37 protein-coding genes, 2 pseudogenes and 1 CRISPR repeat array are annotated in these 57,671 nt (G+C 32.7%); of the genes and pseudogenes, 37 read left to right on the forward strand and 2 right to left on the reverse strand.

Going from position 1 to position 57,671, the window contains the following annotated elements:
- Positions 1-463 precede the first annotated feature (463 nt).
- The 3 genes from AC27L2_RS10645 to AC27L2_RS10655 are packed head-to-tail and all read left to right on the forward strand — an operon-like array spanning position 464 to position 4,870.
- Entirely contained in the window at positions 464-1,876 is a 1,413-nt protein-coding gene (locus AC27L2_RS10645; protein ID WP_487211752.1) for a glycoside hydrolase family 28 protein, read from the forward strand.
- Between the two features lie 3 nt (positions 1,877-1,879).
- The gene (locus tag AC27L2_RS10650) at positions 1,880-2,998 is read left to right on the forward strand and encodes a PKD domain-containing protein (protein ID WP_487211753.1); all 1,119 of its coding nucleotides are present in this window, start codon (positions 1,880-1,882) and stop codon (positions 2,996-2,998) included.
- 39 nt (positions 2,999-3,037) lie between these two features.
- A complete protein-coding gene (locus tag AC27L2_RS10655; RefSeq protein WP_487211754.1) occupies positions 3,038-4,870 on the forward strand; it encodes a glycoside hydrolase family 2 protein in 1,833 nt (610 codons plus the stop codon).
- 986 nt (positions 4,871-5,856) lie between these two features.
- Here the strand turns inward: AC27L2_RS10655 and AC27L2_RS10660 are convergent.
- A complete protein-coding gene (locus AC27L2_RS10660; protein ID WP_487211755.1) occupies positions 5,857-6,513 on the reverse strand; it encodes a hypothetical protein in 657 nt (218 codons plus the stop codon).
- A 341-nt stretch (positions 6,514-6,854) separates the two neighbouring features.
- Between AC27L2_RS10660 and AC27L2_RS10665 the strand changes: the two genes are divergently transcribed.
- From AC27L2_RS10665 to AC27L2_RS10775, 23 genes and pseudogenes are all read left to right on the forward strand, one after another.
- The gene (locus AC27L2_RS10665) at positions 6,855-7,232 is read left to right on the forward strand and encodes a response regulator (protein WP_487211756.1); all 378 of its coding nucleotides are present in this window, start codon (positions 6,855-6,857) and stop codon (positions 7,230-7,232) included.
- Positions 7,232-8,110 (forward strand): branched-chain amino acid ABC transporter permease, encoded by an 879-nt coding sequence (locus AC27L2_RS10670; protein ID WP_487211757.1) that lies wholly within the window; start codon positions 7,232-7,234, stop codon positions 8,108-8,110. Before AC27L2_RS10665 ends, AC27L2_RS10670 begins: the two co-directional genes overlap by 1 nt.
- Positions 8,107-8,976: a branched-chain amino acid ABC transporter permease gene (locus AC27L2_RS10675; protein ID WP_487211758.1), complete on the forward strand. Its 870-nt coding sequence runs from the start codon at positions 8,107-8,109 to the stop codon at positions 8,974-8,976. The genes AC27L2_RS10670 and AC27L2_RS10675 overlap by 4 nt, the downstream gene beginning before the upstream one ends.
- Complete coding sequence (locus tag AC27L2_RS10680) at positions 8,963-9,775, forward strand: ABC transporter ATP-binding protein (protein ID WP_487211759.1); 813 nt, start codon at positions 8,963-8,965, stop codon at positions 9,773-9,775. Before AC27L2_RS10675 ends, AC27L2_RS10680 begins: the two co-directional genes overlap by 14 nt.
- The gene (locus AC27L2_RS10685) at positions 9,772-10,470 is read left to right on the forward strand and encodes an ABC transporter ATP-binding protein (protein ID WP_487211760.1); all 699 of its coding nucleotides are present in this window, start codon (positions 9,772-9,774) and stop codon (positions 10,468-10,470) included. The genes AC27L2_RS10680 and AC27L2_RS10685 overlap by 4 nt, the downstream gene beginning before the upstream one ends.
- Before the next feature lie 19 nt (positions 10,471-10,489).
- Positions 10,490-11,605: an ABC transporter substrate-binding protein gene (locus AC27L2_RS10690; protein ID WP_487211761.1), complete on the forward strand. Its 1,116-nt coding sequence runs from the start codon at positions 10,490-10,492 to the stop codon at positions 11,603-11,605.
- Positions 11,606-12,646, forward strand: coding sequence for a hypothetical protein (locus AC27L2_RS10695; protein ID WP_487211762.1), 1,041 nt, complete (start codon positions 11,606-11,608; stop codon positions 12,644-12,646).
- A complete protein-coding gene (locus AC27L2_RS10700; protein ID WP_487211763.1) occupies positions 12,622-13,716 on the forward strand; it encodes a hypothetical protein in 1,095 nt (364 codons plus the stop codon). The genes AC27L2_RS10695 and AC27L2_RS10700 overlap by 25 nt, the downstream gene beginning before the upstream one ends.
- Positions 13,717-13,729: 13 nt before the next feature.
- On the forward strand, positions 13,730-16,078 hold the full coding sequence (locus AC27L2_RS10705; protein ID WP_487211764.1) for a hypothetical protein: 2,349 nt from the start codon (positions 13,730-13,732) through the stop codon (positions 16,076-16,078).
- 1 nt (position 16,079) lies between these two features.
- On the forward strand, positions 16,080-17,417 hold the full coding sequence (locus AC27L2_RS10710; RefSeq protein ID WP_487211765.1) for a hypothetical protein: 1,338 nt from the start codon (positions 16,080-16,082) through the stop codon (positions 17,415-17,417).
- 6 nt (positions 17,418-17,423) lie between these two features.
- Positions 17,424-20,684, forward strand: coding sequence for an adenosine deaminase family protein (locus tag AC27L2_RS10715; protein WP_487211766.1), 3,261 nt, complete (start codon positions 17,424-17,426; stop codon positions 20,682-20,684).
- 46 nt (positions 20,685-20,730) lie between these two features.
- Positions 20,731-21,213 carry an MgtC/SapB family protein gene (locus AC27L2_RS10720; protein ID WP_487211767.1) on the forward strand — a complete coding sequence of 161 codons (483 nt, stop codon included), beginning with the start codon at positions 20,731-20,733 and terminating at the stop codon, positions 21,211-21,213.
- A gap of 1 nt (position 21,214) precedes the next feature.
- The gene (locus tag AC27L2_RS10725) at positions 21,215-23,821 is read left to right on the forward strand and encodes a type IV secretion system DNA-binding domain-containing protein (RefSeq protein ID WP_487211768.1); all 2,607 of its coding nucleotides are present in this window, start codon (positions 21,215-21,217) and stop codon (positions 23,819-23,821) included.
- Positions 23,822-23,912: 91 nt separating this feature from the next.
- Entirely contained in the window at positions 23,913-24,686 is a 774-nt protein-coding gene (locus AC27L2_RS10730) for a hypothetical protein (RefSeq protein WP_487211769.1), read from the forward strand.
- A gap of 194 nt (positions 24,687-24,880) precedes the next feature.
- On the forward strand, positions 24,881-26,944 hold the full coding sequence (locus AC27L2_RS10735) for a hypothetical protein (RefSeq protein WP_487211770.1): 2,064 nt from the start codon (positions 24,881-24,883) through the stop codon (positions 26,942-26,944).
- A 5-nt stretch (positions 26,945-26,949) separates the two neighbouring features.
- On the forward strand, positions 26,950-28,371 hold the full coding sequence (locus AC27L2_RS10740) for a DUF5723 family protein (protein WP_487211771.1): 1,422 nt from the start codon (positions 26,950-26,952) through the stop codon (positions 28,369-28,371).
- Between the two features lie 921 nt (positions 28,372-29,292).
- Positions 29,293-30,812: direct repeats of the CRISPR family, unit length 30 nt; unit sequence GTTTGAATCGAACCATAGTGGAATTGAGAC.
- A 1,891-nt stretch (positions 30,813-32,703) separates the two neighbouring features.
- Complete coding sequence (locus tag AC27L2_RS10745) at positions 32,704-35,523, forward strand: ATP-dependent helicase (RefSeq protein WP_487211772.1); 2,820 nt, start codon at positions 32,704-32,706, stop codon at positions 35,521-35,523.
- Entirely contained in the window at positions 35,520-36,209 is a 690-nt protein-coding gene (radC, locus tag AC27L2_RS10750) for a RadC family protein (RefSeq protein ID WP_487211773.1), read from the forward strand. The genes AC27L2_RS10745 and radC overlap by 4 nt, the downstream gene beginning before the upstream one ends.
- A 14-nt stretch (positions 36,210-36,223) precedes the next feature.
- On the forward strand, positions 36,224-38,029 hold the full coding sequence (locus AC27L2_RS10755; RefSeq protein WP_487211774.1) for a site-specific DNA-methyltransferase: 1,806 nt from the start codon (positions 36,224-36,226) through the stop codon (positions 38,027-38,029).
- The gene (locus AC27L2_RS10760) at positions 38,029-40,851 is read left to right on the forward strand and encodes a DEAD/DEAH box helicase family protein (protein ID WP_487211775.1); all 2,823 of its coding nucleotides are present in this window, start codon (positions 38,029-38,031) and stop codon (positions 40,849-40,851) included. The genes AC27L2_RS10755 and AC27L2_RS10760 overlap by 1 nt, the downstream gene beginning before the upstream one ends.
- 23 nt (positions 40,852-40,874) lie before the next feature.
- Positions 40,875-41,039: pseudogene (locus tag AC27L2_RS10765) on the forward strand (type I restriction enzyme endonuclease domain-containing protein); the annotation flags it as partial.
- Between the two features lie 352 nt (positions 41,040-41,391).
- A complete protein-coding gene (locus AC27L2_RS10770) occupies positions 41,392-41,874 on the forward strand; it encodes a hypothetical protein (protein WP_487211776.1) in 483 nt (160 codons plus the stop codon).
- 315 nt (positions 41,875-42,189) lie between these two features.
- Positions 42,190-43,299, forward strand: coding sequence for a hypothetical protein (locus AC27L2_RS10775; protein WP_487211777.1), 1,110 nt, complete (start codon positions 42,190-42,192; stop codon positions 43,297-43,299).
- A 276-nt stretch (positions 43,300-43,575) separates the two neighbouring features.
- Here the strand turns inward: AC27L2_RS10775 and AC27L2_RS10780 are convergent, their stop codons facing one another.
- Positions 43,576-44,811, reverse strand: coding sequence for an IS256 family transposase (locus AC27L2_RS10780; protein ID WP_487211778.1), 1,236 nt, complete (start codon positions 44,809-44,811; stop codon positions 43,576-43,578).
- A gap of 567 nt (positions 44,812-45,378) precedes the next feature.
- Between AC27L2_RS10780 and AC27L2_RS10785 the strand changes: the two are divergent.
- The 11 genes and pseudogenes from AC27L2_RS10785 to AC27L2_RS10835 form a co-directional block, all read left to right on the forward strand.
- A pseudogene (locus AC27L2_RS10785) lies at positions 45,379-45,660 on the forward strand (WD40 repeat domain-containing protein); the annotation flags it as partial.
- A 30-nt stretch (positions 45,661-45,690) separates the two neighbouring features.
- The gene (locus AC27L2_RS10790; RefSeq protein ID WP_487211791.1) at positions 45,691-48,270 is read left to right on the forward strand and encodes an outer membrane protein assembly factor BamB family protein; all 2,580 of its coding nucleotides are present in this window, start codon (positions 45,691-45,693) and stop codon (positions 48,268-48,270) included.
- A gap of 523 nt (positions 48,271-48,793) precedes the next feature.
- Positions 48,794-51,259, forward strand: coding sequence for a hypothetical protein (locus tag AC27L2_RS10795; RefSeq protein ID WP_487211779.1), 2,466 nt, complete (start codon positions 48,794-48,796; stop codon positions 51,257-51,259).
- A 117-nt stretch (positions 51,260-51,376) separates the two neighbouring features.
- Positions 51,377-52,174: an ArdC family protein gene (locus AC27L2_RS10800; protein WP_487211780.1), complete on the forward strand. Its 798-nt coding sequence runs from the start codon at positions 51,377-51,379 to the stop codon at positions 52,172-52,174.
- Positions 52,175-52,310: 136 nt separating this feature from the next.
- On the forward strand, positions 52,311-52,469 hold the full coding sequence (locus AC27L2_RS10805) for a hypothetical protein (RefSeq protein WP_487211781.1): 159 nt from the start codon (positions 52,311-52,313) through the stop codon (positions 52,467-52,469).
- Positions 52,447-52,971, forward strand: a complete 525-nt coding sequence (locus AC27L2_RS10810) for a hypothetical protein (protein ID WP_487211782.1) — start codon at positions 52,447-52,449, stop codon at positions 52,969-52,971. The genes AC27L2_RS10805 and AC27L2_RS10810 overlap by 23 nt, the downstream gene beginning before the upstream one ends.
- Positions 52,949-53,401: a hypothetical protein gene (locus AC27L2_RS10815; RefSeq protein WP_487211783.1), complete on the forward strand. Its 453-nt coding sequence runs from the start codon at positions 52,949-52,951 to the stop codon at positions 53,399-53,401. Before AC27L2_RS10810 ends, AC27L2_RS10815 begins: the two co-directional genes overlap by 23 nt.
- Before the next feature lie 631 nt (positions 53,402-54,032).
- Positions 54,033-54,662 carry a hypothetical protein gene (locus AC27L2_RS10820; RefSeq protein ID WP_487211784.1) on the forward strand — a complete coding sequence of 210 codons (630 nt, stop codon included), beginning with the start codon at positions 54,033-54,035 and terminating at the stop codon, positions 54,660-54,662.
- 173 nt (positions 54,663-54,835) lie between these two features.
- A complete protein-coding gene (locus AC27L2_RS10825; RefSeq protein ID WP_487211785.1) occupies positions 54,836-55,291 on the forward strand; it encodes a hypothetical protein in 456 nt (151 codons plus the stop codon).
- Between the two features lie 309 nt (positions 55,292-55,600).
- Complete coding sequence (locus AC27L2_RS10830; protein WP_487211786.1) at positions 55,601-56,044, forward strand: hypothetical protein; 444 nt, start codon at positions 55,601-55,603, stop codon at positions 56,042-56,044.
- A 681-nt stretch (positions 56,045-56,725) separates the two neighbouring features.
- On the forward strand, positions 56,726-57,511 hold the full coding sequence (locus AC27L2_RS10835) for a hypothetical protein (protein WP_487211787.1): 786 nt from the start codon (positions 56,726-56,728) through the stop codon (positions 57,509-57,511).
- Positions 57,512-57,671 lie beyond the last annotated feature (160 nt).

Consider the following 57,671-nt stretch of genomic DNA (forward strand, 5'->3'; position numbering starts at 1 on the left):
TTTTATATGAGATTCTTCGCTTCGCTCAGAAAGACTTGATTGCTTAATCTATTATTCTCAAGAATGGCACAAACGAATGAGTAAAAACAGAAGAATCAAAAAAATAATTTCATGCAAAGCTGTGAAGAGTTAGAAAGAATCCCGCTTTGCAGGATTAAAGATTTTTGATATTGTTCTACCACAAATGAGGCAAAGTTCAGCACAAAGGAACACAAAGATTTTATCCTTCGTGTAAATTTGTGAAATCCTTGGTGGAATTTGTGGTTAAATTATTTCACCCAAAACTGCAAAGAATCAAAGACGCAAAGAAAACCTTATTGCTTTTGCGTGAAATAAAAATCTTACTTATTAGATAGTCATATTTTAATAAATCAACCAAGTTAATGAATCGAAAAAATTCTTTGTTAAATCATCTTCTTTTAATAAAGTTCGTCATTGATTTTTAATTTATAGGAAAATTAATATGAACAGACGGGATGCAATAAAGAAAACTGCAAGTGCTATTGCTTTAACTGCATTAGCCCCTTCTTTAATCCCCAATATATTTATTTCGAAGCATGGTCCAAAAAAAGAATTCAATGTTTTGAAATTTGGTGCACGTGGAGATGGAAAAACTTTGGATACTTTAGCAATTCAAGAAGCAATAAATAAAGCTTCAACTTATGGAAAACAATCAAGAGTAATTATTCCTGAAGGCTACAAATTTCTTGTCGGAACACTTGAACTAAAAAGCGGCATTGAATTTTTTATTGACCAAGGAGCAGAATTATTAATCAGCACAGAACAATCACATTATAAAAATTCTGCTGTTATTTATGCAGATGGAGCTGAAGATATTATAATTTCTGGCTATGGTAATATTGATGGTCGCGCACTTGAATTTATGTCCCATTACGAAGAAGAAAATGAATGGTGGATTCCAAAAAATTGGCGTCCAAAAATGTTTATTCTAAAAAGCTGCAAAAGTTTATATCTCCAAAATTTTTCTTTCAGCAATGCTCCTGAATGGGGATTACATATGCTTGGTTGTGAAGATGTAGTTGTAGATGGAATTAAAATTAGAAATTATCTCAATGTTCCTAATTGTGATGGGATTGACCCTGACCATTGCAGAAATGTTGAAATAAAAAATTGTGATATTGTATGCGGAGACGATGCAATTGTAATTAAAGCAACAAAACAAGAAAAAGATTATGGTCCATCATCAAAAATATATGTTCATGATTGCATTCTTGAAACTCAGGATTCTGGATTAAAGATAGGCACTGAAACTACAGCTGACATAAACAATATTATTTTTGAGAATTGTAAAATTAAATCAAGCTGCAGAGGATTAAATATTCAACTTCGTGATAATGGTACTGTAAGCAATATTGTTTTCAAAAATATTGAGTTTGTTTCAAGATACCATTCAAATCCGTGGTGGGGACGCGGCGAAGCAATTTCTTTTACAGCTATTCCAAGAAACAGTGATACTAATCTTGGGAAAATATCTAATGTAATTTTGAAAGATGTGAAAGGAAAATCTGAAAATAGTATAAGAATTAATGGAACAAAAGAAAGCATAATCGAAAATGTTTTGCTCGAAAATGTGAATGTTGAAATTGGTAGATGGACTAAATATCAAGGGGGCCTTTTTGATAATCGTCCTACAAATGTTTACGAACCAATTGAATACTGCGATAATCCAGGCATAAGTATTAAATATGCAAATGATGTTAGAATTATAAATTCTTCACTAAAATGGATTGATAATTTGCCAGAATATTTTAGTAATGCAATCAAAGTAGAAAAATCAAGTAATGTTAGAATAAAAGATTTTAATGGTAAAGCTGCACATCCAAAATATGAAGATATAATTTTTATTAAGGAATAAATTATGAAAAAGTTGTTTATCATAATTGCATGGTTTATTTCAATCTCATTTACATTTCATGATAGAGAAGAAAAAATCTTTCCCATATTTCAATTTCCACTAAATAAAATTCCAGTTATAGATGGCAAAGCTGATGATTGGAATATTGTGCCGGATTCTTTTATAATTGGCATTGACCAATTGTGGGAAGATTCAGGTAAACAGCAATCAATTAATAAAAAAAATCTGGATGTGAAAGTTAAAGTTGGATGGGTGAAAGGATTAAATCGATTGTATTTTCTTTATGAGGCATACGACGATTACTGGAGTTTCAGCAGAGCAGACCATCATAATGATATTTTCGAAGTTGTTGTAGATGGAGATTTATCTGGAGGACCTTTAGTCGACCACGTGCATTATAAAGTTTGGACTCCTGAAGCTGTTGGTACTGATAGAGTAAAACTTGATTCTCGAATTTCACCACAAGACGAACACTGGTTAATGCATGGTGTTCATGCTCAGAATTATCATATCTTTACACCACCAGGACATAAAGATTGGTGCATGGTTTGGGGAGTTCAACCGTGGATTAAAGAATTTCCATACGCATTAGCAGCTTATAATTATGATTTCAAAAAAAGCGGTGAATCTGGTAAATTAACTCTGGAATTTTATATAACTCTTTTTGACTATGCACCAGCTGATGGTCCTTCAAGAGCTGTTGAATCAAAATTAGAGGAAAATAAATTGATTGGTTTATCCTGGGCAATTATTGATTATGATGATTCTACTTCTCAAAATAACGGCTTCTGGAATTTATCTCGTCATCATACAATGTATGGAAATGCTTCTTATCTATGTCTTTTTAAATTGATGCCTCTTCTTCCCGTGTTTCTTCCTAAATTAAAAGCAAACTGGAATTTCCAAATAATTGATTTCGAAAAAAGAATTGTGGCTTTTAAAGATTTATCAATTGGCAATATTAAAAAGTGGAAATGGAATTTTGGCGATGGAAATTTTTCGTTCGAACAGAATCCTGTTTATCAATATAAAAAAGGCGGAGATTATAATGTGACACTTTATGTCGAAGGTCCTGACGGCAAAGATTCATTAACTAAAGTATGGGATGTTGCTTTTAAATAATTACATCTGCTTAACTTCATAAAATATGAAGGAGAAGAAATGAAAAGATTTAATATCGCAATCATGCTTTTAATAATATTTTATTCTTCTATTTATTCTGAAGATAATGTTAGTCTTATAACAAATGTATTGAATAGAAATAAAATTTCTTTGAATGGAAGATGGAATTATATTGTTGACCCGTATGAAAATGGATATTACAACTATCGAAGAGAACCTTTTGATGAAGCAGAAATTCCTTCAGGAGGATTTTTTCTTAATCGAAAACCAAATGATAAAACAGAACGAGTCGAATATGATTTTGATTTATCACCAGCAATGTCAATACCAGGGGATTGGAATTCTCAAGTAAACGAACTAAAATTTTATGAAGGGACAATTTGGTTTAAGAAAAGTTTTGAATTAAATAAAAAAGAGAACAAAAGATATTTCCTTTATTTCGGTGCAGTTAACTATGAAGCACATGTTTATCTTAATGGTAAAAAACTTGGTGAGCATGTTGGGGGATTTACTCCTTTTAATTTTGAAGTCACAAATCTGCTTAACAATGGAGAAAATTTTGTTATTGTAAAAGTTGATAATGTTAGAAGAATTGATGGTGTGCCTACAGTAAATACTGATTGGTGGAATTATGGTGGAATTACTCGCGATGTTTTTCTGATTGAAACTAATTCTACATTTATTCAGGATTATAAAATTCAATTAAGTAAAAATAATAGTAAATTGATTGAAGGATATGTGAAATTAAATGGTAAAGAGAAAAAGCAAAGTGGTGTTATTACAATTGCTAAAACAAACATCAAACACAAAATTACAACAGATGAAAACGGTTATGTAGAATTTAGATTTCCAGTTAAAGATTTAACTCTGTGGTCACCAGAAAATCCATTTCTTTATGATGTTGAAATTGTGATGGATACTGATTCAATTTATGACCATATAGGATTTCGCACAATCGAAGCAAGAGGAAATGATATTTTGCTAAATGGAAAATCAATTTTCTTAAGAGGAATATGTATTCATGAAGAAAATCCTCTCAAGCAGGGAAGAGCATATAGCGAAGCAGAAGCTTTTATGATTTTAAATTGGGCTAAAGAATTGAATTGCAATTATGTTCGATTGGCTCATTATCCACATAATGAATACATGATAAGAACTGCAGAAAAATTAGGATTGCTTGTGTGGGAAGAAATTCCTGTTTACTGGACAATTCAATGGAATAATGAAAAAACATTAAGCAATGCTCTCAATCAATTAACCGAGATGATTTTAAGAGATCAAAACAGAGCAAATGTTATAATTTGGTCAATTGGCAATGAGACACCTGTAACTCAAGAGCGATTAAATTTTATGAAAACACTTGCTGAAAAGGCAAGACAATTAGATAATGCAAGATTAATTTCTGCTGCTCTTCAGGTTTATAATAATAAAGAAAATCCTGATGTATATGTTATGGATGACCCATTAGGAGAATATCTAGATGTAGTTTCATTTAATGAATACATTGGCTGGTATGATGGCAAGCCAGAAAAGCTGAAAAATATTAAATGGCAGTTTAAATATGATAAACCAATTATCATAAGCGAGACAGGCGCAGGTGCATTACAGGGATTTTATGCTGATAATTTAACTGTATGGTCAGAAGAATATCAGGAATATTTTTTCAAAATGCAGATTGATATGATTAAAAAGTTAAGTCAAGTAAAAGGATTAACACCATGGATACTTGCAGATTTTCGTTCGCCGAGAAGACAGCATCCGGTTTATCAAAACTTCTGGAATAGAAAAGGACTTATATCAAGTTCAGGAATTAAGAAAAAAGCTTTTTATGTGTTGAAAAATTTTTATGATGAAGTTGCAAGGCAAAAGTAATTTATAGTATAAAGTAAATCACGTGAAGAGAATTATTTAGTATATAAAATCACATACAAATTACTCCCACATCATTTCACAAAACTATTGCTTTGGTTGCCCGCAAATCGTTATTCTCACTTCTTTATTAAATCATATCTATAACAAAATCGTGTAAATAAACTCTCTCATAATTCGCAGAATTGTGTATGTAAATTTGTAACACGATTCACAGAATCGTGATACGGATAAAATTTTCAGTAACTTATTAATTAATAGAAATAGCTTAGCTGTTAAATAAATTTTAAATGCAGGGTTCTCCAAGAAAATGCAAAGATTTTAATACAAAAAATTCTTATTGGTTAAGTATGATTTGAGAAATTTATAAAGTCTTATTAACACAGGTTCATTGCGAGTCTTGACGGTTTTAGTCGGGGAGAAGCATTATCAAAATTTTTTATTTTTCGCAAAGCCGCAATGTTTTTCTTTGCGTCTCTTATCCTTTGCGTCTTCGCGTGAAATTGTTTTTAGATTCTTCAATTTTGGCTTATTAGTTTGTGTCATTCTTGAGAATAATAGATTAAGCAATCAAGTCTTTCAGAGCGAAGCGAATAATCTCATAAAAATTATGAAGTAATAATTAGATTCTTCAGTCACCCCGCTTTTGGCGGGGTTCCTTCAGAATGACATTTACGCTTAATATCATTCTTGATTCTGCCAAAGGCGGACTAAGAATCCCAAAATAAAAATAAAAGCAATCACGTCTTTCTGAGCGAAGCGAAGAATCTCATCTTGTAGTTTTATAACATGATTTGCCGAAACATGCTAAGGAATCCGAAACATAATTCAAATTGCGATTCTATTATGGAATTAAATTGACAAAATACAACTCCGAAAATCCATTAAATCTGAGTTTATCTGTTCTATTCTTGTAGAATTTATTTTTGTTTTTACATCATTCTTCTAATCGTTTTACGAACATTGTAAAAGACAGTTAAATACTAAGATTACAAAAACTTACTTGCAAAAGTTGAACTCCATAAAAATTTATTCCCTCTGCTTTTAACTCCAGTTAAAGCAATAAAACAAATCCCATCTTTATATTTCTTTTTCAATACACTGCTTAAATCAATTGTAAAATTTTGTTTATTATCATCAATTGAAGAAAGTTCCAATTGGTACAGTTTTACAATAAAATCTAATTTATTGTTATTCCATAAGTGAATCAAACAAAATAAATAATTAGCATTTATCAGCTCGTCAGTAAGTTTAGTTTTATCAAGAGCAATCTCTAATAATTTATTGTTAAGTTTAGCTGTTATACCAGATAAATCAAATCCATTCGGAGTTATCATATTTTTAATTGATAAAGACTTCGGTTCGGTTAATTTTGAATTGACTTTTATAATTTTTTGATAAGCATTAGTTGCACTAACTTTGCACTGTTTCCATACATCAGATAAAATTGAATTGCTGTTAACTTCTTTGGCTAATGCAACAGCCAAAGAAAATTTTTGTCTTGCTTCAACAGAAGCTTTAGACCTGCTGATTTTTTGCTTTGCTGGTTTTGAGTAAGCAACCAGTTTTCCGTTTCTTTCTCTGAAAACTACAGAACCCAGACTCCCTTTAATATTGCCCAGTATATTTTTATTTACAGTAGCCATAAGAAACACTAATTTATTACGAAATTAAGTAGAAAAATAAACGAGAAATAGACGAAAGTAAAGCGTATCTGAAGCGTATCTGAAGCGTATGTGAGATGAATTTTTGATGAATTTATGACGAGTATGATACGATATTAAGATTAAGAAAAAATAAATTATTAGTAAAAAATAATCATAACATTATTGGAAAGTATTTGAGTAAAAAATTTATTCAGTAGTATCAAAAAGCTTATTGAAAATCATGTTTGATTTTTTGATGTTTTTATAATAACGATATACATTTTATTAAGTTTTTATGTAATTTAAATACGTATAAAAGATATGAATATTTTTTATTCATAATGAAAAATACAATAATTATAGTCGATGATGTAAAACAATATTTAGATGCACTTGAGAGGGCGCTATCATTTCAATATGACATTATTACTGCTTTAAGTTTAGATGAAGCAATACAAAAAATGAACGAAAGCATTTCTCTAGCACTTGTAGATATTAGATTATCAGAGAAAGATTTTATGAACCGCGACGGTATAAAATTTTTATCTTGGTTGAAAGAAAATTATCCTGCTGTTCCTGTCATTATGATGAGTGCATATAAGGACCATGACGCTGCAGTAGAAGCTCTTAATCTTGGTGCTGATTACTACATTAAAAAGCCTATTGAACTAAAAGAACTAAAAGAAAAAATTAATGAGTTAATTACGAAGAACAAATAATGTTTCTCCAATTTTTCTTTAATGGCTTAATCTCGGGGTGTTTGTATGCTCTTATAGCACTATCATTTGGTTTAATCTATAACACCACGAATATTTTTCACTTTGCACATGGTGCTGTCTATGTTGCTTCTGCGTATTTGTTGTATATGTTTCTCATCCCACTCCAACTGCCAATCTTTACTGCTCTACTTCTCTCACTCATTCTTGCAGCTCTCTTTGGTGTATGCATTGAATTGGTTATCTATCGACCATTTTTGAAAAAGAAATATTCATCGGCAACACTAATGATAAGCTCATTTGGAGTATATATTCTCACAGTCAATCTTATTGCACTCCTTGCTGGAAATGAAACAAAAGTTTTAAATCCTGGAATTGAAACAACATATACATTCTTTGGTTCGGTTATTCTTACACGCATTCAAGTAATCTCGTTTATTGTTTTTCTTATTGTAGTTCTCCTCTTCGTATTTGCACGGAAGCTGAAAGCAGGGAAAGTTATTATAGCTTACTCCAATAATCCATCGCTAACAGAAATTTTAGGATGGAACTCAACAGTAATCAGAGTAACTGTTTTTGCTGTAGGTTCTGCACTTGTTGCGGTTCCATCGTTCCTCTCAGCACTCGATATTGGAATTGACCCAAACATTGGAATGAATGCATTGCTTGTTGGTGCTGTCTCAGTCATTGTTGGAGGTGTGAAAATCTTTGAAGGTGCACTGATAGGAGGAATTATAATAGGATTAATTCAAAGTTTCGTTGTCTGGCAATTTTCTGCACGATGGATGGAAGCAACTACATTTATTATACTCATTCTTTTTCTCCTCATTAGACCACAGGGATTGCTTGGCAAAACAATGAGAATTGAGGAAACACAATGAACTACTTTTTGCACATAGTGATAATGATTGGCATTTATTTAATTCTTACACAATCCTTAAATCTTGTCATGGGCTATACAGGGTTACTCTCACTTACTCATGCAGCATTTTATGGACTTGGTGCATATATCACGACTCTTTTGATGATGACCTTTAACCTCAACTTTTTTGTTGCACTTCCATTAGCTGTGCTTTTTACTTCACTCTTAAGTCTTATTGTTGCTGTTCCTTCTCTGAGATTAAAAGGGGATTACTTTGTGCTTGCAACTATGGGTTTTCAAGCAATTATTTTTAGTATTCTGTATAACTGGGTTGATGTTACTCGAGGTCCATACGGTATACCTGGTATCCCTACTCCATCACTCTTTGGATTAGAATTTAATTCAATTCAAAGATTTGTTTTTCTTTCGATTATCTTTGCACTTGTGTGCATATATGTTCTTTATAGAATTACAGCTACACAGTTCGGAAGAATTCTCAAAGCAATACGTGAAGATGAACTCGCAATACAAGCGCTGGGCAAAAATACTGTTAAAGTAAAGACTATCGCTTTTGCATTGAGTGCGGGAATTTCTGCAGTAGCTGGCTCACTCTACGCAACATATGTAACATATATCGATCCAACAAGTTTTACAATTTCAGAATCATTATTTCTTGTTATTATTCTTGCAATAGGTGGAACGGGAAATATTCGCGGTCCTATTGTTGGAACACTTGTTATGGTTATTCTTCCAGAAGCCTTACGGTTTTTAGAAATTCCGGATACTATTGCACCAAACATTCGAATGATGATCTATGCTATAACACTTATTCTCATTATGAGGTATAGAACAAAAGGTATAGCAGGTGAATATGGTTTTGAATAAACAGAACAAAAAAAATTCACTGGACGAAGTACAGAATAAACATTCAGATATTCTCTTTTTAAAAAATGTTTCAAAATCATTTGGTGGAATTAAAGCTGTTGATAATGTTTCCATTGGATTTTACGAAGGACAAATTACAGGATTAATTGGACCAAATGGTGCGGGGAAGACGACACTCTTTAATCTTATTAGCGGATTTATGCCTGTTGATACTGGTGAAATTTATTGTATGCACAGAAGAATTGATACACTTCCACCATATTCACGAGCACAACTTGGGATTGGTAGATTGTTCCAAGATGTTAGAGTGTTTAATAAAATGACAGTGCTTGAAAATGTATTGGTTGCATTTCCTGAAACGGTTGGTGAGAATTTTTATGATGGAATTTTCAGCAGAAAAAAAATGCTAAGACTTGAAAAAGAGAACATCACAAAAGCTGAGCAATTGCTTGAGTTTGTTGGATTACTTGATTCGAGAAATTCACTCGCAGAAAATCTCTCACTTGGTCAGCAAAAACTGCTTTCGCTTGCACGATTGCTTGCAATGAATTCAAGTGTAATGTTACTTGACGAACCAACCGCAGGCGTACATCCATTACTGATAACAAAAATACTTGATCTCATTAAGCATCTATCATCAATTGGAAAAACAATTATCTTCATTGAACATAATATTAATGTTGTTCTGGAGATTGCACACTGGCTCTACTTACTTGACGAAGGTCAAGTTGTTGCATTTGGATTGCCAGAAGAAGTTGTTAATGATCCTGTAACAAAAGAAGTGTATCTGGGTGTATGAGTATACTGCGATGTGAAAATATTGTTGCATTTTATGGAAAGAAAGAAGTTTTGAAAGGAGTAACACTCCATGTTAGCACTGGAGAAATTGTTTCTCTTATTGGTCCAAATGGGGCAGGGAAATCTACTGTCCTCAAAGTTATGATGGGGATACTAATCCCATCAAACGGTTCAGTATTTTTCGAGAATCAAGTGATAACTACACTGCCAGTATATAAACGTGCAGAGATAGGAATAGGATTTCTCTATCAAGGTGGTTCGATATTTACAAACATGACAGTTGAGGAAAATTTATATTTAGCTTATCATAAATCGAACGTTATCAACTCAGGAGTATATGATATCTTTCCAGAGTTACGAGAATACAAAAACACAAGAGCAGGATTATTGAGTGGCGGTTTAAAGCAGATGCTTTCGATAAGTATGCTGCTTGTTAGAAAACCAAAAGTGTTATTATTAGATGAACCTTCAGCTGGACTTGCACCATCTATTGTAAAAAATTTATTAAACAAGATACAGGAGATAAGCAGGAACTATAAAATTCCGATTCTCCTTGTAGAACAAAATATCAGGCAGGCATTGAATATTTCACAGAGAGTCTATATACTTAGGAGTGGAAAAGTAGACTACGAGGAAAAAAATCCTGCCATGATGCTGCAACAAGAAAAATTCGAAACACTATTTTTTGAACAATAAATTTTTTTAGGAGCAGACCATGAAAAAATTCTTCAATCACACAATAATTAAACTACCAATTCTCATACTTATTTCTTTGTTGATACTTGTTTCTTTCAATTCCTGCAAAAAGAAAGAAGAACCCGAAACAATTAAAATTGGCGCTATTTTACCATTGACAGGACCAGCAAGTTCATTTGGGCAATATGTCAAAGAAGGGATAGAGTTGGCATTAGATGAGATTAACTCAACCGCTACGAGTATAAAACTTACTATTTTATATGAAGATAGTAAAGGTAATCCATCTGATGCAGTATCTATTTATAATAAATTAACAAATATTGAAAAAACACCTATAATTATAGCAGCTTTGAGTTCTGTTGCATCAGCTATACAACCACTCGCTTCCAAAACAAAAACAATAAATATTTTTGTTGATGTTGTAAAACCTGGAGTTGCGGATGGAGAGTGGTCTTTTCGATTTTATCCTGAAGCAAAAAAGACCGCAGGTAAGTTAGCTCAATTTTCTCTTTCGTTAGGATATAAAAGAGCATTTATATTACATATAAATGATGCATATGGCGAAACTAGTTATTCTACATTTAAAGAAATCCTTGAACGCAATAATGGTAAAGTAATTGGGGACGAAGTATATGAATTTACTCAGACTGATTTTCGTCCAATAGTTACTAAGATTAAGAACATTGAAGATAAAATTGATGTAATTTATTTAAACGGTTATGGGCAATCTTTTGCAAAGGCTTTAAAACAGATTAGAGAGATGGGTATAACTAAACCTATAGTAGCAGATGTAGCTTTAGGTTTACCTGAGAACAGATATATTGCTGGAGAAGCTGCAGAAGGAGTTTATTATATTGACAACCCAATTTCTAATGAGTTTGTTGAAAAGTTTAATAAAAAGTTCAATAAAGAGCCATCGTCTGATGCAGCATATGCATATGATGTTATATTGATTATTAATTCAATTTTACAAAAAAATCCAAAAGGAGGATTTGAGTTTGTAAGAAATGCACTTAAAAAATTATATGGTTATTCAGGGGTTTCGGGCAGAATCACAATGACATCGACTGGAGATGCTGATATAGAATTTGCAATATTTCAAATAAAAAATGGACGTCCACAATTAGTAAAATAAATGGGATATAAAATGAACTCTTTAAAAATAGGAATTATAGTAGGAAAAGGAACTGGTAAAGAACTAAAGGATGTATTTGTACATTTTGTTACACAAGTAGGAAAATATTTAGGTAAAAAAGTTGAATTAAAAGTATGTGATTATGAATTTAATACATACAATTCAATTAAACATTTTGACCCATTTAAAGTAAAACAGATTAGCAAGAAAGAACTAATTATATTAAAGAATTTTTATCAAAAATTTTTTAAAGAAAATGGGAGAATAATTTTTAGAACAGCTATAAATGCTGAAACACTTTATCTTTTGAGAAAATGGGGAAACTGTATTAAAGTAATACCTATTTCAATTGAAAACAACAGAAAAATTTTGATACTACGGGATGAAATGCAAGGATATTATGTTAATGATAGATATTCCATAACTAATGAAAAAATAGTTTTTTGTGGTTCTTTCTTTAAAAAAAATTTCAGAAAATTATTAGTTTTAGCTAATGCAGAAACTCCTAAATATCTTGGGAAAACTTATGAAACTTGGTTTGTTTATAAACATCATTTATTTTCAAATATAATGGAAAAGTGGATTATAGAATGTGCACCAAATGCAAGATTAATTCAACCAAATCATTTGACACAAATGCTTTTGGACCTTGATAAAAGAGTGAATAAAAATATTGCGATAATTGCAGGTAATGAAATAGGAGATATTTTACATGAAGTGTTACTTTATGTTTGGGGTATTGGGAAAAGAGAAACATCATATTGCAAAAATATTTATTTAAATAAAAATGTTGAGGGCCTAATAGAATATCAAACGGTTCATGGTTCCGTTGATGAACTTGAAGGTAAGGATAAAGTAATTCCAATAGCAACATTAAAAATTGTAGGCGATATATTTGAAGAATTTCATAAGGTTAAAGGGTTTTACTCTTTGGTAGAAAGAGCAATTCAAAAAGTTTATCGTAATACTTCATACTCAGATATTAAAACAAGTATTTTTGTTGAGGAGGTATCAAAATGTATAATCAAAGAATTGAAATAGAAAAATTTTTATCTGAAAGTCAAGATATTAATTTAATCAATGATAGTGAAAAATTAAAAATATATATTAAGAATTTTTCATTAAATCTTGCAAAATTTGTTCGGAGTAAAGGAATTCAAAAGGGTAGTGTAGGTTATACTTATTTTGTTTCTGACGACCCTTCATTTATTTCAGGTAAGTGGGGTGAATATTCACCTATAATTTTCTGGGGATATAATGATTATGAATTAAAAAACTTTATCTCATCTTGTATTTTATATAATTCTATTATGCAGAATATAGGTTATACTAAAATATGGGTTGAAGAAATTTCATCACGTATTCCATATAATATTGAAATTATATTAAATGATACCTTGAGAAATCACAACTGGAATATAGAAATTGATGAAAAGAGAAAAATTATCAGAATTAATTTTAGTTATAAGGTGCAAAGTTCAGTAAATATCTTATCACATCTTTTTAACTCACTTTATTCAGAAACTTTTCAGGAATTAATTAAAAAAGATGTTGACGAAGGTATAAGTTTTTATAATTTTGTTGAGTTATCTGAAACTGCAAAAAAAATTGAATCAGAAAAAACAATTAATGAACATATTAAAAAGATTGAGAGGATTTTATCAAATTATGTTGATGAGTTATCAAACTCTGAATTTAAATTATTGACCATATTAAGCGAAAAAGAACAAAAGAACTTTGCAAAAGTAATAATTAAGATGCTTATAATAGGTCCATATCCACCAAGATTTGTTAGATTGTTAAATCCAAAACAATATATGTTAAATCATAAATACTTAGGTTGTTTCGCCGGTATATTGAGGGTCTATGATGAAAAAATAGATATTCAAACCTTACAAGAAATTTATTTTCCAGTTTTGATATTCATCCAAAATTTAGGATATGTTCTTACATCTGGATATTTGTTCCAGTTTATAAAACAACACGCTCTCCGCTCCGCCGTTGCGGCAATTATGGCAAGGAATATGTCACATAATATCGGAAGCCATGTTCAGCATTATCTATCAAAAGAAGATTATTTTGTTAATCAAGATGACTTCTGGATAACTTAAAGGGGTATAAAGTATGGCGGATTTAAAGGACATATTAAGAGCAAAACTCTTTAACTATCTAAGAGAAAGGGAAGATTTTATAGCGTCTATTCCTACAATGGACCCTATTTGGACCGCTCCTTTTGATTTAATAGGCAATGTAATTGAACAATTACTTGCTGGCATACAAATTAGTAATCAAATAAAATGCCCAAATATGTTTTTACTTCTTGATAATATAGTCCGTTCAGAAGATATCCGTGCCTGTGCTATTCAATTCAATATAAAAATATTTTCAAGCCAAGGGGATCTGGAATATAAATATTTTTTTGAAAACAAAGGTTCATATAAAATTGAACTACGATCGTCTAATAATCAGGATTTCAAAGTCGCCATTTATTTAGGAACTTCTGGATGTCAGGCATTTTATTCCATAATTGAAAACACATTAAGAAATACAGCAAGACATTCTGATAAAAGTGAGTTAGAAAAGGTTAAAAATTTCAGTATAGCATTTTTAAGTAATAACATATACAAGCAATCAAGTGGTAATTATGAAACGGTTAACAATATTGAATTTGGGAAATCATATTTCTGGAAAGAGAATGCTTCATACAAAGAATGCAAACCTCTAATAATCACAATTGAATTTCATTACGATGATAAAGAAAATGAATATAAAAATGACTATATAAAAGTTAAAATTTACGATAATCTTGGTGGTTGGACAAACGAAAATGATAACTGGGTAAGAAAAGAAAATAATAAAATTTTAATCTCACTTAAAAAGATTGACACTGCTCCCGATATACCATCATTGGAAGACAAATTAGACCCAACAAAACCTGAAGGAAAAATTATAGATGAAACAGGACAAATAATTCCAGGTGGTTGGGGACTGAAAGAAATGAGAATCTGTGCCTCTTTTTTAAGAGGATTAAAAATTCAAGATTATGAACAGATTCCAAAGGATGCACCGCCTGTAATTAAACCGTTTATTTATTCTACTAATGACAAAAATGGAAGTTTAGGCTTTGAATTTTATCTTCCGAAAGTGAAAGATTTACTTATAATAAGCAAAGAAATAAGCGATATACTAAATGCTCAAAAAGAAACCTTAAAAAACCAGGGTATATACATAGAAGAAAGCGTAGATAAATCAAAAGAATTGATAAACAGAGGAACATTTACCCACGAGTTTGTTTTAATTGATGTAGATGATGAAGAAAATGTTCAGTTTATAAAAGACCATATTTTAGAACTGCCTTACAAATTGTTTTTCTTAACAAAAAACGACTCTTTACCTGAGGATGTGATTAATGCTATTAAACAAATAAGATACGACCTAAAAAAAGATAACGTTGATACTGATATTCAAAACAAAATTAAATATCTCATAATTGAAAAAAAAGAGTTAAATAACTGGTTTAATAATAAGGATTTGGAATTTGATATAAATAACGACAAATATCTATTCAATAATTCTGCTGAAAAAATTATTCTTGAGATAAGGAAAAGATGGTGCCAGTATTTGTATAATGACGAAAAATTGCCGAAAGTTTCACTATGGCCAGCTGGAAGCAAGTTTTGGGAAGACGAAAATTTTAAGAACTGTATTGTAGGGAGTGGTCCTGAAAAACCAGAGAACTTAGATGGTCTAAAAGCTGAAGAATCTGCTAATGCTATATTATTTGCCCATAGTTTTGGAAATATTGATGAGGGAGATAAAATTTATAAATTATTTATTTCAAATAACCCGTTATGCTTATTCCCTTTTAGTAGAGGTGTTTCTGCAGATCCAATCGTTGGTCTGTTTGCCTCATTAGAAAATCCAGATATAAAAGGTTATAATAAACTTATCTCTTATTTTAATGCTGTAGAATCAGGATTAACTAATTTTGTTATCATTGACGAAAGAATTTACGATGAAGCAAATGATGAAAAAATTGTAAGTAAAGTCAAAATTAATTTCTCCCTTGCTTTGTATCTTCAAAATATAGTGGTATTTAACTTAGAAGATTGTAAATTATTGGGTTATCAAATTGATAAATTAACCCGTAAAGTTCAGAAAAAAGAATATAATTGGAATGGCATGATTTTGCCCGATTCTTTTAAAAATAGGGTGCACTTCTTAGTAATTCACCAAAGTATAATAGATAAAATAGGAGGGAAAGAAGTATTTCAAGAATTTCTTAATTCAATTCCTACAAAATATTATCCTTGGTATATAGTAATAACTTCTGGAAGGGGACACCCAGAAAGTACAAAGATGACTGAGAATACAAAATTCTTTGATTTTTCTAATTTAAGGAAGTACATAGTTGAATTATCTAATAAAATTATAATTACTAAGATTATATCCCAAATAAAGGAAGAAAAATAAGATGAGGGCATTATTTTATTTTTACCCGGCTTATGGTTATTCAAGAACATTAGAAGGTATACGAGAAAATTTAAATAAAAAATGTTGGAAAATAATGAATACACAATCTCAAAATTGTTTAATATTTACAAAAAACCAAGACTTTATAATCTTATGTAATGAAAGCCAAGTAGCAAATTTTCAGAATATAATTAATTCAATTAAACCTAACAAAAACAATAATGAAAAATTATACATTTGGGTTTTTGGTAAACATAATTTACCAACATACAATCGACAACTAATTGGAATAATAGGTTATGATATTAGTACTTATTTGAAACATGATACATTTGATGAAATTTTACAAGAAATTTTCACTGGAATTAGTAACAAGCCTCTTTTAACAACCGATCCTTTAATTATAATATTTATAACTGAAACGTATGATGAATGGAAAATAGCTATAGTAGATCATAAAGCAATTCATTATGATGACAACCTTACTAATATAGATAAATCACAAAAAACAAATTCACGAATAATTGAATTCAAAATCAATAGTGACTACACAGTTTTATTTGTAAAAGAAAACAATTTAGAAAAAGATAAAGGCGGGATTGATGATTTATTAGATAAAATTTTGAATAAATGGGGGAATGGTCTTGCAAAAGATGATATTTACGTTGCCATCCATGATATTAATAATTACTTAAAAGACAAATCAAAGTTTGAAAATAGAGTTGGCTACATCTGTGACTTTCATCATTCAGATAGTGGCATAAATAAAGAATTTTGTGATGAACTTATTAGTTTTTTAGAAAAAGTTAATAATGACAAATTAAATGAAGCTGTTGAAACTTGTGGAAAAATAATTGAACTTATAAAACAACTTTCAATGATAGATGTTATTGACCTCTCCATCCTCAAACACCAAATCGTCAATCTCCTTGAGCCGTTAAGGATTGACATTGAAGGTTTGATTGACAGGGATTTTGAAGATAACTATTGGGAAAAAGTGTCAGGGGCTTGGAAAAATAAAGATAAAATAGATGAAATTTTCATTGAGGTCAGGGAAAAAGTATATAAAAAAGATGATGAAGTTACAATTGAGAAAATTGTAGATGATAGAAAGCTTTGTGAAAGTAAATCATGGGAAGAGATACAAAATCTTTTACCACGACAAAATCTCACAGGCGATGAAAAAGTCAACGAATTATTAAAAGCCTTAAGCTCCAGCGATAAAAACAAAAAAAACAAAGTCCGTCAAATCCTTGAACTTTACGGAAATGTCTATAAACAATGGATGGATAAACTAATCAACGCAATTGATCAATTAAAAAATGAATTGGGGCAGTAAAATGGGGTGACCTTTAGTTCAAATTGTGATAGTTGCATTAGATCAATTAAAGAAGTACTGGAAAGGTATTTTGGAAATGATATAAATGATAACATTATTATCTGCATTATTCCACTCTGTCCTGAAAAATTATGTTCTAATGATGGCTGGCACGAATTTCTTAGTTATATAAAAAAAGAAGTTCAATCTACAAACCAAAATAATTCAAATCAAAGAAATTCAAACACTCAAACTGAATCAACCTCTACAAACCCAAATAACCCTATTATCAATTGTTTAAGTGGAAATACAGGCATCATTTTCTACACCACAGAAAATATCCCAAGAGGCGACTATCCCGACTCAATCTACAACGAATCCAGAATGTTAAGAAACTTCCTTGAAAACACCACTTACGCAAAAACCGCTAATCACGAAAATTTAATTGAAAAAGTTAAAGAACTTATTGTTGATTTAAAAAATAATGGAAAGAAAAAAAATATATTAATTAACCTTCAAAATCTATTAAATAATGTACCGGATAGTCTTAATTTTCAAAAAGAAAAATTAGCTGAACTCTCCGAAATCTACACCTACCAAAGTTTTCATACTCTAAAAGAAGCTCATAGTAATCTAAGAAAATTTAGGGAATTTTTAGAAAAAGGAGATTTCAATAAAATAGATGAACTTTATAATTTCCGTAACGACTACTACCTCAAACGCCAAAAGCACGACATCGCCTCTATCATCGCAACCAATCCGCTAAGATTTAAAAAGCTTGAAATTCTCGTCATAGACGATAATCCTGAAGCTATTGAAAGTGATTTTAATAAAATTAAAAAATTTTTACCATCAAACACTGAAATTTTCATTACGGCACAAAATGAATACAGAAAGTTTCTAACCGATAAAGATTTTATCAAAAGTTTATTTAACGGCGATGCAGAATTAAAACTTAAAGAAATCAAGAATTCAACTAATTCATTTGAAAAAACTAATCTTTTTGAAAATAACAAATTCAAATTTGACTATGTAATCGTTGACCTTCTCCTTGGTCATTACAATGAAGGTAACAAAATTATTCGCGAGCTTATAAATCTCCGCACAGCAATAAATAAAAATAAAAAACATTACGAAAAATCATTCTTTTTCATTTTAGTTCTTTCTCTTAGCGATGATGTTGATGATATTTTTAGAGCATACAATGAAGGAGCGCTTGGGTATGTTTGGAAGTTTGGCAGGATTTATCAACTTCCTGCGCTAATTGGAATTTTTGAAGAATATAGACAAAAACTTATCAATGGTATAGGTATCTCGGCGCACTCGCATGCTCGTAATTTTTCTAAACTTTATCATCTGCCTCCAGAAATTGAATGGCGTTTACGCACTGAAAATTTTCTCGCTCCAATAGTAAAAAAAGATAAATACGAAATTGAAGATATTGCGAAAGATATCGCCAAGAACTGGATTAAACAAATTCCCAAAGCTGAACTGCACTACCATCTTGGTGGTAGTATGGATGAGAAGATTATTTTTTATCTCTCCGTAAATACAGTTGCACATTTGTGTGAAAAGTATGATAAGAATTGTAAGAATGGGAGGAATGTTTTAAAAAGTATAATTAATGAAATTAAATCATTAGTGAACAGTTTTGATAAAGATGATAAAAAAGATAAATATGAAAAATTCTTTAGAAATTTTTATATATGTTGCTTAAATATAGTTAATAATAAAGAATGTAACAATAATTCTGACATTGAGCCCATTAAGACTTGGCTTGAAAATCTCAATAACATAAAGGAGAAAACAATAAACTACCTAAAAAAACACGAAGACAAACCAGCTGAAGTTTGGTTTGATTACCTAACTTACATAGTAAACAAAGATAAAAATCCAGACGAGCAAATAAAGAAGAGTGATTTAATTGCTGTGTTTTTTGTGTATGCTGGTATTCTTGAGGGTAGAACTATCGAAGACGCAAAAAAATTTTGGGAAGAACTAAAGAAAAAAGTTAAATCTCTTGAAAATACAAATTTTGATAGTAGCTCACCGAACATTAAAGAATTTATTACCAAAACAAAAATATATAGTCATTTTGGTAGTAATGAAACCATTAATATACCTGCCTTAAAAAATTATGACCTACAATCAATCTTTAATAATAATTCAAATAATAAAAAATCTGAAAATGTACTTAAAAGCTTAATCCTTGCATCTCCAGAAGCTAAAACCTTAAATCAGCTTCTCAGAGGTGATGTATTTTTCGGGGCCGATAATCTTCAATATTATGAAAATATTTTTGCGTGTGTTTGGTACTTAATGGAACAAGCCGTAGAAGATAATGTTCGATATTTAGAAATACGTGTTTCGCCATCAGGGTATACACGAAAGAACTTAACTATTAATGAAGCTGTGCAGGCACTTTTCGAAGGTGCTGATTTGTGCAGCCTCTATTTCTACTTATGCAAAGGGAAATTTATCTGGACAAATTTTATTACAACTGCCAAGCGACACAAAAGCCCCTACGAAAGAGCAATTGAAATTGGTCTTGCAGTAACATATTCAAAACGAGATAAAAAAGTTTTCGATCTTCAAAAAAAGGTATCAAGTGTACAACCATCATTGCTGTATAATTGGAAAGCATCTCGAATTGTTGGTGTAGATTTAGCAGGATATGAAAAAGATTTTCCACCGCGTCAATTTGTTAATGATTTCCAACCAATCTTTAAGATATGCTCGTTTGTGACAATTCATGCTGGTGAAGAAACATCTGCAGAATATATTTGGGAAGCTGTTTTTGAACTTCATTCAAATAGAATTGGTCATGGATTATCAATAGTAGAGCATCCCTCGTTAATGAGTCTCGCTCGCGATACACAAATTTGTATTGAACTGTGTCCCTATAGTAATATTGTTACAAATAATCTTCGTGGTCACCGGATATCAAAATATCCACTCTATACATTTATGCAAGAAGGAATCAATGTTACGATTAATACGGATGACTGTGCAACGACAGGCAAAACACTCTCTGATGAATACGTCAATGCAGCGGAACTCTATTACTTCAGTGATAATAATTCAATCGAAGATGGGAAAGGACAAACTAAACGAGTACCGTTAACAAAATGGGAGGTGCTGCGACTTGTAAAAGCTGGTTTTGATAATGCTTTTATCAAGCGTGAAGAAAAAATGAACTTACTTCGATGCGTGGAGGAGGAAATTTACCAAAAAGTCTTGCAAGGTTACGAAATAGAACCAGTTTACTATATCGATAGGTCTGAATGATTTATTAAAAAATTATTATTTCATTCTTAATAGAGGGGGAGAAGCTATGAGTAATCCAATAAGCGATATAGATTTCCTTATTCGTATTTTACTTTCATTAATTTTAGGTTCAGTAATAGGCTTGGAGAGACAATTTAAAAACAGGCATGCAGGAATTAGGACATTTGCTATATTAAGTTTGGGTACAACTTTTATAACAATTTTAAGTATGATTGTAACCAAAACTTTTGAAACTGGAAATATGCCTCAAGCCATAGCTGTTGTTGTTATAAGTGTAGGTATTATAGGTGCTGGTGTTATTCATAAGGAGAAAGATAAAAATGGTATGATAATTATACGTGGATTAACTACTGTTACTACATTATTAATAACATCAGTTATAGGTTTGGCAATTGGATTAGGATTGATTAAATATGCATTAATTGTATGGTTTTTAACGATAATTTCTTTGTTTCTCTTAAGGAAAGTTGAAATAAAAACAGGATTAAAAAAAGAAATATATTTTCAAAAGAATAATCAGAATCAATAAAATGAAGATTGAAAATAAAATACATACATTTAATAATATAAGTACATTTGCATTCAAATTAATGTCAATAAATGCAGTTATTGAAAGAAATGAAGAACTGATATTAAAAAATTTATTTGAAGAAAACAGAAACAAGCATGTAAAATTTATTGAATCGTTGATAGGGAATAATGATGAAAATGTTATTTATGAAATTCGATATAACAGCCAACAAAATCGTGAAAATCAAATTTTACGAAATATTGATATTTATTTAATATGCCAATTTAAAAACCATAATAAGATTGATGTTGAAAATCATTTAAAAACTATAAATGCAATTATCAATTCGACATTTGATGAATATGATTTTGAAATAATAGATGCAGATACGACTAAAAGTTTAATCATTAACAATAAACAAAAATACAGCTATGCATTTACACGAAGAGTAATTATAGACCAGCTGGATACCCTTGAGTCTGGAGTTTCAATAAAAAATATTGGCTTTCTGCAAGAAAATAATTTGGACGATTTAGGTAGTTTATCAGAAAAGAAAGATGAGCATTTTATTACTTACATCTATCCATTCAATTATTCGTTTTATAAAGGGGAAAAATATTTTTCTGACATTTCTTATGAAGGAATAAAATCATTTACAATCAGCATAAAGATTAATCCTACATTGATAAGAAAAGAAGAAGAAAATTTTATTGAACAACAAATAATAAAGTGTGAAAAATTTGCACAAATTTCTATTTCAAGTTCAGTAACTGAAACGAGTAAATTATATCCTACACTTCAAAGGTTAGCTGTAGAATATCAACATAATCTATTAGATTTTCTTTTTGCTCTTAAAAGAAATACAGCACTTATGTCAATAGAAATTAGCAGCGATGAAAAATTACCTTTGCAGTATTTACATACAATTGGTTATTACTTTTCACCAATGATTTCGAAATACCCAAAAGAAAATTCTATATTTTACGGAGGATATGAAATTCATGAAAGAGTAAATAAAATAGAATCAATCGAACAAAATGAGATAAGAATTGAAACTCAAGAACATCCACTCTTACCAAAAAATGTAAGTCGTATTTTATATTTATTTGATGCCGAAGAACTCAGCTGTGCTTTTCGATTTCCACCGCCTCCTACAGATTTAATACCAAATTTTAATATCAAACTTTTCAAAGAACGTTTGGCTCCAATTGATTTAATTGAACATTATAAAGATTCAAAATCGGGGACTTTAATTGGCTACAATATTTATAAATCATACAAAAATGAAATCAGAATTTTAGAAGAAGACCTAAAGAAACATGTTTATATAATTGGTCAAACTGGTACAGGGAAATCGACTGTTCTTGAAACTATGATATTAGATTGCATTCGAAAAGGGAAAGGACTTTGTTTTATTGACCCTCATGGAGATTTATTCAAAAGAATACTTGGGAAAATTCCTGAAGAAAGAATTAATGATGTTATTGTACTTGATCCAGCGGACATTGATTATCCTATTGGATTAAACTTTTTAGAATATGAAGACCCAAACCAGAGATATTTTATTGCAAATGAGTTTGTGAATATTATTCGCCGAATGCTTATAAGTGAATTTGGGAAAAATGCAGCTTATGATTACACAGGACCATTATTCTTTAAGTATTTAAGAAATATGCTTCTACTTATAATGTCTGATAATGAAAATCCAGGTACATTAATTGATTTATACATTTGTTTTAGTTCAGACACTGCATGGTTAAAATGGTATCCTCTTAAAATTAAGGATGCAATGCTTGAAGTGTTTATTGAAAATGAACTTAAGAAAAAATCGTTGACTGATTCAATGAGAGGTGAAATATCTTTGGGTGAATATGTAGCGAGCAAACTTCAAAATTTTGTTTATGACCCGTTATTAAGAAATATTTTTATCCAAAGAAAATCCACAATAAATATTCTTGATATAATGAATAAAGGCAAAATTCTTCTTGTTAATTTGGCAAAAGGGGAATTATCGGAAGAGAATTCAAGATTTTTGGGAATGGTATTAATGACTAAAATTATGTCGGCTGCAATGACAAGAGTAAGACTCCCAGAAAACGAAAGGAAGGAATTTTATTTATTTGTTGATGAATTTCAAAACATTGCAACAACAAGTTTTATTACACTGCTTTCAGAAGCAAGAAAATTTGGACTTTCATTAACTATAGCAAATCAATTTATTGAGCAGATAGAGGATTCAAATATAACATTGTCGATATTTGGAAATGTTGGAACATTTATTTGTTTTAGGTTAGGTCAGATTGATGCACAAAAATTAGAACAAAGATTTCTGCCTTATGTATCTGCGCAACATCTTACTAATCTGCCAAACTGGTATGCATATACTGCTACTCTTTATAATGGCCGCAATACTATTCCATTTATTATTCAAACGATTTTAGATGAACAAAAGTATTCAGAAGAAATAGCCACCAAAGTAAGAGAAAACTCACGCTTACAATATTCTAGAAAAATAAGTTCATCAGATTTTGAAACATTGCAGCAAGAAATTAGTAATAAAGAGTTTGAAAATTTATATAAGCAATTTTTAAATGAAGGAAAGAGTCAGAATAAAAATAAAGATTAGTAAAGAATTATCTAAAAATCATTGAGCCAGCTATAAACTTTTTTCCTGCAGATTTATTACTTTTGCACATCAAATTTTATCGAGGGTGAAAATGAAACTTCAAAAAACAAACAGAAGAAAATTTCTTACCTCTATCGGTTTTTTATCAACAATATCCCTCCTTACTCATTGCAAAAACCTCATTACAGAACCATGGCTTAACGGGGGAGAGAATAATTCAAACAAAAATGCAGATTTAATTTTGACTGGTTCAGAAAAAGAAATTGCATCTAAAATTAAAGAGCAGTATTCATTAATTGAATTTCTTGCTAATAACATTAATAAAGAAAAAACTATTGCTTACTATGATAATGGCCAACTTAAAAAGTTATCGCTATCAATTGTCAAAGATAAACTTGCAAGTTATCCATATCTAAGAATTACAAAAAGAGAAAGTAATGAAAGTGTAAATATTCTCTGGGGAATGGATGGTATTTATCCATCATTGAAATTTGTCGACAATAACGGAAAGCTTATTGAAAAAGATGGTCAGGTAATGGAATTTGCATTGAAGAAAACAGAGGATAGAGATTACACTCCAATTGATTGGTTGAAATTAGGAATAAAAATATTTGCATATGGATTATTGATATGGCTTGGAGCAACTGTTTTGAAATATGTAGTATCCGCAATTTCATTTATTGCTTTTAATGCTCTTGTATTAGGAATTGTAATAGCAGGAATAACTCTCATTGTGCCAATAATTAAATGGCTTATAAATTTAACAGGCTGGAAAAAAGATGATATTAAAGATATGTTCAATAGAACTATTAATGATATTTTAGCATTTTTATTGGACGTGCAAAAGTATTTGCTTGAGAGGTAATTCATTTATTCTGATTTTTAACGAATTAAAAATTATTCCGAAAAATTTATCTGTAATGGTAATGTTGTAAAATCAACATTAGGACAGCTTATATCTATTCGGTAAACTAACAAATTAATTTATCGATAATATTATAGGTAAAATTTACTCTAAAAATAATTCCTATTATTCTTGAACATAATTTGTTTTGCTGTATGGGTAGATATAAAGCTGTATTTATTCTTTATATTTTTTTTATTCTAATCTTTCAAGCATGTCAAATTAATGAACCAAATCTTCCATCCTGGAATGTAAGCTTAAATATTCCATTAGCAAAAAAGATTTACTCACTTGAAGATTTAGTTAATAATAATTCAATTAATTTTTACGCTGATGGGTCAAATAAAAATCTGCTCTACTTTTCAAAATCAATAAGTTTAGATACAATTAAATTCGAAGACAAATTAACAATTGATAACATATCAGATACTGTTTCTGAATCAATCGAATCAATTTCTCTTTTACCTGATACGCTGCAAACAGAAATTGGGCTTGATTGGTTAGGTTTTGATAATATACCTGCAATGCCAGTAAGTGTAGCTCCAGTTTATAATGAACATATCTCAATCACAACAGATGTGTCAGAATCTTTTGAATCAGCTCTAATTCAAACTGGAAAAGTTGATTTGGAAATTATTAATCATCTTCCTCCACCATTTACATTAACTATTAGTCATATTTTATTAAAGAGTATCAGCACTGGAGAAACATTATTGAATATTGATGATGACATAATAATTCAGCATGGCTCAAGTATAAAAATTAATTCGCTGCAGTTAAAACAAGGAGTAAGGATTAGTAATCAGTTTTTATTTGAATGTGTTCTTTCTACAAATGGAACTGGAGGTGAAGAAGTTCTTCTGCCCAAAAATTCATTAACAGTGAAAGCAAGAATAGAAGATTTAGAAGTTTTAGAAGCACGTGCTAAAATTCCTTTTCAGGTCCCAATTACAATTGAAGATACATTTACTTTAGATGATAACGAACCTCTGCCTTCAAAATTATCTTTGTTGAGAATAGAAAATGGGAATATTAATCTTAAGGTAGCTAATAAACTTGACTTAGATGCTAAAGTTCATTTGATAATTTATAACTTAAGAAAGCCTGATGGACAAATCTTTGATGAAACAAGATTTATTGGAAGAAAACAAACAATTAATGTTTTTAAAGATTTTTCTTTAAAAGATTATTCACTGATTGGTTCTGAAGGGAAACCTTCAAATTCTTTTTCCTACAAAATTACAGTTGAAGTAGCTTCTACTGAGGATATGAGGACTATTAAAAGTAATGATGGGATTACTGCTTATGTTGATTTACAAAATCTAAAAGTAAAAGAATTTACAGGCAAAATTAAACCACAGAAAATATCTGCAGATAAAGAATCTGTTGCGCTCAATCTTGATGAATTCAAAAATAAAATTCAGTTTCAAAAAATAAATTTTAGAAATATTCTTTTGCGGCTTGCATTCCAAAATACTGCACAGGTTGAATTCAAGATTGACGGTAAATTAGAAGCAAAAAATAAATTTGGAGAAAAAGCAGTATTAGGATTAAACAAAAATACTTTGAGTAATGATATTATTTCTCCAACTGATACTCTTATTACATTTAATAAAGACAGTCTGAATTTGTTTTTAAATAAATTTACAAGACTGCCAGATTCAATAATTATATATGTTGATGGAATTATTAATCCAAATTATAAAGCCGTTACCGTAAGAAATACAGATATTATTTTAACCAAAGCAATTATCGATTTGCCATTAGACGTAAGTATAGAAAATATTGAATACAAAGACTCGATTAACATTAATTTATCAGAGGATGATAAAGATAAATTAGAAAATATTAATTCAATTTCAGCAGGAATAAAAGTTATTAACAGATTACCTGTTTCGTTAAAACTTACTTGCAAGTTTTATGATGAACAAAATAATTTTTTAACTTACTTTCCTCCACTATATGAATCTCAAGACACAACGTTTACAATTACAGGAGCTTCAGTTGATAATGAAGGCTTTGTTACATTAGCTAATGAACAGTTAATAAATGTAAATATTCTAAAGTCTGATATTGATAAAATAAGAAAAGCAAAATATGTGATATTGCTTATTAAAATAAATACTTCTGATAATGATAAACCTGTTAAGTTTTTAACGAGTGATAATTTTTCTGTCGATTTATTTTGTTCTACTGATTATAATGTTAAACTTCAGTAAGAAATATGAAGAATATTTTTTCACTTATAATCTTAGCAATAAGTTTATTAGAAATATATGGACAAGGAATCGGGTCTTATGGAATTACCGATGCCAAATCAATTGGAATTGCTAAAGCCTTTTCTTCATCTTTTGGTTTATATGCTGTTGGTAAAAATCCTGCAAATCTTTTTCAAGATTCATCTTCAATATCTGAAATGAACTTGTCAATACCAATTCCACATTTATCATTTTCTGCAGGAACAAATTTTTTATCGATTAGTGATTATAATTATTACTTTGGGACTAAAGTAACAGGAGCAAATAATGAGCTTAATGGTAGAAAACTTACCGAAGATGATAAACAAAATTTGAAAAACATATTTCAAAATGGAAGTTCAATTTATTCTGATATTTCTATACAATCGATTGGTATTAAAATTCAACCATCAAAGAAAATCGGAGCATTTGGATTTTCGGTTACGGATAGAATATCATTTTCACTAACAATACCCAAAAGTTTAATAGCACTTTTTCTTGATGGCAATATTCCCGGACGAATTTATAACTTTAATGATGCTAAGTTTAATTCATGGTGGTTAAGAAAAACATCTGTTACATATTCTAACATGATAAATTTTTTGGAGGGATTGTATATAGGAGCTTCACTGAATTTTGTAAGTGGTTATTTTTATTCTAAAGTTGAAAGACTAAATACAGAATTTAAGACCGTGGAGGGGAATGCATTATCAGGCAAGAGTGATTATCTAATATATTTAGTCTCTTCAGAAGATTTCAATATAAGATACAATTTTGATAAAAGACCTAAAAAGAATTTTACATTTAGTTTTATTCCAAAACCTGCAGGGTATGGTGTTGGAATTGACTTTGGATTAACTTCTAGAGTAAACCAAAAGTTTTCACTTTCATTGTCATTTACAGATATTGGTTCGATTAACTGGTATAATAATGTAGCAGAATTTTCTTCGAACAATTTCTTTTACGTTGATGACTTAACTAATAAAAACCAGATTGATTCATTAAAAGCAGTTCTATCAGGAAATGGGAAATATATCAGCTCATTAAAATTGAATATGGCAACTGCAATGCATTTGGGATTAGTATGGACAAATAAAACATATAATTATTATTCTGACAATAAATTACTCATATTAATTGAATATCATCAAGGATTCAATAATGAATTTGGGAATTCAAAAATTCCAAGAATAGTCTTAGGCATTGAATATACACCTAAAACAATATTAAGTATAAGAAGTGGATTATTAATTGGAGATATTGAAAAAGTTAAGTGGTCTTTTGGTTGTGGATTAAATTTTGGATTTATAGAAATGAATATTGGAACATTAGACTTACTAAATATATTTCAACCAGATAAAGCTAAAAACTTTTCAATTGCATTTGGCAGCATAATCAGATTTTTATAAATCCTAATAAGTTCTTACTAAATTAGAAGAGCCTCAAGCATATTACACAATGGATTAATGTGATGTATTGATATGATTGAATCGAAATATATTAAATGTAGAATGTGTAATGACAATAAAAGCTAGTTGAAAATTTTTCTATTGTATATTATGAACAAATTAACTATTTAAGAAAAAATCTATGTAATTCTTAATACTGGTTAAGGAAATTACCGAAGCTGCATTTTAATCATATCACTAAATTTTATAAAAGCGTTCCGTTTAGAGTTACAACAAAAGTTAGTACTAAATAATCATTTTAAAAGCCTAATCAGCGGGACAAATTTAATTTATAGCAAATAAAAAACCCCATTTTACGCTAAAAATGGGGTTTTCTTGTGGGCCCAGAAGGACTTGAACCTCCGACCCGCTGATTATGAGTCATAAGTATTTATTCCCTTTTCGAACTATTAAATTCCCGTAACTCCTTACTTAAAAACAAGTTATGCAGATATGCCTTGCTGTATCATTTTTAGACTGAAGTACAATTGAAGTACAATTGAAATTTTGTAGGCATACAGAATCTTACATTGACTATATATGCCCCAACAAAGCTTAACTTGATTAAATTTCGTATGGCAAATTAATAAATCTGCATAAACTATGAAAGAAGATTGTGGATAAATGCGTTCGTCGATATGAGCAGTTTTTTTAAAAACCTTCGAAAACAGCGTAAAAACGCAGGCTCGTCGGTGAACCTGCGTATAAAAAATTAGACAATTGGCGAAAAAATGACAAAAATTGCGAAAATGAGCTAAAAATGAAGGGTGAACCTCCCAGTATTTTTGGCAAAAATGAGGTTCACGGAAAATTTTTTTCTTAAGAATAAAAAAAGATTTGATTTTGAAAAATAAATGCATATATTTGCAAAGAAAATTGGCTGTTTGAATCGAACCATAGTGGAATTGAGACCATTTATGATAGCAGCATTTTACTGGGATTCATTTGGTTTGAATCGAACCATAGTGGAATTGAGACTCCTACTCTTTCGAGTAGGAAGTTAACCTCTTCTAGCCGTTTGAATCGAACCATAGTGGAATTGAGACCAACTTCAGCAGAAGCGAACTTGTAGGCGAGTTCTTTGGTTTGAATCGAACCATAGTGGAATTGAGACAGAAATACCGCTAAACAGCTTGCTAAAGAGTTTGCTGGTTTGAATCGAACCATAGTGGAATTGAGACTGCTTTTCATATATCTTATGAGCCTCTTCCTTGTACTGTTTGAATCGAACCATAGTGGAATTGAGACAAATCAACTCTCTCCTCTATTTCTTCGAACCTAACGCCCGTTTGAATCGAACCATAGTGTAATTGAGACCAATGATTGTTTTCAATGTGCCTCCTCTTAATTAATGTTTGAATCGAACCATAGTGGAATTGAGACAAATGCCCGCCGATTCATCATCAGCGGGCATACTTTGAGTTTGAATCGAACCATAGTGGAATTGAGACTCAGGATATAATATCCTGATTTCTACTTTGTATCTTTCAGTTTGAATCGAACCATAGTGGAATTGAGACCTTGCCTCTGAGATTATAAGCCTCATCCCAGGCTTTAAGTTTGAATCGAACCATAGTGGAATTGAGACAGCTCATAATGAGCTCTGGTGTTATAACTCGTTCAAATTGTTTGAATCGAACCATAGTGGAATTGAGACCGGTGGGACAAACCCACTCGTTTGATGAGCATATATTCCGTTTGAATCGAACCATAGTGGAATTGAGACCTTTGGCCTTGTGGTCGAGCCACCCTGACCGGAAGACCCGTTTGAATCGAACCATAGTGGAATTGAGACTTTGTAGCCTTTGCAAGGCTACTGTCACCTGGTTTTGTTTGAATCGAACCATAGTGGAATTGAGACCTCGTACCAGTGTTCTCCTTCGACTCCCCGTGCATTAAGTTTGAATCGAACCATAGTGGAATTGAGACGTAATAGCATCCAAAACAGCAACAATGGCAGAATCTGGTTTGAATCGAACCATAGTGGAATTGAGACTTCTACTGTAGTTCGATTAAAAATTTATACTCAACTCAAAGTTTGAATCGAACCATAGTGGAATTGAGACTATTCTTTGTATTCAGCTTCTTTCTCAAACTCAAGGAATTGTTTGAATCGAACCATAGTGGAATTGAGACCCCCATAAGGGAGAGTATCCTGAAGTTTCTTAATTGTTTGAATCGAACCATAGTGGAATTGAGACTGAGCAAGTGCTAAGATTAATTTTTCCTCATCTTTTGTTTGAATCGAACCATAGTGGAATTGAGACATATTTATTGATTAAATTTTTAACAAGAGGATCTTTAGTTTGAATCGAACCATAGTGGAATTGAGACAGAATATCAATAATTATTTGTAAGCGAGAAGTTTGCTGGTTTGAATCGAACCATAGTGGAATTGAGACCGCACTTGATAGTACACGTTAACCTCCCTGTCTTGGTTTGAATCGAATCCGCCAATGCAATGGAATCAATAACGGGAGGCGGATAAACCATAGTGGTCACCTGTCAATGAAAGAATTTAGTAAAAAGAAAATTTATGGTTAGCAAAGGGGGGTAGAAAAAAATTAAGAAAGTGCTCTAGGTATTTCTGCAGTAAGCAATTAAAAACTTTCCGCTAAAAAAAGATGTTGTTCTTCGCATCTGATATTACACATAAGTGTAAAAAATACACTTATCATAACACTGCACTTCAGAATATCACTGCCTATATTTCTTGCCTATGAAAATTCCTGCATCCGCTGTACATCCCACTAGAACATTCCTAATAAGTTCTACATCTCAAAAAAGTTGTTATAACTTAGCTGCTTAAATGCTTGCATGAACTGGATGTTGTTCCGAATTTGATTTATTGATTATCAAACAGTAATCTTTTATTTTAGTTTGAGTTATGTTTTTATTTAGATTGCATTACAAATGTGCGGATAATTAAAAGGTATTCTTTCTAAGATTTGATTTTACTTGTTAATAAATACTTAACTTATCACGAGGGAGAAAATGGAGTTTGAAAGTATTAGTCTTTCTATCTCAGTAACAATAAAGAAGTACTGTAAATTTGATGAGGAAAAGGATCGCTTACGAATTGCAGATTTTATAGAAGAACGCTTTATAGAAAGGTACTTTAACCCTTTAAGAGTGGATCGTAACAAAAAAATGTTTTTTGTATTATGGCACTCTGTTGTTTAATGATAGAAGTTTTAGAATCATTCTGGGAGGGATTAGAGAACTCAAAAAATAAAAAGCAGAAAAGTGTTCAAGAAATTTTTCAAACGTTGTTTAGACCAAAAAATGGGAATTAGGTATTTTTTACAATTTGAGTGATGACTTTTATGAAGGGGTGCGTAGTTGTATATTACATCAAGCGGAAACTACGAACGGCTGGCTTATAAAAAGGTCAGGTGATTTGTTTGATTCTACTACTAAATCAATTAATGCAACTAAGTTTCATTACGAACTCGAGTCTGTTTTAAAAGCTTATCGTAATGAATTGAAGTCCAGCGATTGGAATTCAAAAATCTGGAAGAATTTACGAAAAAAGATGGGACACATAATCAATAATTGTAAAACAAGAATGAAACAGGAATGGAAGTTTTCTATTTTGCATATGGTTAAAATTTGTACAGTGAGTGTCTGTGTTCGCAGAATAAATCAGCGAAGATCATTGGTCGTGCCTTTATAAAATGCAGGAAGTTGTTATTTAATAAACTTAGTAATGATGGTCTAGGGAAGGCTAATTTGGTAAAATCTGGGTGATAAAATTTGATTCAAAAGAAAAAGAGTAACATTCTATAACTGTAAAAGCACAGTTAACTGATAAAAATACTAGTTGATTCCGTCACTTACTTACCTGAAAATTTCACATCTAATCTACAACCTTGTAAAATCTTATAAAGAATTGGTCCTTTCAGGAGGTCGAGAACATAATATGCCTTATATTATTTATCTGGAGACATTCCTTGTAATATCTAATTAGAAAGCGTAACGATGATTTTTAACCTGTATGTTTGATTATTCGCCTCTATTAGATTAATATGTTCATCACTCTCTAAATTCTTAGTGGGAAACCATCATAAAATTCTTTATTATATTTAGTGCGTTAAACAATTAAATTAATTAACTAATATATAGTTTATTTTTTGTGTTAATGTATTTACAAATTTTTTATTTGTCTTGTATTGTTAAAATTGTTTTACATATAAGTGTAATGGATAAATAACAATATTCTTGAAATTAATTTTACTATTTACAAAATTAACAATTATATATTGGTAATTATATCTATTGATTTTATAATAAATGCTTCCATATCAAACCAATAATAGAATATTAGAGCTTGAAAAATTATTTAGTGAAAATCCTCGTCTTTTATCCGGGAATCTCCAAATAATTGCATGTGCTGGGGCAGGAAAAACAGATTTTATATCATGGCGAATTGCTTTTCTTATTTATAAAGATATAGCCAAAACCGAAAATATTGTAGCCTTTACATTTACAGAACGTGCAGCTGAAGAACTGAAATTCCGCATACGCCATCATATTAAAGAACTTCTTGGACGCCAACCAGATATGGGAGACATGTATGTTGGTACCATCCATAGTTTCTGTTTCAAACTTTTACAGGAATTTATTCCAAAGTATAGAGTTTACGATGTTCTTGACGAAGGCAAGCGATATGCTTTTATAAGTTCTATTAAAAACGATATTGATTATAAATCGCTTTTGGATTTATTATACAGTAACTCTAATAGACCATTTAGACAAACTGAACAAAGTTGGGTTCTGAATTCTTTTTTAAGAAGTGTAGATATAGTAAGAGAAGAATTGCTAAGCCCTAAAGAAGTATCGATCTCTGATTCATTTACGGAAGCATTCACGATTTATGAAAAAGCATTAGAAGAAAAACGATTCCTCGACTTTAGTAGTATGATAAGTATCGCCGTAAATCATTTGAAGTCTGACCCCAATTTGCTAAAAGCTGTTCGTGAAAAATATACACATATCACCGTTGATGAATATCAAGATGTGAATCCAATACAAGAAAAATTAATTAATCTTCTAGCAGGAGAAAATGGGAATCTTTGTGTAGTCGGCGATGATGATCAATCAATTTATCAATGGCGCGGCTCCACTGTGGAGAATATTCTTACATTTGAGCAGAGATATAAAAATGTTTATAAATATGAACTTACAACCAACTACAGGTCCACAGATTATATTATTAATTGTGCTAATACTGTGATTAAAAATAACAACCCAAATAGACTTCAAAAATTGATGAACCCCGGTAGTGGCAAGGGACAAAAAGGAGATATATATAAGTTAACGTTTAAAAACCAGGAGGATGAGATTAAATTTATCGTTGATAGAATTAAAGAATTAATCGGTGTTGAATATAAAGAAAAAGATAAAGAACCTCGCGGTCTCACCTACTCTGATATAGCTATCTTCTTCCGCTCTGTCCGATACGATGCTCAACCATATATTGACGCACTTCAAGAAGCTGGAATACCAGTTGCGGTCTCAGGAATTGGCGGACTTTTTAACTCTCCTGAAGCCGATATCATCTTTGAACTTCTTTCTTATATTGGAGACTTCGGGAAAATTTGGGATAGAGAAACTGGTGAAGGTCAGGTACCAGAAATAGAAAATATATACGATTATGCTAAAGACCATTTCTTGGTCTCTTCAAAGAAGCAGTTTATGAAGTACTTCGAGATTTTGAAGCAACAGGTAAAAAATAAAAGTCGCCTCTCTCTGCAAGGATTGTACATGGATATTCTCTATGGTCTTGGCTTCCAAAATGAAAATACACACTTTGATAGAGACCCAGCAAAACAAGGAGAAAAAGAAATAAAACTCTATAATCTTGGACGAGTGAGTCAAGCGATCACAGATTATGAATTGACAAGAACCTATACAACCTACCGTGATATAAAAGGCTTCTGTTGGTTCATTTTAGATTATGCACAAGGTAATTATGATGCTGGTGCGGGTGATGATTTAACACTTTCCTTAAATGCCGTTCAGGTTATGACTCTTCATGCTACGAAAGGTCTTGGTTTTCCCGTAGTTTTCATGCCATATAGTGTTAAAAGAAAAGATTGGCCACTCGATACTGGATTTCTTGACCCAAATAAATTTGATTTCACACGCTACAAAGGCAGTAATTTTGATGAAAGAAGACTTTTTTATGTTGGAATGACAAGAGCAAAAAAATTTCTTTGTATATCCTATCCTAAACAAGCAATAGGAACAACACGGCTTCGAGAACCTTTACCATATTTCAATGAAATACCAGATACTTTTTGTATAACGAAACCCATACCAGATCCTGCACGCCGTGTAAAAAGCAAACCAAAACAAGGCGACACAGAAATCAGATTCCCAACAAGCTACAGCGAATTAAGTTATTATATTTCGTGCGGATATGATTATAAACTTCGGTTTATCTATGGATTTAATCCTCAATTAGTAGAAGCACTGGGATATGGTAAGCAAATTCATAACATAATAAACATACTTCATAAAAAGGCGCAGGAAACTAAAAAGGTACCATCTCTCAATGAAGTTATTCGTTTGATAAAACAGCATTTTTATCTTAGATATGCCTCTAATACTGTGCGGGAAAAATTAGCCAAAGGTGCAATGAATTGCATCGAAAACTACATGAGAATCTGGAGGAAAGATTTTTTGCTGAGTATTAAAACCGAACGACCATTTGAACTGGAAGTAGAAAACGCTTTAATTTCAGGTTTGATAGATTTACTTAAGCGAAGTGATAATGAAGATGATAATATATTAGAGATCATTGATTTCAAAACAGGAAAACACCGTATCGAAGGAGAACAGATGCCCCTGCAAGTACAGCTCTATACAATAGCTGCAAGAGAGGCTCTAGGGCTAAATGTCAAAAAAGCATATTTACATTTTCTTGATGATAAAAAAGCATCCAGAATTGAAATACCGATTACACCAAAACAGCTCGATTTGGCAATGAGGACAATTTCTCATACTATTAAAAGTATAATGTCACGTTCGTTTCCAAGAGATGCTAAAAATAATCATGTATGTCAAGCATGTGACTGGAAAAAAATTTGTCCGCAAAGGAAAATATGAAATCAACAAACCAAAAACACGCAGAAGGACATAGACAAAGATTAAGAGACAAATTCATAAAATCCGGGTTTGAAGGATTTCACGACTATGAGATTGTAGAACTTTTACTTACGTATGCTATTCCTCGAAAGGATACTAAACCGGCCGCCAAAGCATTGATTCATAAGTTCAAAACCATCTCACATATACTCGATGCATCGCAAGAAGAATTACAAGCTATTGAAGGTTTGGGGAACAACGCCGCTTTGTTTTTGAAAATTCTCCGCGAGACAATAACAAAATATTTCCAGGATGCAATACTCGTAAGAAAAGCTTTTCTTAAGCTCGATGATCTCGTTATATATCTTCGTGCTGTTCTTGGTGGAAGGAAAAATGAAACTCTCCACGTATTATATCTCAACAGCAAGAATGAACTCCTTTCTGCAGAAGACTTTGGAGAAGGTACTGTTACAGAGGCAGTCGCATTTCCACGCAGGATTGTAGAAAGTGCATTAAAGCAGAATGCAACCGCAGTTATCATTGCCCACAATCATCCCGGCGGTGTTGCAGAGCCTTCAGGAAACGATGATGCTATTACAAAAGCTATTCGAGATGCTTTAAAAACTGTAGATATCGATTTGCAGGAACACATTATCATTAGTGACGATACATTCTATAGCTATAGAAAAAATGGTTTCTTTGATTAAAGGAGAATAGTAAAATGCCAAACAACAAAAACAATAAAAACAATACAAACAACATGCCCACTGGACTTTACTGGCAGGGGAAAAAGACCGAAGTAGAACGAATTTCCCTGCCATTCCAGACAATTGAAACAATAAATGAATCCCGCGCAACACGGGAAAAAGAGAAAGACACAATCTTTCGAAAGCAAAATAAACCTGACCAAAATATATGGTATAACCGATTGATCTGGGGTGATAATAAATATGTAATGTCTTCCCTTCTTGATGAGTTTGCAGGTAAGATTGACCTGATATATATCGATCCACCTTTCGCGACGGGTGCAGATTTTAGTGTAAAGATTGAAGTAGGCGACCTTGAATGGACAAAAGAGCCATCCGCAATAGAAGAAAAAGCCTATCGCGATACCTGGGGTAAAGGTTTGGATTCATATCTACAGATGATGTACGAACGATTGGTCCTAATGAGAGAACTATTAAGTGAAAAGGGAAGTATTTATGTACATTTAGATTTTAGAGTAAATAGTCATATTAGGCTAATTATGGATGAAATTTTTGGAAAAGATAATTTTAGAAATGAGATTATTTGGTGTTACACTGGACCATCAAAACAAGGAAAAGATTTTCCAGATAAGCATGATAATTTACTAAGGTATTCTAAGAATATAGAATATATATTCAACGCTGATGCAATAAGAGTTCCTTATAAAAAATCTAGTTTGGCTACAGGTAAAACCACATTAACTGGAAGAAAAGACGATAAGTATCTTATTGAACTCGACAAAAGAGGTAAACTACCCGAAGATTGGTGGTCTGACATAGCAACTATTGGATATAAGCATAATGAAATTTCTGGTTTTACCACCCAAAAACCAGAAGCTCTTCTTGAGCGTATCATTAAAGCTTCTTCAAACGAAGGCGATCTTGTAGCAGATTTCTTTTGTGGGTCTGGTACGACAGGCGTAGTTGCGGCGAAATTGGGTCGGCGCTGGATAATGACAGATATTGGCAGGTATGCCATCCACACAACAAGAAAACGCCTCTTAGACATTGAAGGCTGTAAACCTTTTGTTGTGCAAAACCTTGGTAAGTACGAGCGTCAGTACTGGCAGGGCATTACATTTATTAAAAAAACAGATGAGCAACTCCCTCTCTACGAGTATATTAAGTTTATCCTTGAGCTTTACCACGCTGAGCCAATCACAGGTACAATGTGGATACATGGTAAAAAAGGAAAACGCCTTGTACATGTTGGTGCTGTGGATGCACCTGTCACGCTTGCAGATATACAAGCATGTGTTGAAGAGTGCAAGAAGATGAAGCAATCTGCTCTTGATATCCTTGGCTGGGAATGGGAAATGGGCTTGCACGACGTTGTTCAGAAATTTGCCAAAGAGCAGGGTGTAGATTTACAACTTCGCCATATACCTCGGGAAGTAATGGATCCCCGTGCCGCAGAGAAAGGCGATGTTACTTTTTATGAACTTGCATATCTTGAAGCAGAAGTAAACAAAAACAAACACGGTGAATTTGTAGCCGAACTAAAGGACTTTATCATTCCAAATCACGATCTCATCCCCGAAGAGGTGCGTTCCAAAATTAAAAAGTGGGCAGACTATATTGACTACTGGGCAGTCGATTGGGATTACAATGATGATACGTTCCACAACATGTGGCAATCATATCGCACCCGCAAGGATCGCACACTTGCACTGAAATCCGATCCACATACATACGAAAAGAAAGGTAAACACAAGGTGCTCATAAAAGTCATTGACATTTTTGGAAATGATACCACAAGGTTGGTGGAGGTAGAATCATAATGTCTAAAAGAAGAAAATCGACAAGGAAAACGAAAATCTTAGGAGAGAAAAAAACAATTATAAGTCTTGAACAAAAGTTGCCGGAGATCCCTAATAGAAATAAATATGAGCGACCGACAATGCATCTTGTAAAGGACGGCAAAGGTGGATACAATATTATAAATGAACGACGTCCGAGCAAAAACCTTCTTGTTGAACAAATCCGTAAAGAAGTTGATGCATGGAGAGATTCCGGGTACACTAAGCCTTCTGGAATATCAAATACATCGTTTCGTTTACTTGAATGGTGGTTCGATGAAACACACTATATTAACGGCGAAGAGTTCAAATTTTATTTTTGCCAGCGCGAAGCTATTGAAACGATTATATATCTCTATGAGGTTAAAGGCATTAAAGATAATGCAATTCTCGCTGAACTATACATGGATCCACAAGCCTATGGAGACGATCTTTTTGCACAGAGAAAGAAAATTATTGAAACAGCCAAGAGTGAACGTATTCTCGTTCGTCGAGTTCCCGAGACTGGACAGATAGCTCAACAAGAACTACCCCCACCCGATTTAACTCGCTATGCTGTAAAAATGGCAACTGGCTCTGGAAAAACTTTTGTCATGGCATTAGTTACTGTGTGGTCATATTTTCATAGGAAATATGAAAAGCATTCACCTCTCAGCAAAACTTTTCTCATTATTGCACCCAATGTTATTGTCTTTGAGCGTCTTCGTCTTGATTTCGAAAATGGTATAATCTTTACAAAGTATCCGATGATACCTCCTGAATGGAAGCATGACTGGCAAATGACATGCATTATGCGCGGTGAATCCCGTAAATCTTCTACAGAGGGTACATTATACTTAACAAATATCCACCAATTGTATGAAGATAAAAACAATAGAGATGATTTTGGCAATCCTGTTCAAAAATTGTTAGGTCCCGCTCCTAAATCTGAAGTGGGATCTTGGGAAGAAGATATGTTGGAACGTATTAAAAAGCATGATGAATTACTGATTATGAATGATGAGGCACATCATGTTCACGATGTTGATTTAGAGTGGTACAAAGTGATAATGAATTTACATGAAAATTTAAAAGAAAAATATAGGAAGGGTATCTCTCTCCATCTTGATTTTTCAGCTACTCCAAAAGATCAGAATGGTACATTTTTCCCATGGATTGTATGTGATTATCCACTTGCTCAAGCAATTGAAGATCGAATTGTAAAGGCTCCGCTCATTGTCCATCAAGTTGATAAAGCAGACCCAGAAAAATATACACGGGCTAGTGTGGCATACGCCGAATGGATAAATACAGCAATTAGTCGGTGGAAAGAGCACTACGAAGCTTACGGGAAAGTAAAGAAGAAACCCGTGCTCTTTATTATGGCTGAGAACACAAATGATGCCGATGATATATATGAATTTTTGCAGACAAAAGAACAGTTTAAGGGAAATCGTACACTTTTAATTCATACAGATAAGAAAGGTGAAATCTCAAAGAAAGACTTGGAATCTGCACGTGAGGCTGCACGTTCAATCGATTTGCCTAATAATAAAATTAGAGCTGTTGTAAGTGTTTTAATGTTGAGAGAAGGATGGGATGTTCAGAATGTTTCTGTTATTCTTGGTCTGCGTCCGTTTACATCAAAGGCAAATATTTTACCAGAACAAGCGGTAGGACGAGGTTTGCGATTAATGCGTGGTATTGGGCCACAATATGTACAAATTGTGGAACTAATAGGCACACAGGCATTCGAAGATTTTGTACGAAGTTTGGAAGTCGAAGGTGTTGGCATCGGAGTTACAAAGACTCCACCGCCTATTGGTGTCCATATATATCCTGTAAAAATAAAGAGCAAATATAATATTGAAATCCCTATACTTACACCATCACATAAAAGGCAATTTGAAGGGTTATCATCATTTGATGTATCAGTTCTTGAGAAGAATCCCATGAATCTTACCATCAAGGATGGAAGGATTACAAAAGTAGAATTAATAGAAACCGTAACACAGAAAGTTGTTGCTCAGAAGCAAGTTGTAATAGATACTGGTATTCCTGAGAGTCACGAGATTATATCTCACCTCGCACAGAGAATAATTAAGGAAACAAGGCTTGATGGACAATTTGCATTGGTTGTCCCTATTGTAAAAAAATATATTCAAGAAATATTCTTTGGTACTCTCGTTAATCTTGAGCACGAATCAATCCGCAGGCAATTATCACGTGCAGATGTGACGGATAGGATAGTATCCATATTAGCATTAGAACTTGGTAAACAATGCACAGTTAAAACAAAAACAGAAATGAAAAACGAGCCTATTAGATTAATGGAAACAGAAGGTTTTTATTGGAGGAGAGAATGGACTGAATGTGAGAAGACAGTTTTCAATATCACTCCTTGTTTCAATGATTTTGAGAAGCATTTTGCAGAATTCCTTGATCATGCAAAAGATATTACAAAATTTGCTAAACTTGCAGAGAGCTACACAAGATTCTTCATAGAATATCTTGGCACACGCGGGGCGATTCGAATTTATTATCCAGATTTCGTTGCAGAGCAAAAAACGGAAAACGGCAATAAAATAATGTGGTTAATAGAAACCAAAGGACAGGAAGACCCTGATGTTCCTAACAAAGATGCTCGAGCAATTGAATGGTGTGAAGAAGTTACAAAATTGACGGGAATTAAATGGCAATATTTAAAGGTACCATACAGTAGTTATATCGCTATTACAGGTAATTATGCTAAATTTGCTAGAAATTCATTTAGCGAATTTCTGAAATTATTATCAGATTCTACATTAAACGAAAAATTGTTATAAAAGCTTTACATGTATAAAACTCCAGTTTAATATTAGACTGGAGTAAACGAGAAAATGCCCGTGCACAATTGCGAGTGCTGGTCAAACGCATCCTGCGTAAATACGGTTACCCGCCCGACAAACAAGAATACGCAACACAGCTTGTACTCGAACAAACAGAATTGCTGTGTGAGGACTGGGTGAGTTAGTAATAACTGAATCGGAATGGTAATTATTGATATAACTTTCAAAGAAATTGCTGTATTCAGGCAAGTAATTATTTAACGCTATAATCATTGACATCGAAATTCTGGAGGCCGTACATCAGTTTAAATATTTCATTTTATGTATATTTAATATTATTGAAAGTTAATTTTTGTTTTATTAAATTTATTATATTAAAAGTGAGGGGGATGTGCTCATATTCACACTGATTAGCAACTCTCTTATAATTACTTATTTTAGAAAGTCAATTACTACGAATAGATTTATACATGGATATCATCTTTATCCTTTCGATTATAAATATATATGCATAATTATAAAAAAATGAGGGAACCCATGAGAACTTATTACAATTATTTCGTATTAATTTTCATATTTATTGTGCTTAGTTGCTCGCATTATGATCCCCCAAAGTCATATAATGTAATAAAAGAAATGACATATGATAAATCTTTTGATGAAATATGGAATCGTGCCATTGAGTGGTTTGCAAATCATGGTACACCAATCAAAAATATGGATAAAAGTTCCGGCTTTATTGCAACAGAATATTCTTTGAGTACTGGGCAAATGAATTGTTTGGATTGTGGTTCACCTGGTCAATTTTTATTTGTAGTTCAGAGACTAGAGGATCCTCGAGGTAATTTTAACCTACTTATAAAGAAAACTGATGATAATAAAGTAAAGGTAACAGTTAATTGTTTTTTTAAAGCTACAAGTAATGTTTATAATGATGGTAGATTAACCAGTTCAAAAATCATCGACTGCGTTTCAACTGGTTTATTGGAAAAAGAAATTCTTGAGTATTTGGGGGAATAAATAAAAAATTGTGTATAAACCGAGTTCAAAATAACCACTATTTTCGATGCAGTCGTCAATGTGGTTACAGAGTTTATGTAAATATTAATTGTTGTTTTTATCGTTAGATAAGTTAACAAATTAGATATATCAACAAAATATAGAAAAAATTGAACATCGTCGTTTTATAACACTTTAATATCGACTACATTAGTATAGTGCGCTATAATACGGTGTTTTATTATAATTGTTAAACTTATTGATATGAAACTGTTCGATGATATAGAAAGAAATGACAAGAAACCTTCCTCTTATTCAGAGTCACTATATTCTTTTTTGAATCGTACAGGAAGGGTTGAATATTTGAGTATTCGTAATGTCCTGGAAGAATGGTTTTCCCATTATCCTGAATCTGAAAAAGCAGACCTTTGTGCAAGGTTTTGTTCAGACAATAACTCGCAACATCAAGCAGCATTCTTTGAATTATTTCTTCATGAAATGCTATTAAGAATGGGCTGTCAAGTTACATTACATCCTAAGATATCCAATATGGCAAAGTCCCCGGACTTTCTAGTCACCTCACCGAAGGGTGAAAGTTTCTACGTTGAGGCTACGATAGCAACCAATAATTCGGATGCAAAGACTACCTTTAATGCAAGGATAAATACTTTATATGATGTACTAAACCAAAGAGTAGATTCACCTAATTTTTTTCTGGGTATCAATATTAAAGGCACTTCTACAACTTCACCCCCTGCTAGAAAAATCGCATCTTTTATAAATCAACATCTTAAACAACTCGATTATGATCAAATAACAAAATTATACAGTTCTGGAAGAATAAAGGAAGTTCCTCGATGGTATTTTGAACATGACGGATTGAAAATCGAATTTCAACCAATTCCCAAAAAATCTGAAGTAAGAGGTAAACCTGGATTACGACCAATAGGTTTGCTACATACTGAGGTGCAATATGATAACTTAGTATTTTTAAAAAGTGCAATTACCAGAAAGGCGGGAAGGTACGGAAATCTTGATCTGCCTTTTATAGTGGCAGTGAATGTACTTGAATTCATGGATAGAAATGATATTATTGAAGCATTGTTTGGAAAGATGCAATTAAATGTTGTGTTTCCTAAAAATTGGCCTGATGAACCTATAGATACCATAATAACACTAATCCCAGATGGTGTTTGGACGAAGACCGATGGACCTAGATATACAAGATTAAGTGCAGTACTTTTGGCTACACAACTTTATGTTAATAATATTACTCGTGCAACTTTACGCTTGTATCATAATCCATGGGCAAAAAGACCATATCAATCAGTATTAACTCGACTTTCGCAAGCTGTTATAAAAGACAAACAATTGGAGTATATTGAAGGAGAATCAACATCATTGATTTTTGGTCTCCCTGTATCATGGCCTAATGAGGGAATATAATCCTGATAAAGTGGATAGCGATTAGATTATTAATTCATGTAGATAAATATTCTAAGTGTATTATGAAGACGATACTGCTTTTGCAATATTCTATAACTATTGCTGTATTTGATTGGTAATTTGTTATAAGACTTAATAATTGGTGTACCCAGACGAAACTTTTCTTTCTCATATATCTAAATAAATTGTTTAGATAAGTGTGAATATTTCACTGATATTTGGGGTAGGCAAAAAGTCAAACTTAGTTGAAATTATTTTCGAGAGACTCCGCATAAATTAAGCAACCTTTGTTTGATTTAATCCTAATTCTGTTTTTAATACATCTCTAAGTAAGTATAATCTTTTATAATTGTGTATCCTCCTTAATCGAGATTCTACCTCTATCAAAGCCATTGCAATCCATCTTACTAACATATCCGGCGATTTCCAGTTTTTTATTTTTCTTAAATACCGCGCCAGTTTTGAATTGACATTTTCTATCGCATTGGTCGTTGATAACGATCTACCTAATTCAACTGCTAATCCTAATCTATGTAACGTTAAGGTCTCTTCAAGTCCTTCTCTTAATGAGTTTGCCGCCGAACGGTTCTTTTTTTCCAATTCATTCAATATTTCCATAAGTTTGCTTTTTGCCCCTTCATATGTAGGCTCTCTATAGGCTGATTGCATTCTATAGCGGTAATATTCCTGGTCTTTTTCGTTAAGATAGCTGACAACATTTTCCCTTTTATGCCAATTACATCTCTGAATTAAACAGTATTTGCCAAATGTCTCTTTTACTGCTTTGCTTAAGCCTTTAGAACCATCTAAGACGCATAAAAGTCCTTCCTCAAACTTAAAATTTCTATCAAGTAAATCTTTCAATAACCCTTTAACTGCTCTTGAGTTCTCTGTAGTCGATTGTATAAATCCCAATAATAGCTTATCTCCGGCTATAGTTATGCCCGTTGCTATTACTATTTGTTCTCTTGATAAATACTTCCCGTCTATGAGCAATGCCGTAAAATCGTAATTAGATAAATCTCTTTTTTCATAAGCTTCTAATTCCTTGGAACTCTCCTCTATAAATTTTCTGCTTATTGAGGATTGACTTAGTCCAAAACTTTCGGCTATGGTTTTGCTTAATTTCCCGTAGTCCTTCTGGCTTAGTCCCAACAAGATGCTTTTTATCATCTCTTCTCTCGGACTCTCTTGTTCTTTTAATTGGCTGTAAATGTCATTGTTTTCGACTCTTTGGCTATAATTATCTTTATATCTTGGTACTTCTATTGGGATTTTCTCATCTCCTATTTTTATGCTTCCCGGATTATAACCCCAGCGGTTATATCTGCCCGACTCCGGCTTTTGTCGACTATATCTTTCTCCGCATTTTTTTTCTATGTCTTCTTGCATTAAATTTGTCGCTACGATTCTTAACATTTCTGCATAATCTTGGAATATGTTAAGTTGTTCTTCTATTCCTAAATTTTGGAACCATTCCAGATTTTTGTTCCTATTATTTGTATTTTTCATGTGAGACTCCTTTTAGTTTTTTTTAGTTGCCTAAACCAAAAATTACTAATTTTTTAGGAGTCTCTCTTTTTTATTTTCAACTAAGAATGAATTTATACCTGGGGTATAGCCGACATACACTAAAAAGCTTGATAAATAGCCATTCGATAAATTAATTGCTTTTGGATTCTCGCGGACAGGTCTTATCTAAATCATATTGAGACTCTTTAACTTAATTGCGAACTACATAATATGCGTTATTGATTTTAAAATATATGATTAAAGAAAATAAATTGTTGATGTTGTATAGTAATTCAATTATTTTTAGAGTTATAAGCGTTGTTTTTAACGGGTATTGATGATGGTTTTTGAGGGTACTTATAATAGTTTATTATGCTTATTTTTGGGGTGTAAAAATAATTCTTTATTAAATTTATTTCTAAATTTACCTTATCTTTTTGGGCATCTAATAAACGTTACATATATTACACTTTTAGACAAATCCACTCAAACATATAAAATTATTACAAGAGCTGGCAATTAAAAATCATCAACAATAGAGGGACAATTTTAATGAAATCAAAAAAAATGTTTATTGCTTTTTTGCAAGTATTATTTGTTTATAATTTCTTATATGCGCAAGAATCCTGGTCTTTACTCTGGACGGGGAATCATGATAGTTGGGTTTCTTCATCTGTTGGTTTTAACCCAGATGGCAGTAAAGTAGTTTCGGGCGGTAATGATGGTAAAGTCAAAGTTTGGGAAGCAACAACGGGCAAATTACTTTGGACAGGAAATCATGGTGGTACTATATACTCACTATCCTTCAGCCCTGATGGTAATAAGGTAGTTTCAGGTGGAGGATTTAAAGTCAAAGTTTGGGAAGCATCCACAGGTCTGTTGCTCTGGGAAGGGAGTCATAACGATATTGTAAATTCGGTAGCTTTTAGCTCTGATGGAAGTAAGGTAGTTTCAGGGAGTTGGGATAATAAAGTCAAAGTTTGGGATACAGCGACAAGTCAATTATTATGGACAGGGAATCATGGTGACATTGTAAATTCAGTAGTTTTTAGTTCTGATGAAAGTAAGGTAGTTTCAGGTGGAGGATTAAAGGTAAAAGTCTGGGAATCAATAACAGGTCAATTACTTTGGACTGGAAATCATAATGATAATGTATGGTCTGTAATCTTTAGCCCTGACGGAAATAAGATAGTTTCAGGGAGTCATGATGGTATAATCAAAGTTTGGGAATCAACAACCGGTCAATTGCTATGGACAGGGAGTCATAATAGTAGGGTAAGCTCAATCGATTTCAGTCCAGATGGAAGTAAAGTGGTCTCAGGAAGTAATGATAATACAGTAAAAATCTGGGAATCAACAACAGGCCAATTACTCTGGAAAGGGAGTCATAATGATGTTGTAAGTTCGGTAGCTTTTAGCCCTGATGGAAGTAAGGTAGTTTCAGGGAGTAATGATAAAACAGTCAAAGTGTGGGACTCGTTAACTGGTAAATTACTTTGGACAGGGAATCATAATTATAGTGAAATATCAGTGGCATTCAGCCCTGATGGAAGTATGATAGTTTCAAAAGATTTTTATAATGTAAATGTATGGACTAATAAAAAATTAATTCGGTTGATTTTCCCTAACGGTGGAGAGGTGTTAGCTCAAGGTATTGATCAAGAAATCAAATGGAATGCTGTTAATATTATTGTAGTTAAAATAGAATATTCAACTGATAATGGTACTACTTGGCAGACGGTTAAAGATGTAATTTCAGCTGCATTAGGCAAATATACATGGACTATACCTTATATTATTTCAAATAATTGTAAAGTAAGAATAAGTGATTTGAATGACCCTACAATATTCGATGTAAGCGATAGCAATTTTACAATTGTGGAAATAAAAAAAGAGCCTTGGTACTTAGTTTGGACAGGAAACACTGGTGGTTATGTAACATCAATTTCAGTTAGTTCCGATGGTAGTAAAATAGTTTCTGGAAGTGAAGATAAAACAGTTAAAGTTTGGGATATTTCGTCAGGTAGTTTACTTTGGACAGGTTCGCATGATGGTGCTGTTCGTTCTGTCGATATAAGTCCAGATGGAACTAAAGTTGTTTCTGCTGGAGATGATTATTTAATAAAAGTTTGGAATTCAAGTACAGGGGATATAATCTGGATTAATGGTCACATAGCAGGTATTACCTCAGTAAAGTTTAGTCCAGATGGAAGCAAAATTATTTCAGGAGGTAAAGATAATACAATTAGGGTTTGGAGTTCTTCCGAGGGTAAATTATTATGGGCAGGGAGTCATAGTGATTTTATAACTTCAGTTGCATTTAGTCCTGATGGGAGTAAAATTGTTTCGGGAAGTAGGGATTATACAATTAAAGTTTGGGATGCATTATCAGGTAGTTTACTTTGGACTAGTGATAAAAGTGATAATTCTTTTATAAATTCTGTTGCTTTTAGTCCAGATGGTAATTACGTGGCTTCTGGAAATTTTGGCAACTTGAAAGTGTGGGAATCATCTACAGGCAAACTATTATGGACAGGAGTACATAGCAGCAATGTTTATTCAATTGCATATAGTCTTGATGGTTCATTAATAGCATCAGGAAGTTATGGAGAATTAAAAGTATGGAATTCAATAACAGGAAGCTTGCGTTGGATTGGGAATCATAATAATAGGATTGAATCATTATCTTTCAGCTCCGATGGAAGTAAGATTGTTTCAGGAAGCTGGGATAATACAATAAAAATATGGGATTCAGCTACAGGGGGAGTTATCTGGTCCGGTAATCATAATTATTTTGTAACATCAGTTGCCTTCAGCCCGGATGGAAGTAAAGTATTTTCGGGTAGTATGGACAATACAATCAAAGTATGGACAAATAAAAAAAGAGTAAATATTATTTTCCCAAATGGTGGAGAAACATTTATATCTGGCGTTCAACAAGAAATACAATGGACTAGTGAAAATATTACTAAAGTTAAGATTGAGTATACGATTGATAATGGTGCTAACTGGTATACTGTGGTTGAAAGTGTCACGGGAAGTGTTGGTAAATATACTTGGTTTGTTCCTGATACAAGTTCAAGCTTGTGTAGGATAAGGATAAGTGATGTATTGTATTCGTCAATATTTGATATTAGCGATAATACTTTTACTATTAATAAGCCTGTTTTAGTAAAAGATGGACTTTTGCCCAAAGAATACTGTCTATATCAAAACTATCCGAATCCATTCAACAATAGCACAATAGTTCGTTATTCTTTACCCAAAAGCCAAAATGTAACCATTGAGGTTTACAATGTTTTAGGTCAGAAAGTACAAACAATAATTAAAAAACTTCATCAGGAGGCGGGTATTTATGAAATCCAAATAAATGGAAATAGACTGGTCAGCGGTACTTATCTAATACGCCTGTATACCGAAAAGTATAGTAAGGTGATAAAGATAAATTTGTTGAAATAATCAGAGTTATTTGAATAACAGTTAATGATTATCATTCATAATTACGTAAAAGGGGCTATGCTTTTAACCATAGCCCCTATTTTCTGAGTAAGCTTCAAACATTCCATGAGATCATTTTTAGGTGTGGGAAAAATTTTGTGTAAATGGTTAAATAGGATTGTTAGATAAATGCTGTTGAGCGTAGCGAAACAGCATAATATACAAAACAATATTTACTGTGCACCCACCAAATCCTCGTCAATAAAAACTCCATCCGCATTGTCCTTCAATCCGCGCTTTCCTGCCAATAATTCCCTATTTCAAAACTACTTATAAAAACTCCCATAGGTATCCATCCAGCAATAAAAACTCCTTTGCCAATATAGGCGTAATTCACATTTAAAAACTCCATTCAATACCTCTCTCGAACTCTAAGACCGGGTCTAAGTCTCGGAGCATATTGGGACCCATTTGACTTCACTGCGAGCCCACCCCCCCTATGAAGTCAAACAAAATCTCTTAACAAAAACAACAGGAGGTATTTATGCTTAAACACGCATTAAAATCCGTCTCTACAAACGAAACGATGGGTCAATACAGACCCATTTTTTTTGACCTTGCGGAGTATGAGCTTGAAGCAGTGATATTCTCGACAGAGTTCTACTCTCAAGAGAAAGATCTTGCTTATCAGATAGCCTCGCAGGATAACTCATTCATCTACCTGCGGGAAGACAAGGTAAGAATGATCAAGGTGATTCGTAAAGGGAAGCAAATACCGTTTAATGATTTTCTCTCCAGCCTTGGAATTGAAATCAAGAGCGAAAATCTTTTCAAGACGGGCAAATATTTAAGCCGAGTGTTCCGCCCAGTGAAGTATGGCGGGCACTTTGAACAATTGGATATACATGAAGTTGACGCCATGCCAAAAGGAATGACCGACGGGATTAGTCTCATATCGCAGAGATTTGCCAAAGCCTTAGGCTGGAATGCTTCAAACAGGGAATCGGGGCAGTTCACTTTGTTCTATAATAATGGTTTAGTCAAAGGACACTGCGTGGTTAGCGATAGAATCAAGCATGACATCGTTATCTATAAAGGTAATATCAAAGACGAAATAAAATATCGCTTCAACAATCTCGCATATGTAACAGTAGAGCCTGTAAAGCTTGGGAAAAATCTTCGCCTTGATATCCAGACAATGTTAAACATCTGGGAAGGCTTTGGCAGCGAAATGTTCTTTGATTGGACAGTAGTAGGAGTAACAAAGTTCGTTGATGATCTCAAAGCAGGAAAAGTAACAGAATGGCTTGATGATTTTGATCAATATGTAAGCGAGGAAGAGATTGATGAAGAGACCTGGAAATTAAAGAAGGCAATTCTTCGAGGTGTTGATTATCGTAGATATCCCGGTCTTGTGCGTTCAGCATGGAGTATGTTCAAAAATTCTTTGGTTCGTTTTGCAGAAGACAAAGAAGGCAATCCAATTTTTAGAATTCCAATTCTAGGAGGTCTTCGTGGGTATATAAGACCGGATTTGAGAAGTCACGATGAGAATGGAATCTTTGTGCCTGCTGAGGATAAAATAACAATTGACAGGTTTGGAAATGTATGGATAGGAGGCGATGCAAAGAAGGTTGAGAGGATTTTAAAAATCCTTGGAGGCGCAGATTTCGACGACAGCGTTGGAATAATTCCATTAAAGGATAAAAAAGCCCTTCTCTTTCGTAATCCTAATCAGAAGGGGGAATATATAATCGAAGACGTTGTTTTTGAGGGTATAGATATAAAAAAGGTCTATACACTGAAAGGAGTGATAGAGCAGAAAAAAATTCGCCCGCCAAAGAAAGAAAAGAAGCAACGTGTTGATAATGAACTTATTGAGAAATACATGCAGAAGTTTTTGCCTGAATTAAAAACCGGATATACGCTTGTAAATCTTATAAGGACATACAGCAAAATTTCCAACAACGGCGCTTCAATAGGTAACGTTGCAAATGCAGAGATGATTCGTTCTTCGATAGGTATTACCAACAAGAAGTTGATGAAGGAGTTAATCAAGAAGTACGATTGGAATTTAGAGAATGTGATTGATTCAACAGTTAAGGAAGGAATTTCCTGCAAAGAGGATCTTGATTTTGTCGATGCGTTTTATCGTGAGATTGTTGATAACAAAATCCCAATTCCAAAAGCATTAATTCAGCGTGTACCACAAAAATATCATGATAAGATAGCAGAGGCAAAAGACCATCCTTTGGACAAGCTTTTTGAAGCGATGAAGTATGTTATTGAAGACATAGATGTAAAAATTCTTGGCAAAGGTGTAGTTGGTAGAGACAGAGTTAAAGGATGGATTGATACAATTGAAGTTCCGATTGTTGAGTTGATAAACTATAATCCAAACAACCCAATGCGTGAAGTAGCTATTGAATTATTAAAGGGATACAACTCTAAAGTAGCACAATTGATGGAAAAGAAGCAATCAGTTTTTGACGACGTGAGTGAACCGTTACGCGCTATCCAAACAGAGTTTTTGAAAAGCCTAAGCAGATTCAGCGATGAAGAAAGAAAAGCATTGATGCATGTCTGGGCGGTTGAAATTTACAAGACAGAGAGATTCGTGCATGACAGCATTCTTTGGATTTCGGACAAAGAGGGACTGCGCGGAACTGCCGATGACATGATCGATATGCTTGCAGATGCTGGACTCGCTCTGCAAGTTAAGAAAAACGGCACACTGAAAAGATATCTTGAAGTTAAGCAAACAAGTCTGCCTATTAAATCAATTAGATTGTGGTCAAGCAAAGAACTGAATGTTGATGAATTCAAGAATGTAAACTCAGTAATGATCGTTGGTCGTCAAGCATTGCTTGGAGATACTGAATTAAACATCGCCGACGAATGTGAAATCAAAGAAGGCATCTACAACATCAAAGAAGTTACACATGCCTTCAGCCGAAAGAATAATGCTCGTCTAAAAAACAGTCTTACAATCATCGTTGAATTACAATAAAGAACATCTCTAAAAACAACCTACAGAATAACCACTCATTCACAATACTCTAACATCAACACACACACTTACCTCCGACTTTTTCCAAAAGTTTTGAGACAAATAAATGGAGGTAATATGCACATACAAGACATCATCAAAAAGATAACAGACAAAATCCTCACACATCTAAACAATGGAAGCCTTCCATGGCGAAAGAGCTGGAAGAGCGGCATCCCGATTAACTACATAACACACAGACCATACAACGGAATTAACTTTCTCTCTTTGCTTACAAACAATTACCCAAGTCCATATTATCTTACATTCCTGCAATGTCAGCAAAGAGGAGGCAGAATCAACTCAGGCGAGAAAGGGCATTTAATTGTCTACTGGTCAATCAAAGAAATCCTCGACGAAGAAGAAAACCTCCGCCAAGTGCCAATAATCAGATACAGCTATGTATTCAATCTATCACAAACAACACTCTACGAAGACAAAACCACGAGTTTGAAAATTAACACATGTGAAGAGATAATAAGAAAAGCCTCACCAGTAATTAAGCACAACATAAGCCAATGTTACTATAATCCTAAAGAAGATATAATCTCACTTCCGACGATAGAAAACTTTGAAAGTAAAGAAGAATACTACGCGTCTTTGTTTCATGAACTAATTCATTGGACTGGTCATCAATCAAGATTGAACCGCAAAAAAAAGATTGACTATGCATACGAAGAACTCATTGCAGAAATAGGTGCAGCATATTTATGTGGAATAACACAAATCTCAAATCAAACACTTGCCAACCAGAGTGCATACATAGAAGGCTGGATAAAAAGAATTAAGAACGAACCCAAAGTATTGCTTAAGGCTGCAGCCGAAGCACACAAAGCAGTAAACTACATCTTAAACAAACAGGAGGAAGAAACATGAAAACAATACTTGGTGTAATCATCTGTCCTTGGTGTTACATGCCATTTATAGGAAACAGTGAAGAGAAAATTCTCTGTCCACATTGCAACCGCAGAGTAAATCAGTGGGATATTGAACAAACAACGGAGGTCTAAAAATGTATTCACCCAAAATCAAAGAAGAACTGGTATGCGAACTCTACCGCCTCAAAAAGAAGACAGGCAGAACAATGACAAAATTAGCCAACGAAGCAATAAGGCAGTATATCGAAAAACAAAAGAAGGAGGAATCTGATGGAAGAGAAGAACTTTCTTGATGAACTCTTAGAAGAATCGCTTAAGAAAGAAGAAGCCAATCTGATGGTCTATTGCGACATGTTGATGATGGAAGCAATAAAGATAGAATCTGAAATACAGAAAAGATTCGAAGAATGCAGACGGGAAATTGCTTACATCGAAGAATGGACACTTAAGAAGAATGCTCATCTTCAAGAGAAGTATGACAGAATAGTACGGAAGTTAGAATCAATAATGAGGGAAACGCAGAAGAAGACAATTGAACTTCCGCATGGAACGATGAAGATAAGAAAGATGCCTGACAGAGTAGAGATAACAGATATAGAGACATTTATGAAGAATGCTACTGAAGAGATGGTAGTAATAATACCAGAGCAGGTAAAGCCAGATATAACTAAGATAAAGCAGTATATCAAGAAAACGAGTCGTATTCCTGAAGGAGTAACATACATAGAAGGGATGGAAGAATTCAGATTAAAACTAAACAAGGAGGAAAACAATGACACAAAGAGCCAAACTTGAGTTGCCGATAAACAAGCCGGTAGAGATAGAACTGTTGTACGATGAGCCAATAACAGGCAAGTCGCAGTATGGAGATTATTACATGTATGCAGTAAAGTGCAATGGAGAAGAATACACATTCTTTGCGCCGGAAGAAGTTCATGAGAAACTTAAGAATTTAGGCAAAGGAGACAAAGCAGTCATAACAAAACTTGCAGCACAGAGAGGCAGCAAGCTTGCTGTTACATACGAAGTAGTCATAGAACAAGAAGATGAAAAAATTGAAGAAGAAATTGAAGAGAGGAAATCTGATAGTTTATACGAGCTATTGCTAAAGTCCTACAAAGATGCATTGGAGATACAAAAAGAGTTGAATGGAATGATTGATATCGAGAAGGCAGCCATAACATTGTTCATAGCAAGGAGTAAGATAAACAGTCACATCGAATAATCCCATCTAAATCGCCCGGGCATGAATATGAGTTTGCAGCATTTTCAGCATCTGGAGAGTATATACATGATTTTTTCGTTTTCGTAAGAACTGCAATACTTATTCAACTTTGCCTATATATATAACAAAAAAAATCAGCCTATACCTCTAAAAGCCTGAAAATGGTGCAAACCTGGTAATGGAGTTATCTTATTTAAAGGAGTTATGTAGCACTGCAAGAGTTTGTTTATAACCCACCGCAATTTTACTTCAAGGAGAGTGCTGCGATGAACAGCCTCCATAAATTTTTGTTGACAATAATTTTGAATAAATTTATTTTGAGCTTAAGAAGTAAAGCAGTGCTGACTCGATGGGCGAATTCAAACAAATAGAGGAATAAAATTTTTCTTATATAAGCACAGTGTATGAGGGAAGATTTTTTAATAAAAGAATATACGGATAGGTGTGTTAGACTAAAATCGTTATGGAATTATATCATGAGTGTACTATTTTCAAGTAGCGTGATTGCGATACAAAAAAGAAGAATTGGAATTAAAGTCTGCAACAACACTCAGGATATCGTTCCTTAGTTAAAAATTGTGTGCAGTATAATTAATTGATAAGAACCTTGCTCTAATATTGGGATCATTTTATGAGCATTGACAAAGCACTTAAGCAATTGAAGCTGTATCGCGAAAAGCATTTTGAATTGAGTAATACAGTCATGCAAGCCGATCGTGGCAATATTTATCCGTTCGACTTATTGGTTGTGGCAACTCTTAACCGTTCGCTGTGCTTGTTAAAAGGTTTCATTTCCCTAATTGAAGACAAGAACTTTGTTGCGGCGGCACCGCTTATTCGACTTCAGCTTGATAATTGCCTTCGCCTATCGGCAGGTACACTTGTAGACAACCCTCATAAATTTGCTATTGAGATATTAAAAGGGGTGCCTGTAAGAAAACAAAGAGACAGGGCTAAGAAATTGATGACCGACCGGTATCTTGTAGAGAAACTTGCTCTACAATATGATTGTGTTAATAACGTATATGATAACACTTCAGGTTATATTCACCTTTCAGAAAAGCACTTTTTCCATGCGATGCAAAAGTCTGGGGGAGATTACGAATTCATACTTAAAATCACCGATCGAGATGAGTTTGTTCCCGATAGGCTTTACATTGAAGCAATAGAATCCTTCAAAGAAATTACTGACATTCTTTTTGATCATGTTAATGGCTGGGTATATACTAAAGATAACCCTGAAGAAGAGCGCGAGAATTGAAAAAGCGAATACAAAGTGAAGTTAAAAAAAGCAAGACACGATATAATGTAAAGGTAAGATTTTAAAAGCCAAAAAGGGGCTAACACGTGCCTCTACCTGATGCCACTCCGCTGTGCCTCTCATCGCAGGAGAAGTGCAAATTGTTAGGCATATAACAAAAAATAGGAGGACTTATGGCTATTAAAAAAATATCAAAAAATACTTTTGATAAACTTATACCATTGGTCTACTGCAGTGCTGACGATGAAGAATATTGGTCTGATGATGAAAGTCGAATAATAGGTATGCTAGCATACTATACTACGAAAAGTAATTGGGTTTGGTTTATAGAGCGAAGAGATAAACAGCATAAACTTTTAGCAATTGATATAGAGTCTGGTACTGGCCCGAAAGAAGAAGCAAGAAAGGAATTATTAGCTCGAATGAAGAAAGCAGAAGTCTCAAAACAATCGTTCGACTCTAGTCACGGCTTTTGGGGAATTACAGAGGATTGGCAGGAAAGATTTATTCCACGTTTTGTGCCAGAAGAAGAGGGAATGGAAAATCCAAAACCATTTCCTTTACCCGAAGATCCTTCTAAGGATGATAAGGAACTAGATTCTTCTAATGATGAAAAATTCAGACAATGAATAGAAAGCACAAGTGGTGAAAAAACGATGTTACTTGTAAAATGATTTACGATTTTATGATGGCAGAATTAATTTTAGTTCTATCTTCATTTACTCTAATGAAAAAATACGGATTAATATTTATAAAAGCCGGAAAGATAAGTTACATATGCATTGATGGATTTCCAAATTGCATCAATTAATTAACGAACTAAAAGAATCCAATCCGAATCTAATATAAAAAGGGATGTAATTAATAGCTTTAATTTTTAGTAGTGTATTTTCCACTGCTATCAATGAGCTAAACCGTAATACAACATCGAGGTATGTATGAAAAAGAAAAATGAAAAAGGAAGAGGAAAAAGAAAAAGAAAAAAAAATCTGTCCAAACAAATAATTGGCAATGCAGGTTTGTATTATACCTGCTATAAACTCTCTCTACATGGCTGGAATGTGATGCCAACAGCACGAAATACCCGCGGCATAGATATCGTCGCATACAATAGTAAAGATAAGTGTTACCTTGGAATACAGGTAAAAACGCTTAGTAAGAAGGTAGCAGTACCACTAGGTGAATCAACTCGTAACTTGATGGGCGATTTCTGGGTAATTATCAGCCAAGTCATCTCGAAACCGACTGCATTCATTCTAACGCCTGATGAGATCAAACAACGCGCTCATCGCAGAGAAAAGGATGGCCGCATATCTTATTGGCTTCAGCCTAGAAAATATGCGACAGAAGATTTTTGTGAGAAGTGGGAAAGAATTAAATGAGGCGGTGGAGCAGAATAAAAAACTGTTACAACCGATAACTCTTTACGGCGATGAGTAGTGAGCTGTTGAGCATTTGGACTTTTATGGCTTATTAATATTCAGCATTAATCGAAACAATATCAATTCATGCCGGATTTATTCCAACCCATTTAGTCCTACAGCAATAAGCTTTTAGTAAAGATGTAAGAAAGTTATAGTTGTTCATGTAACAGAAATGTAAAAGCATCCCGGCTTGCGAATGATTGAATATCCGTGAACGTCTAACACCAATGCGCCAGGGTGTTCTGAATGTTGCAAGGAACAAAAATTACTTGACAATTATATAATCCGATATTAAATTAGTAATTTGTGTTCTTTTGAACTTTAATTCTTTTAAGCCGAGTTAAGGTTCTTTGACATACTGATTGACATTGCTGTGCGCTTGATGATTTGAGCAATACTATTTACAATGTGGTATTATTACTTTAATGTAAAGTATGCCCAATTGTATTTTAGCTTAGTAACTAAGTCGCTCTCGGCATTAATACCACATCGCTATTGCTTACAAATCACAGCAGCATCTAAGCATGTACCCTTAAATGTTATGAACTAAAAACTCTCTATGATAGGTTGTTAAGCACTCAAATGCATCAATGAAACTTCTAATTAATTAACAAATCTTGTAATTAAATTAGAGGTGTTATGATATTATTAGAAAATTCTAACTCTTCAAATGAAAGAAAAGAATATTCACTGATGATTAAAAGTTACAGCTCAATGTTGTTCAATGATGAATTTATGTTTAATAATGATTATGAAAAGGTTATAGAAAAGGTTTTTGGTTTAATCTGGAGAACCATCGAACGGGATGTTCATGGTTATAAGATAAAAGAAAAGAAAAATATACTTAAAGCATTGATACGTAATCTGATAGCTGGACTGTATTATGGAAAGGTTGTTTCAATCGACCTTAATTCAAATGTTTATCACAATAAAAGATACTATAAGGTAAAAACAAAGAGATACTCTTGCATAAGTTACCGTCTGCTTTCCAAAATCTTGCAAGCATTAATATCTGCAGAATACATAGATATGCTTAGAGGTTATTGGAATAGCAAATATGAAGATGCATTAAAGACACGTGTTTTTGCTACTGATAAATTCTGTGAGCTTGTAAGAAATGTAGAGCTGGAAGTTGGTATTGCACTGAACAAGAATATTGTGGTAGATAAGCACGATGATATAATATTTATCATATACAAAAATATCCGGGAGACAAAGATTAACGAAAAAAATTCTGTTGAGGTTAGAGGAAAAAAGGTGCGGGGTAAAGCGGGTAAGTATAAAGAACATATACTAAGAGGTATACAATCTCGGATAGTAAAAGAAATGAGAGAACGCGTTAATCGCTATAATGAATATGTTAAGATGCATAAAGTGGTAGTATTAGAGAAGGGAACTATATCATTTACGAGTAAAGCTGCATAAAAAATTCCCTTCCGAAACGGGGATTAGATATCAAAGAGAGTTTCTAATAGATTAGGGTACTATCTCAAATTGTGTAAGGCTATGTCCAATCAGTATGTTGAAGAAGAACTCGATTACAGTTATGCATACCTCGGTAAAAGCTAATCAAAAAAATAGACCG

It is taken from the genome of Rosettibacter sp. KY25 (genome assembly GCF_057554405.1).

Bases quoted from the DNA above. Each gene is read 5' to 3' on its own strand.
- AC27L2_RS10665 (WP_487211756.1), top strand. From the start codon at position 6,855: ATGAAAAATACAATAATTATAGTCGATGATGTAAAACAATATTTAGAT.
- AC27L2_RS10835 (WP_487211787.1), top strand. From the start codon at position 56,726: ATGATATTATTAGAAAATTCTAACTCTTCAAATGAAAGAAAAGAATAT.
- AC27L2_RS10705 (WP_487211764.1), top strand. From the start codon at position 13,730: ATGGCGGATTTAAAGGACATATTAAGAGCAAAACTCTTTAACTATCTA.
- AC27L2_RS10815 (WP_487211783.1), top strand. From the start codon at position 52,949: ATGACACAAAGAGCCAAACTTGAGTTGCCGATAAACAAGCCGGTAGAG.
- AC27L2_RS10700 (WP_487211763.1), top strand. From the start codon at position 12,622: ATGTATAATCAAAGAATTGAAATAGAAAAATTTTTATCTGAAAGTCAA.
- AC27L2_RS10650 (WP_487211753.1), top strand. From the start codon at position 1,880: ATGAAAAAGTTGTTTATCATAATTGCATGGTTTATTTCAATCTCATTT.
- AC27L2_RS10825 (WP_487211785.1), top strand. From the start codon at position 54,836: ATGGCTATTAAAAAAATATCAAAAAATACTTTTGATAAACTTATACCA.
- AC27L2_RS10670 (WP_487211757.1), top strand. From the start codon at position 7,232: ATGTTTCTCCAATTTTTCTTTAATGGCTTAATCTCGGGGTGTTTGTAT.
- AC27L2_RS10660 (WP_487211755.1), bottom strand. From the start codon at position 6,513: ATGGCTACTGTAAATAAAAATATACTGGGCAATATTAAAGGGAGTCTG.
- AC27L2_RS10695 (WP_487211762.1), top strand. From the start codon at position 11,606: ATGGGATATAAAATGAACTCTTTAAAAATAGGAATTATAGTAGGAAAA.
- AC27L2_RS10690 (WP_487211761.1), top strand. From the start codon at position 10,490: ATGAAAAAATTCTTCAATCACACAATAATTAAACTACCAATTCTCATA.
- AC27L2_RS10730 (WP_487211769.1), top strand. From the start codon at position 23,913: ATGAAACTTCAAAAAACAAACAGAAGAAAATTTCTTACCTCTATCGGT.
- AC27L2_RS10800 (WP_487211780.1), top strand. From the start codon at position 51,377: ATGCACATACAAGACATCATCAAAAAGATAACAGACAAAATCCTCACA.
- AC27L2_RS10685 (WP_487211760.1), top strand. From the start codon at position 9,772: ATGAGTATACTGCGATGTGAAAATATTGTTGCATTTTATGGAAAGAAA.
- AC27L2_RS10655 (WP_487211754.1), top strand. From the start codon at position 3,038: ATGAAAAGATTTAATATCGCAATCATGCTTTTAATAATATTTTATTCT.
- AC27L2_RS10755 (WP_487211774.1), top strand. From the start codon at position 36,224: ATGCCAAACAACAAAAACAATAAAAACAATACAAACAACATGCCCACT.
- AC27L2_RS10805 (WP_487211781.1), top strand. From the start codon at position 52,311: ATGTATTCACCCAAAATCAAAGAAGAACTGGTATGCGAACTCTACCGC.
- AC27L2_RS10820 (WP_487211784.1), top strand. From the start codon at position 54,033: ATGAGCATTGACAAAGCACTTAAGCAATTGAAGCTGTATCGCGAAAAG.
- AC27L2_RS10735 (WP_487211770.1), top strand. From the start codon at position 24,881: ATGGGTAGATATAAAGCTGTATTTATTCTTTATATTTTTTTTATTCTA.
- AC27L2_RS10830 (WP_487211786.1), top strand. From the start codon at position 55,601: ATGAAAAAGAAAAATGAAAAAGGAAGAGGAAAAAGAAAAAGAAAAAAA.
- AC27L2_RS10745 (WP_487211772.1), top strand. From the start codon at position 32,704: ATGCTTCCATATCAAACCAATAATAGAATATTAGAGCTTGAAAAATTA.
- AC27L2_RS10675 (WP_487211758.1), top strand. From the start codon at position 8,107: ATGAACTACTTTTTGCACATAGTGATAATGATTGGCATTTATTTAATT.
- AC27L2_RS10770 (WP_487211776.1), top strand. From the start codon at position 41,392: ATGAGAACTTATTACAATTATTTCGTATTAATTTTCATATTTATTGTG.
- radC (WP_487211773.1), top strand. From the start codon at position 35,520: ATGAAATCAACAAACCAAAAACACGCAGAAGGACATAGACAAAGATTA.
- AC27L2_RS10680 (WP_487211759.1), top strand. From the start codon at position 8,963: ATGGTTTTGAATAAACAGAACAAAAAAAATTCACTGGACGAAGTACAG.
- AC27L2_RS10740 (WP_487211771.1), top strand. From the start codon at position 26,950: ATGAAGAATATTTTTTCACTTATAATCTTAGCAATAAGTTTATTAGAA.
- AC27L2_RS10720 (WP_487211767.1), top strand. From the start codon at position 20,731: ATGAGTAATCCAATAAGCGATATAGATTTCCTTATTCGTATTTTACTT.
- AC27L2_RS10780 (WP_487211778.1), bottom strand. From the start codon at position 44,811: ATGAAAAATACAAATAATAGGAACAAAAATCTGGAATGGTTCCAAAAT.
- AC27L2_RS10710 (WP_487211765.1), top strand. From the start codon at position 16,080: ATGAGGGCATTATTTTATTTTTACCCGGCTTATGGTTATTCAAGAACA.
- AC27L2_RS10645 (WP_487211752.1), top strand. From the start codon at position 464: ATGAACAGACGGGATGCAATAAAGAAAACTGCAAGTGCTATTGCTTTA.
- AC27L2_RS10725 (WP_487211768.1), top strand. From the start codon at position 21,215: ATGAAGATTGAAAATAAAATACATACATTTAATAATATAAGTACATTT.
- AC27L2_RS10760 (WP_487211775.1), top strand. From the start codon at position 38,029: ATGTCTAAAAGAAGAAAATCGACAAGGAAAACGAAAATCTTAGGAGAG.
- AC27L2_RS10810 (WP_487211782.1), top strand. From the start codon at position 52,447: ATGGAAGAGAAGAACTTTCTTGATGAACTCTTAGAAGAATCGCTTAAG.
- AC27L2_RS10795 (WP_487211779.1), top strand. From the start codon at position 48,794: ATGCTTAAACACGCATTAAAATCCGTCTCTACAAACGAAACGATGGGT.